We start from the raw sequence: 57671 nt of genomic DNA, 5'->3' as shown, positions 1-57671 counted from the left end.
CCTGCAAATATGGCTATTATCCGAAGGTTTGTATTGAATATTTTAAATAGAATAAAGACCAAAAGAGAGACCAAACCAAAAATGATGCTTACTATGGGTTGGTCATCAAATAACTTAAAGCGTTTTATTAATGCCTTAATACAATTTAACTAATTGTTCATCAGGTCGCCGTGTCTAGAGGGTATAAGGTATTAGAAGTTAATGTAGAAGAAGTGAAACAATTAATGAATGAAGCAAAGACTAAAGAAGAATTTAGACGTTATCAATCAATCTATCTAAGAGTGAGTGAAAAAATGCCGACATCATTGATTGCTAAAGTTACAGGATTATCAGAAAGTCATGTTCACAGAACCCATAGTCAATGTCGGAAAAAAGGCTTAAAGGCACTATGTAGCAGGAAGAAAGGTGGGAGATACAGAAGTTATCTAACTCAAGAGCAAGAACGTGAGATGCTTAAAAAGATAGAACAGAATGCCGTTAATGGTGGGATAGTAGAAATTAGCAAGGTGCATAAGATTTTTGAGGAAACGGTTGGTAGTAAAATAGCACGTTACACAGCTTATAGGCTGCTTCATAGGCATGGGTGGCGTAAAATTGCACCAAGACCATACCATCCTAAACAAAAGAAGGATGCGGTAGAAACTTTTAAAAAAAGTGGCCTGATATGGTTAAAGAAGCAAGAGTATCAGCAGCAACTGAAGGCAAGGAATTAAAGATATTCTTCCAAGATGAGGCACGTTTTGGTCGTATAGATTCATTAAGGCGTTGCTGGGTTCCGGCTGGAATCAGGCCTTTACTTAAGAAACAAATTATTCGTGAATATACTTATACTTATGGGGCAATTTGTCCATTTGACGGTGCTAGTTGTTTCCTTATTTTGCCTTTAATGAACCAAGATTGGATGATGTTAATGCTACAAGAAATGGCAAAGCGTTATAAGGATAATTTTCTTTTAGTAGTATGCGATGGAGCTGCTGCACATAAACTCGATAAAGAATTATTACCTAATAATATTAAACTAGCTTACTTGCCACCATATAGCCCACAATTAAACCCACAAGAAAATATATGGGATGATATGAGGGAAAAATTCTTTTATAACCTAGCTTTTGATTCAATGAATGCTATAGAAAATCAACTAATCACAGCATGTAATTATTATGAAAATAATCCTGCAATTGTCAAATCTATATGTGCTTGGAATTGGATAGTATCTTGTTAATTAGATAGTGATTTGGTATTAGCAAGGATTGCTTATGCAGTAGTCACCAATGGTAGCGAATATGTTGCAAATTAGTTTAGTGGGAAAAAAAGAAGAAACTATGTCAACTAAATAAAAATTGGTAATTGATAAATATTGTGAGTAAAGAATAGTAACAATAAAGAGAACGAAAGTTAAAGAGTTAATGAATAAGTATTCTGAATAAAATCCGTAATTATGTCGAGGCTCTAGAAGCCGTGGGAATGAGAGGTCACTCAAGGATATTTATAAGAATGCAGAAACCATTATGGCATTCGATGCCGAATATATGACCGCTTCCTTTGTGGCTCTATTTTTTTATTTTCTTTCTTGACAAATTCACTCGTCCATATATGACAAAAAAGTGTAGTTGTCACCCCTGCTTTGGTGCGGGGTCTAGATTCCGCACCGAAGCGGAAATGACAAGAGGAAATGGGAATGAAAAAATAATGAAAACAGCTATTAGTGGATGATAAAAATCTGTTATATTTATAGCTATAAATGAAAATGTTAATAAAAGAGTATTTTATGATAATGAATAAAATCTTTACCTCTGAATCGGTGTCTGAAGGACACCCAGATAAAATTGCTGACCAAATTTCTGATGCTATTTTAGATGCAATTATCACTCAAGATCCTAAATGCCGTGTTGCATGTGAGACTTTAGTGAAAACTGGTATGATTTTAGTAAGTGGAGAGATTACTACAAATTCTTGGGTTGATATAGAGCAAATAGCACGTGATACAGTAAGAGAGATTGGTTATAACGATCCAAGTCTTGGGTTTGACGCGGATTCTTGTGCTGTTATATCCGGTATTACCAAACAATCAGTAGATATAGCTATTGGTGTGGATAACCAAGATGAGGATATGATTGGTGCTGGTGATCAAGGGATGGTATTTGGTTACGCTTGTAATGAAACAGAAGTTCTGATGCCAGCTCCAATATATTATGCTCATAAATTAGTTAAGAGGCAAGCTAAATTACGTAAGCAAGGAATTTTGCCATGGCTTGGTCCAGATGCAAAATCACAAATTACTTTACGATATCAAGGCAATAAGCCGATTGGTGTTGATACGGTTGTATTATCAACTCAGCATTATAGCCATGTAACTCATAGCCAGCTAGTAGAAGCAGTAATGGATGAAATTATTAAACCAGAACTACCAGCAGAATGGATTACTAAAGACACAAAATATTTAATTAACCCTACTGGTAGATTCGTTATTGGTGGACCTGTAGGAGATTGTGGGCTTACTGGTAGAAAAATTATAGTAGATACTTATGGGGGAATGGCTAGGCATGGTGGTGGTTGTTTTTCTGGCAAAGATCCAACAAAAATAGATCGCTCTGCTGCTTACATGGCTCGCTATATTGCGAAGAATATTGTAGGAGCTGAGATAGCAGATCGTTGTGAAATACAAATATCCTACGCAATTGGAGTGGCAGCTCCTGTATCTATTTTTGTTAACACTTTTGGTACTGGTAAACTAACTGATAACGAAATAGCAGAATTAGTAAATGAGCATTTTGATCTAAGACCAGGTAGAATTATAAAACAACTCAAATTGCAAACTGCTTGTTATCAAAAAACAGCGGTATATGGGCATTTTGGTAGAGAAGATCAGAATTTTGCTTGGGAACAACTGGACAAAGTAGCGTTACTACGTACTGTTTCACTAAAAAAATGACACCCATGAAAGCTGATTTAATCATAATACAACCGATCGAGATATTTATATGGAAAATAATAAACCACCAAGAATGAGGGTAGGTACCGATGAATTCTATGACCTGCTAGTTAATAGTGATGTATTTGTTGATAAAAGTCTAATGATAAAGGAATTGCTAGAAGATAGTGGTAAAGTTATCCTAATTACTAGACCAAGACGGTGGGGTAAGAGCTTGAATATGAACATGCTGCAGAAATTTTTTGAGATAGAGGTGGATGAGAGAGGTACGCCTTTACCTGAAGAGGATAGAGTAAATAGCAAGCTATTTACTGGTGGTACAGTAGATTTAGGATTTGACGAAACTAAAGAGCTCAAATCTTTAAAGATTGTTCATGACGCAAGTAACATGAAACGTCAAGGTCAATTTCCGGTGATTTCCATAAATTTTAAGGATGTTAAAGGCAGTAATTACCAAGAAATTGAAAGTGGGATAAAAAATCAAGTAACTAATTTATTTACAAACCATCGATACTTAAAGCGTTATATAACAACAGATGAAAAATTACTAGATGAGGCACAAAAGGAAAAGTTAAATCGATATTTTACAGGAAAGCTTGATAAAGAAGACTTAAAAGATAGTTTACGGGTTTTGAGTGAAGTATTGTACAAACATTTTGGTCAAAAAGTTTATATATTGATCGATGAATATGACACACCGATCAATAGTTCATACATTAAGTTTGGTAACAAGCCAGAAGAATTTGAACAGGTACTTGAAATATTCCGCGGGATGTTTGGCAGTAGTTTAAAAACTAATCCTTATTTAGAAAAAGGCGTAATAACTGGCATATTACGAGTTGCTAAGGCTAATTTATTTTCGGATTTGAATAATGTTAGTGAATATAGCTTGCTTGATGAAGAATTTTCTAAGTTCTATGGTTTTACTCAAGCAGAAGTTGATGAATTGTTAGCAAAAGTACCAACAGCAACTAATCCTGAACAAATTAAAGCTTGGTATAATGGCTATAGTTTTGGTGGGGAGATCATCTATAATCCATGGTCGATTATGCAATGTTTAGCTCATAAAGGCAAGCTTGATCATTATTGGCTTGATAGTGGGGGGACGGCTCTTGTTGATAAAGCATTATTGTCAGATGGAATGCAGGAAGATTTACAGAGCTTAGCTGCCGGAAAGGCTATTATCTCACCGATTGTCAAACAAATTAGTTTTGCTGATATCAACAAGCCAGTAGGATTATTTAGCTTGTTGTTATTTAGCGGTTATTTAAACCCTGTTGCTAAAAAACCAGAAGAAGATATTTACGAATTGTCGGTACCAAATAAAGAGGTACGATATATATATAATGCCAGAATGCTCCAATGGGTAACTGATCAGTTACAAATTGATCATTTTCGATATTATTCTTTTGCTACTTTGTTGCCGGCAGGTAAAATAGAACAGTTTAAAGAAAGGTTGCAAGAATTATTACTAAACGCTACTAGTTTTCATCAAACTGGCGAGAAAAAAGCCGAGCTATTTTATAGTGGCTTTATGCTAGGTTTGATTAATACCTTAGCTTCCGACTACATAATAGACAGTGAAAGAGAAACCGGTAGCGGTAGGGCGGATATTGTGCTACTACCCAAGATAGGTAAAAGTGACAATGCTATTATTATTGAATATAAAATATGTAAATCTCCTGATATTTTAGAATCTGTTGCCAGAGAAGGGCTAGAGCAAATAGCAAAAAAACGATATGAGGCTAAAATAAAAGAATACTCCCATGTTCAAAAAATCATCAAAATATCTATGGCTTTTTGCGGTAAGGAAGTGGCTCTAGAATATCAGCTATAGTTTAATATTCCAAGGAAGTAGTTTTATCTATTATTACTAGGTTTTTGCCTAATTACTGGTGGTTTCGTTGGTGCCTTTGTTGGTGAGATTGTGGATAATTTTGAAGTGCTAGAAGGGGTTTTTCCTTGCCTAACCTTTTGTAGACTTTGTCTTAATCTATCTGTCCTTAATTCTTGTCTCTTTTTAAATGCTACTAATGGTTCATTTAGCTTCTTAACATCTGCTTGCACTTTCTCTAACGGCATTTGTTGACTCTGCTGTTTAGTAGTATCTTGAATTTGTGGTTTACCAAGGAGTCCTTTAATATTATCAACAATAACCTCTATAATAGCGTTTATAATTTTTGCAAACCAACCTGTTGTTTGTTCAGGTTTGGTCATTGATGGTGGCAAAGTGTCTTTATCTCTCTTATCGGATTCAGACGGTTCCCTAATTACCGGTTCTGGCAATGCTGCAGGAGCGTTAGTCTGTAACTTATTATCCTTTGAGCTGGTAGCTGCTTTATTAACTGCTTTTTTTATTGGTTTTATCGACTGAGACTGTTTAATCTCATTATCTTTTAATTTTTCATTTAATTTTCTAATTTTCTTTTGCGGTTTTTCGGCAGTTTGCTTTTCAACAATTTTTGTTGAATCTTTTAACTTTTTCAGTCTATCCTCTAATTCTTTGACAGTTGGTATTGGTGCAGGATTTTTTAACGCTTCTTCCGTAGGTCTTGGATCTCTTATAGCCTTAAGCCTATCTGCTAATTCTTGATCTTTTTGTTTGCCTAATGCTGCACTTTTCTTATCTAAATTCACTTCAGATTGCATTTGTTCTAGCAATTTATCTACTTCCTGATCGGAAACGGAACCAGCCATCCTATCTAATGAATCATTGAAGATATCTCCCACTTTTTCAAATTTAGATAATTCTTTATCTAAATCATTAGATACTTTTTCAAATTCTTCATTAATATCACGTTTCTCAGACATATTATAACCAGTTAGTTATTGAATATACTTGCGTATATTATAATATATTCTGTTGGTTCCTACTAGCAATTTTACTAAATACATATTTTTTTAAGTTCTTATGCTTGTAATGTTGTTGCTTTTGTGATATACATATTATGCTATAATGGGTGGTTTTTAATGCCCATACAACAAGTTCTTCCTTCTCTCCCATTATCCAGCAGTTATAGTCAATTATTTTAAACTCTGCACTATAACTTTGCTTCTTTACCTCGAAAAACACAACCACAAATCTTGCATTTATATCTTTGCACCCCATCTTGTAAACCATTCTTCACTATGTTTTCAAATTTGTATGTTTTACATTCTTTCCATTCCCCTGAGATTTGTTCTCCTTATTGCTATTCACTTATCATACTCTAGCAATATTTTATTTCATATACTCAAATGATTTGAAGAGTATACCAACTGTTTCTAGGCAACGCCTGACAAGTTACTGATGAGTTCTTGACAAAAGGGTTGACTTTATATATATTACGACTTGCCTATATGTTATAGATATTGAAAAGGGGGTGTAGCTCAGTTGGTTAGAGCGTCTGCCTGTCACGCAGAAGGTCGCGGGTTCGAGTCCCGTCACTCCCGCCATTCGGTACAAGTTGTCGTTTTTTCAAAAATATCGAACGGGAAACGTAGAGAGGTCTCAAGTTTTTTGCCCCTCAGCTTGAGGTTCTGAAATACGAAATTTATCATTTTGCGTTTTTGGGGCATTTCAGAACCTTTGAAGGTTTCATAGGCTTCAGATGCTAGAGTTATTAGCGTTGTAGCGGTATCAGTAAATTTATCGTCTGCTTCCTCATAAACTTTAATTAAACGAGCAATTTCATATTGGCGATCTTTTAATTGTTGTTTTTTTCTTTGAAATTCTTCTGTGCTAAGTTCTCCATTGAGTCGCAAATCTATTAATGAATTTAATCTATTCTCATTTTCGGTATGTTCTTTCTTTAAAGCAGCTGTTGCTTGCCCATGCTCATCTTTCTTTAGTTCATTTGTGTTTTTTAAATAGGCTAGAGTCTCTTTTAGCATTTCTGGGTCTCTTATACCTATTCTTTTAAAAACCTCTTCTACCTGCTTTAAAACCTCATCTTCTCTTACATAAATCTTTTTGTTTGGATTCTTTGGATCCCATGTACCTAAATAAGTCCATTCGTCCACTTTGCCATCTGAATATGTTTTGCTGTGAGTTTCAGCTGTTACAACTTTACCAGTTACTGCACAGGTGATTAATCCTCTAAAAAGAAAATCCTTACCACCATATTTAAAAGGCTTCTTCTTCCACCCTAAACGTACATCTTTACATGCCATAAAAGTCTCTTTTGTTATAATTGCTTGGTAACCATGTGACCACATCTCTCCTTTTACTCTCATTTCACCATAATAGAAAGGTTGTTGGATCATTCGATGCACTACTGTTTTATTGACGTAGCAATTGTTTTTGCTTCTAAGACCAAGCTCCTTAGCTTTTTCAGTCAAATAATTAAGAGTATACATTCCTGTTGCATATTCTTCAAAGAGTTTTTTTATGATAGAACCTCTTACAGGATCGAGAATTACTATACTGTTTCCTTTTTCATCTCGGCTATTTAGGTAACCAAGAGGGGCTGGTCCTATCCACTCTCCTTTACGCAATTTATGATCTAGGCTTCTTTTAACGTTATCACTTAAACTATCAACGTAAGATTGTGCCATCAATACGTTCATCCCCCACATTAGCTTTGCATGAGACTGAGAATCTTTATCTATTATGTAACCTTCTGTTCTAAAATGTAATTCTATCTTACCAGCTTTTATTGGTTCTTCTAGTAATGAAATTTCTGAGATTCTTCTTTGTACTCGATCTACTTTATCAGCAACTATAGTAAATCAAATTGAATTAGGTGACAAAGAATGCAGAAATAGCTTTAGATAATGTACCAATTTCCGCTATTTTGTTTCGAATCCATCGCTTCATATTAGCCCAAAATTTTTCTATTGGATTTAAGTCTGGAGAATATGGGGGTAAAAAAATAACTTCACAACCAACTGATTCTATTAGCTCTTTTGTCTTTTGAGATTTATGAAAACTAACGTTATCCATCACTACAACCTGTCCTGCTGTTAACTCTTTAATCAAAAATTTTTCAACCCAATTATTAAATAGTTCTGTATTACAAGTTTTATTAAAAACAAAAGGGGCTATTGGTTTGTTATTTACTAAACCAGCTATTATATTAGTCCTTTGATAATGCTTCCCACTCTTCTTGCCAATCAATAATTCTCCTATCTTACCCCAACCTCTATCTTGGCAAATTGTCATATCTATCCCACTTTCATCAAGATATACTATTTTATCTTTATCATATTTACTGATCTTTTCTAAATAATCAGATCGTTTCTCTGCACTTGCTTCCAAATAGCTAAAGGTTTTTTTTTATAACTAAATCCTAACTTTTTTAATATATTAGCTACTTGAGAACCTGTAATTCCAAAATTCTTACCAATTTCTTGTAGCTTACTATTAGGGTTATTTGTTACGAAATATTCCAATGCTTTTTTATCAATCTTACTTTTAAATCCTAGTCTAGCTCTTGCCAGCACTGTTCCTTCTTTTCTTCTCCTTACGTTCCAACGGCTAATTGTATTTTTATGTATAGCAAATATTCTAGCAGCAGATTCTTGACTATTACCTTTTTCTATATAATTTATTACTTTTTCTCTTAAATCTTGACTATATGGACTTGTTGACATTTTTTCCTTTATTTATACCACATCTTATCACCTAATTCAATTTGATTTACTATATAGCAATTGTTTCTCTATGGCTTTTAGCAAATTTGATCATCTTTTTAAATTGTTTGCGATCACCTCTGCTTGAAGATTCGATAATTTCAAAAGTTTCGATAACTTCAAGATTTTTACGTTGGCAATATTCTACTAATCTATATTTTTGAGCTTCAATTGAATACCCTTCTTCTTGCTCCCTTGTTGAAACACGAACTAAAATTATTGATTTTGTTGCTTTGTCTGGCATATTTTTCCCTTTGATAAAAGTATTATGCATTCAGAGATAGATTAAATACTGGACGAGTCAAGTTGAGTTTGCATTAAATTATCCAAGTAACCTCAGTATTAGAGCCAAGTGTAACATTTCTTTTTCAGCATTAATAATTTTTGCTTATTGTAAAAATAATTGTTTTAACTCGTAGCAAGAGTAACTTTATCAAGTGGTTTATCATAGATACCCCTATTTATCTATTTTAAGGCTATTACACGGCTTTTTAGTGTTCTTATGGTAGGGAACAGTTTTTTAAATTATTACGCTCTAAGTCTAAATATGGGCTTTTTTATTTATATGGGGTTGCTTTAAAATAGATAAGTTAAAAACTTAACTGAATGCCACTATTTACATCGATCCCTTTTATTGATATTCTGTATCAGATATGATACAATTGAGTCATAACAAATAAATTGTAGTGATCTTATGGCAGCTAAACGATTATTAGTGTCTTTAGACGAGAAAATATTTGATGAAATTGCAGGTCTTGCTAAAATCAACAATGAATCCCTATCTAAAGTAGCAAAAGACCTTATTATAACTAGTCTAGAACTTCAAGAGGACAAAATATTAGCTAAATTAGCAGATGAAAGGATAGGTAATACTAAGGAATGGATTCGTCATACGGATGTTTGGAAATAAATGTATAATCTTCTCTATTCAGATCAAGTTATACATAAAGATATCCCTAAGCTTTCTACACCAGTTAAATATTTAATAAAGATAACCATTGAAAAAAAGCTATTATCTGATCCAATAAAATTTGGTAAACCTTTAAAACATAGCTTCAAAGGTTGCCGCTCCCTCAGAATTGGTGATTATAGAGTGATTTATCAAATAGTAGATACAACAATTAATATACTAGTAATTCAACACCGCAAAGATTGTTATAATAATTCATAACAACAAAACTACTATACCCTAATACCCTCAAACTTATAGGTCATTGCGTTTATAGACTTACTTTGTCTATATTAAGGAGCTTAAATTACCTCTTTATTAATCCTTTCCAAGCAAATTTTTTCTGTCACTGTTTTTAATTTTTTAACTCTATCAATAAGGTAAAGTAGCTGTTCTTTAGTTATTTTATAATCTTTGTTATAGCGAGCTTCAATATAAGCCTGTTCAAGTAATCTAAAACATTGCCTTTGCTCAATACTAGAATGAGGAAATATTTGCCATAGTTCTTCATTGTAATTTCCAGCTATACTACCTAGTTTTCGTATATCGTGCAGTTTCGGTTTATAACCGGAAAAAACTAACAGGATAGCATTATAAAAACTTTCGGTAGCTTGATGAAGTAAAAAGGCTGAAAATGGATAATTACCTCTTTCTAAAGGATATCCACATTCTAAAAAAAACTCTGCTCCTTTTGTAAACCAGTACTCATAATCTTTTTCAGCTATTTGTCTTCTTTCTGTCCAAGGTAAATTTTTAGCTTCTGCCAGCTGAAACTCGCCACTATCATATAAGAGTATTCCTTCTTTCTTAATATCAGAAAAGAAATAATGCCCCTTCTCTAACTGGCTATTTACCGTCTTGATTGATTCTAGTACCAAAGTTACCCATAACTCAAAAGGATTTCTTAATGATTTTTTTTCCAACCTTTTTTCTATTTTATCTTCTATTGCTAACCCTGCAAGACCGGCATGTTTGCCTTTCTTCATGACTAACATAATATCGAGATCACTTTGATAGCTATAGGTAATGTGACCTTTTTTATACTCATCTTGTACCCAATCTCCTCTAGCGTAAGAGCCAAATAAAATAATCATCGCAATCTTGTGCTTTGATACAGCGAGAATTTCTTTGACGATATTATCAAGTCTTTCTTGAATTATCACGGAGCGTTCGGGTAAAACAGTTTTCATATATTTGTAATGCAGCTATCTATAATACAGATTACTACAATTGGCATAGATATTGCAAAAAGAATTTTGCAAATTCACCTATGTACAAAAATCTCCCCTATAACATTTAGGCTTTTATTTGAGTACCGTGATATTGTTGCAAGCAAAACATGATCTTTTTTGGTGTAATAGATACCTTTTTAACCACATCAATATATTCACTATTAAAAAAAGATAAATATTTTTAAAATTATACCTCCAGTTTTTTGTTGTGACTTTCTAGAGTCTCAATTAACAGCTCTTGTACTTGATAACTAATATTTGCATTTTCAAAATCTGTGAAATCTATTATTATTTTGCTTGTAATTTTATTATTAGACTCTAGAAGTCCCACCAGTGTTATTGCTCCATTGTCAGTAATATTATTATAGCTAAGGTTTATTTGGCTGATGGTTCTGTTAGTTTCCAAAGCTTTAACAAGCTGTACAATTCCAACATCACAAATAATATTATTATTAAGACATATTTTCTTTATAGTGTTATTATTCTTTAGAAGTCTTGCTAGTATGATTGCTCCTTTATCACTAATGTTATTGCTACAGATATCCACTTGCTTTATAATTTCATTATTTGTTAGAAGTCCTGCCAGTATATCCACTCCCTCATCACCAATATCATTGCCTCTAAGACTTATTTGCTTTATGGTTTTATCATTTTCTAGAAATTCATCTAGTATGATTAGCCCTTGAACCCCAATGTTGTTATATTCAATATCTATATTAATCAAACTATGATTATTCTCTAACAGTTTGATAAGCAAACTTAGTCCCTCAAGGTCAATATCGTTGTCGCAAAGACGTATTGCGGTTATAAGGTATACTTGCAGCAAAACTGCATAACTTTATCTAATTTTTTTGTTAGTATGAATTTTTTATACATTTGGGTTTCATACTATGCAAATACCATCGATTACTATTGAGCAAGTAGCTCAGCAATTTAAAGCTTGGCGTCAAACTAAAACTAATAAGTTTGATCCTATACCAAACCATCTAAAGGAATTAGTTCACCAATTACTCCATCATTATTCTTACCAAGAGATAGCTAAACATCTTAATATTAATAAAGCAACAATTAGTTCAACTAAAAAAGCCCATGAACCTACCATCAAAACTTCTTCTGTCTCAACTTCAAATCAATCCCTACAACAAAATATTAATTTTCTCCCATTTCAACTAGTAAATTCTATAGATACCGATCCTGTAGCTGCTCCCAAGCAAAATCACTATACTTGTCACATTATTAAACCAAATGGTACCAAGCTTATTATCCAAACACTAGAGCCAAAAACTATAATTCAGACATTTTTATGCTGCAACTAACCCCGGCGTCAGTTATTTTTGTTGCCACTATTGCCATCGATTTTCGCAAGGGTATCGATGGCTTAATCGCTGTTTGTAGACAAAAACTTTCTTCTGACCCTCTTAATGGTTCCTTGTTTTTATTCTATAATAAAAACAGAACTGCCATTAAAATTTTGTCCTTTGACGGTCAAGGCTTTTGGCTATGCTCTAAACGCCTATCCAAAGGTAAATTTACGGCAAAACTTTTCCCATCTGATAATTCATCTTACCAAATTTGTTATAGAACCTTACACATTCTTATTCATAATGGCGATCCTAGTTCTGCCAAATTCTCTAATGATTGGCTTCCTGTCGTTTAAGCTGCTGTCTCGATTAATTCCGTATTATTCATATATCTTGCATAGGCAAAAGGCGTATAATCCTCAGGATGCTTCTTTGCTTTGCTACTATGCTCTTGTAGCCAATTTAAATATTTAAAGGCATTGATCTCGTTCTCACTACAAGTCTTTACTATACTATACAGACCACTATGTATCTCAGCACTATTGATTGTTTTAAAGAATAATGAATTCTTCCTTTGTAAAATAATGGTACGCAGTGATCTCTCAGCCCAATTATTATCAAGATTGCTAACTGGGATTTTTAAAAATTGGGTCAAACCTTCTTTATTATTTATCCAATATTTCATAGCTTGTCCAAGCCTACTATTAGGCTCAACTTTCTTGTCGTTAAATAATTCGTCTATTTTGTTATATATGTTTTCTATATATTTACTGCTATGTTCCTGATGATACCCAAGTTTCTCTTCAGGACTCATCTCTTTACATTGATGTTCATTGTGGTAAATCCCACGTGTTTGTTTGAGAAAATATCCGCATTCTTCAGGGTAATATAGTTCATTTTCTGTAAATTTTCTCTGACCATGTGACAAACAATTGATCATCACTATTATTGCCAGTAATTCTTTATCTGCTTCTGATAATACCGGGTTATTATTGTTACTTGCGTCAGTCATTAATTGGATAGAATCTGTTCTATTCTTACGATTCTTTAGTACGTTACCTATATTTTCTCCACCATGCCTATTACCGGTAAAATATAAAACTATTACCTCATTATTTGCAGTCTTAGCACATATTGTAGTAGTATAACAGCTGCGTCCTTTCTTATTTTGAGTACGTAATTTTTTATTGGCTATAGTAATTTCTAAAATCCTAGCTCTAGTATCATCAAGGTTCAGTGAACTACATTCGGCAGCCATTTCCAATAATACCCCGTAAATTTCAGCTCCACCACCTTCTTGCCAAACATCTAAATATTGTTGCCAGAGCGAGCTGTATGCTATAGGAACCCCGCTTAAACTCTGTAGCCTAGATAAACGGTAGAAAGGAGTACCATAGGTCTTTTGTAACACTATTGCACTTCTGCTACTATTTGTCCATTTGTTGATATTTTTATTGTTCATAACTGTATAATCGCAAGCATTACAGCGTAACGTTTTCTTTACATATCTGTTGACTGTAATTGGAGCATTACCTGTAAATTGTAGCAATTTTCTAGCTTCACTATTATATAGTTTGCCATTATAGCAGTGAGGACAGCTATCACCACTACAAAAATTCTCAGGAGTTAAATAGCTGGTATTCGCATCCTTATAATCATCAAACCCATATTTACCTTGCCAATTACTACGATCTATCTTTTTGGGCTTATCACACTCTCCTTCATTACCACCATTCCCGTTATCAGATTCACCTGGCGGTTCTTTTAATGAATCTGAACTATCTTTTTTTTGTGATCTGCCTTAAAACCAATCAGCATTTCCTTAAGCTTATTTATACTGATATTTGATGATGCTAGCTTGTCTATTAGCTCGTTACAAAATTTCACAAGCTCTACTATCGTTTGCTGTTCATCTCCCGTTAATGAACTTTCCTTGACATGCTGTATTAGTTCTTCTCGTTCTTCAGCACTTAAGGTCGCTACTTTTGGTTTTTTCATTTGATTAATTATCATTATTATTAATATTTCAAATATTATAATATGACTGCTACTTTTTCAACTAGTTTTTTTATTAATCTGTTTTTTATTAATCGGTGATATTTGCATAGTAGAAATCCAAATTTATACAATAAATTCATACTAGCAAAGAAATTAGATAGTGTTACGCAGTTTTGCTGCAAGTATACGTTATAAGCTTATTATGTTCTAAAATTTTGCCAAGTATTTCAATTCCTTCTAAACCTATACGAACATCGATAAGTTCTATATAAGTTATATTATTGCTCTGCAAAACTTCTCTAAGTATTTGTGCAGCAATGTTAGTGATATTATTTATTTTTTCATTTGTTGAATCATTTTGTTGTTGATTTTTGACATTGCTCGTCATACAATTAATCCCTGTTTTTTGTGTTTGGAAAATAGACACTGAGGTTAGATTTAAAAATTTGCTGATTGTTGCTTCTAACCTCGGTGCTTAACACCACACCACGTAGTATTATCTTCACACATATCTTTATTAATCCCAGAAGTACACCTTTTTGCTCACAATTAGTGATTTTTTATAAAATTTATTATTAGTAGTGTTGAACTGGAGACAGTGGCCAAAATTATTAAATAAGCACATAATTTAGCTAATTAAGATTTAATGTGTGGCGACATTAATCAGAAATATCAAGTCGCTACACATTCAAATTTTTTATTTCATTACCTCAAATAGCTACAATCTTAAAAAAGCAAGGGTAAATAATTTTATTAAAATTTACCACTTAAAGCATCAAGTATCACTGTATACTTGCAGCAAAACTGCGTAACACTATCTAATTTCTTTGCTAGTATGAATTTATTGTATAAATTTGGATTTCTACTATGCAAATATCACCGATTAATAAAAAACAGATTAATAAAAAAACTAGTTGAAAAAGTAGCAGTCATATTATAATATTTGAAATATTAATAATAATGATAATTAATCAAATGAAAAAACCAAAAGTAGCGACCTTAAGTGCTGAAGAACGAGAAGAACTAATACAGCATGTCAAGGAAAGTTCATTAACGGGAGATGAACAGCAAACGATAGTAGAGCTTGTGAAATTTTGTAACGAGCTAATAGACAAGCTAGCATCATCAAATATCAGTATAAATAAGCTTAAGGAAATGCTGATTGGTTTTAAGGCAGATCACAAAAAAAAGATAGTTCAGATTCATTAAAAGAACCGCCAGGTGAATCTGATAACGGGAATGGTGGTAATGAAGGAGAGTGCGATAAGCCCAAAAAGATAGATCGTAGTAATTGGCAAGGTAAATATGGGTTTGATGATTATAAGGATGCGAATACCAGCTATTTAACTCCTGAGAATTTTTGTAGTGGTGATAGCTGTCCTCACTGCTATAATGGCAAACTATATAATAGTGAAGCTAGAAAATTGCTACAATTTACAGGTAATGCTCCAATTACAGTCAACAGATATGTAAAGAAAACGTTACGCTGTAATGCTTGCGATTATACAGTTATGAACAATAAAAATATCAACAAATGGACAAATAGTAGCAGAAGTGCAATAGTGTTACAAAAGACCTATGGTACTCCTTTCTACCGTTTATCTAGGCTACAGAGTTTAAGCGGGGTTCCTATAGCATACAGCTCGCTCTGGCAACAATATTTAGATGTTTGGCAAGAAGGTGGTGGAGCTGAAATTTACGGGGTATTATTGGAAATGGCTGCCGAATGTAGTTCACTGAACCTTGATGATACTAGAGCTAGGATTTTAGAAATTACTATAGCCAATAAAAAATTACGTACTCAAAATAAGAAAGGACGCAGCTGTTATACTACTACAATATGTGCTAAGACTGCAAATAATGAGGTAATAGTTTTATATTTTACCGGTAATAGGCATGGTGGAGAAAATATAGGTAACGTACTAAAGAATCGTAAGAATAGAACAGATTCTATCCAATTAATGACTGACGCAAGTAACAATAATAACCCGGTATTATCAGAAGCAGATAAAGAATTACTGGCAATAATAGTGATGATCAATTGTTTGTCACATGGTCAGAGAAAATTTACAGAAAATGAACTATATTACCCTGAAGAATGCGGATATTTTCTCAAACAAACACGTGGGATTTACCACAATGAACATCAATGTAAAGAGATGAGTCCTGAAGAGAAACTTGGGTATCATCAGGAACATAGCAGTAAATATATAGAAAACATATATAACAAAATAGACGAATTATTTAACGACAAGAAAGTTGAGCCTAATAGTAGGCTTGGACAAGCTATGAAATATTGGATAAATAATAAAGAAGGTTTGACCCAATTTTTAAAAATCCCAGTTAGCAATCTTGATAATAATTGGGCTGAGAGATCACTGCGTACCATTATTTTACAAAGGAAGAATTCATTATTCTTTAAAACAATCAATAGTGCTGAGATACATAGTGGTCTGTATAGTATAGTAAAGACTTGTAGTGAGAACGAGATCAATGCCTTTAAATATTTAAATTGGCTACAAGAGCATAGTAGCAAAGCAAAGAAGCATCCTGAGGATTATACGCCTTTTGCCTATGCAAGATATATGAATAATACGGAATTAATCGAGACAGCAGCTTAAACGACAGGAAGCCAATCATTAGAGAATTTGGCAGAACTAGGATCGCCATTATGAATAAGAATGTGTAAGGTTCTATAACAAATTTGGTAAGATGAATTATCAGATGGGAAAAGTTTTGCCGTAAATTTACCTTTGGATAGGCGTTTAGAGCATAGCCAAAAGCCTTGACCGTCAAAGGACAAAATTTTAATGGCAGTTCTGTTTTTATTATAGAATAAAAACAAGGAACCATTAAGAGGGTCAGAAGAAAGTTTTTGTCTACAAACAGCGATTAAGCCATCGATACCCTTGCGAAAATCGATGGCAATAGTGGCAACAAAAATAACTGACGCCGGGGTTAGTTGCAGCATAAAAATGTCTGAATTATAGTTTTTGGCTCTAGTGTTTGGATAATAAGCTTGGTACCATTTGGTTTAATAATGTGACAAGTATAGTGATTTTGCTTGGGAGCAGCTACAGGATCGGTATCTATAGAATTTACTAGTTGAAATGGGAGAAAATTAATATTTTGTTGTAGGGATTGATTTGAAGTTGAGACAGAAGAAGTTTTGATGGTAGGTTCATGGGCTTTTTTAGTTGAACTAATTGTTGCTTTATTAATATTAAGATGTTTAGCTATCTCTTGGTAAGAATAATGATGGAGTAATTGGTGAACTAATTCCTTTAGATGGTTTGGTATAGGATCAAACTTATTAGTTTTAGTTTGACGCCAAGCTTTAAATTGCTGAGCTACTTGCTCAATAGTAATCGATGGTATTTGCATAGTATGAAACCCAAATGTATAAAAAATTCATACTAACAAAAAAATTAGATAAAGTTATGCAGTTTTGCTGCAAGTATACGGTGCAATAGTTAAGCATGAGGGGCAAATGACAGCTATTACATCTCAGGTTATAAAAACACAAGCTGGTCTTGATAAAGTAGCTGTTAAAACTGAAAAACTTGATAACAGGGTGAATTTAGTTGAAACAGATATAAATATAATAAAAGAATGGCAAGTCTATATTGACGATACTTTACTTAAAGCTAATGTGCTAGCTGAAGTTGAAACTAAGGAAAAATTTGAATCATTGGAGAAAGAGCATGGTGTAGAGCTATATGAATATGCTATTAAATTTTATGGGACTTTAACTAATGTTTTACTTGCCTACAGAATGATAAGCACTGGTGTAATAAAAGAAAAGAAAGATTACTCTAATGAAATAGTAAAGAAAATATCTAAGGCATTGGGTTTAGGGGATAAGTTTTCCCCACCGCTAATTATTGCAGAAAAAATAATGCCTGTTGTAAATGATTTTTATGAAAAATATGCAGGCAAATGCAAGGTAGATCCAAGAGTAATATTTGATAATATATCTGTTCCTCTTCTTGAAAGAGATTTAAATTTGGCTATAGCAAGTTCAGCTATTAAAATTGCGATAGCCAAAAAACAAATTCTAAAAGCAGAGGAAACAAAAGAACCAGTACAAATAGGAGGAGTAAAAAAATGGTTTAGTGATACATTTAATAAACAGGAAGTAAAAACTAGCAAAAATAGTATTCCTGAAAGTCAGGCTAGTAAAATGGCTGCAGAAGATGTAGCCCTATTTATTATTAATAGTATTGCTCAATCCAAGTTTGGACAAAATAGTCAAGAGGCTCAAAAATTAATGCCAAAAATAGAAGAGCTATTTAAAGATGATACGGAAACAAAACAATTACTTACCGAACTATACAATAAAACCCACCCTCAAGAAGCAACAAAAACTGTTGTTGTTAACGTTGTAGATGAAATAATTTATGATAATCCTTTATTAAATGATTTTAAGTTAATGGAAAAGGCAGCCAAATTGTTTGGTTGTGATAAGGCGTTAAATTTAAGTAAAGAATTAAGTCAAGATTTAATAAAAGAAGCAATAAAGAATGATGATCATGATATTATATTAGGTGGTTTGTTAAGTTTAGTAGGTGAGATAAATATATCTGAATGATAATTAATTACTATTAACATGATAAGGGAGGATTGCTATGGCAAAATTTACAGATGAATCACACAAAAAGCAAATAGATAGTACAAAACTTGGAAGACTTATCAATGAGCTTGGACTCTATGACATGAATATTAAAAATGATGATACAGATGATAATGCTTATCACATGAAAGGAACTACTTTACTAGAGCTAGCAAGATTAACAGGAGATAAGACATATTTGGATAAAGCTTTAGAGTGTTTTAATAAGGCTATAAGTTTAACTAATAATCAAAATCCCCTTTATTTAGCTAGTAGAAGTAAGTTATATGCTGACATGGGTGTATCTGACTTAGCGGCTGAAGACATTAGACAGATTAACAAACTACCTAAAGAGGAGGGAATAATTGGGAAACATGTCCAAAATATTGTAAGTGATATTTCAAAATTAGATGCTATTCAAGCATCAATTGATTCACTGGAGGTTTCTTCAAGCTATGCTAGACAAATATCAATAAAACAACTAGAGCTAGAAAAAACAGGAGAAGTTTTTCAGCAAAAAATGGTTGAACTAAAACAATATGCGGACGATATTAGAGAGACTAAAATTAAGTGTATACAAGAAATGAAAAATATCAAAATTAACTTTATAAACTTAACGAGTGGTTTTGATATATTAAATGCCGAAACTAAAGTTGCTGGTAATCTGCTTGATAGCAAGTATGGAACAATTAAAACAAGTATAGATAGAATAAAAGCTAGTATGCAAAGCACCGAGCAAACAAGTACTAAATTAAAACAATGCATGGATAAAATGAACGCTCTAACAGATGCGTGTACAATGCAAATAGAGAATATTAAAGATCAGATTGAAAAAACCAAGGCTGAAATTTCTAGTAGTATGGGTAGTAAGACAAAATTAGAGAATAATAATGAAAGAATAAAACAATTGGAAAAAGATCAAGATTTAAACAAGAAAGAAGTGATTGAATTACAAAAAATGATAGATGAAGTAAGAAATACAACTGTTAAGTATATGGGGCAAATAAAAGCTACTGAAATGCAGCTTAAAAACACGCAGGTTGCATTTGATAAAGCAACTGCCAAAAGTACAACTAACGATAAGTCTAAAGTAAGTGAGCAAATTACTGACGTAGATACAACATCAATAAAGAAAGTAACAGATGAACAACATGATAGCTATAGTACAGATGAAACCTTTGAACCATCTCTATTAGGTGCAGAAGGACATATAAATTAATTAATTTTGACTAGAGTGCAAAAGTTAAGGCTTGATTTTCAATATTGAAAAAAAATAGTATAATTAGCAAAAATTTTACTAATATCTATTAGTGGATAATAAAAAAGGTGTATAATGGTATTTATAGTTAGTAGAAACTCATAAAAACAATGATAGAAAAAAAGAATAAAAATAATATTAATTATCAACCAAAGATGTTAGTGGGTAGTGATGACTTCTATGATCTGCTAATTAATAGCGATATATTCGTTGATAAAAGTTTAATGATCAAAGAATTACTAGAAGATAGCAGTAAAGTCACCCTAATTACTCGACCAAGGCGTTGGGGAAAGAGTATTAATATGGATATGGTCAGGCGTTTTCTAGAAATAGAGCTAGATAATGAGGGCAATCCTTTGCCGACAGAAAAGCAGGTAAATTATAAATTATTTGTTGGGGGAGAAGTAGATTTGGGGTTTGACGAAGCAAAAAAATTGCAACCTTTAAAGATAGCGTCTTATGAAAATATAATGAAACGCCAAGGGCAATTTCCCGTAATATTCATCACCTTTAAAAGCGTGGAAGGTTCAAGCTATCACGATATTGAACAAGGAGTAAAAAGTCAGTTACGAAAATTATTTCAGGCACATAGTTATTTAAGTGATAGTAACAAACTGAAAACAAGTGAGATAGCTGATTTCAACCAATATTTATTTGGCGAGGTAACTCTAGACAATATTAAAAATAGTTTGGCTATTTTAAGCCACTTGCTGTACAAACATTACAATAAAAAGCCTTGGGTATTGATTGATGAATATGATACGCCCATTAATAGTGCTTACAGATGGTTTGGTACTAATGAGGCAGAATTTCAGAAAGTGTTAGAAATTTTTCGTGGAATCATGAAATCTACCTTTAAAAGGGAAACTGGCGATCAAGAATTGCCAGTTGAACGGGGAGTTATTACTGGAATTTTGCGTATTAGCAAAGCTGAGTTATTTTCTGGGCTAAATAATGTTAGTGAATATAGTTTGTTAGATGAACCATTTGCCAAAGTTTATGGATTCACGGCAAGAGAAGTAGAAGAGTTATTGAGCAAAGTACCACTTACTATTAGCCCAGCAGAGATTAAGGGTTGGTATAATGGTTATAGCTTTGGTGGTGAAATTATCTATAATCCTTGGTCTATTATGCGATGCTTGGCAAGTAAAGGTAAGCTAGATTATTATTGGATTGACAGTGGTGGAACTGGTTGGATTGATAATGTTTTATTATCAGATGAGATGCAGCAGGATATTCAGCTATTAGCTGCTGGTAAAGCTATTATTGCTCCTATTATGAAACAGATAAGTTTTGCTGATATTAGTTCACGTTCAGGTTTGTTTAGCTTATTACTATTTAGTGGTTATTTAAATCCTACTGCTGTTGAGCCAACAAGAAATATTTTTGAATTAAGTGCGCCAAATAAAGAAGTAAAGTTTATTTATGAAACTAGATTACTGCAATGGCTTGGCAAACAATTACAAATGGATAGCTCATTATATTATCCGCTAATGAGCTTACTGCCAGCTGGTAAAATAGAGGAGTTTAAACAAAGAATGCAGGAGTTGCTGCTTAACGCTACTAGTTTTCATCAGGTAGGGGAGAAAAAGGCAGAGTTATTTTATAGCGGCTTTATGCTAGGGATTGTTAACATGCTAGCACCTAGCTATATAATATCAAGCGAGCAAGAATCAGGCGATGGACGCCCTGATGTAATCATGATCCCCAAAGCTGGCAAAGGTGACAAAGCTATGATTATCGAGTATAAGATATCTAAAAATGCAGAAGATTTAGCCTTGGTAGCCCAAATGGGATTAAAACAGATTATAGATAAGCAATATGACACTAAGATAAAAGAATATTCTCATGTCAAAAAAATTATTAAACTTTCGATGGCTTTTTTCGGTAAGAATATGGAATTACAATACCAAGTTAATGAACCCTAATAATAGAGTGTAATGGCTTGAATAACTAATAATTTTATGTCTATCGTGGTTCTGAAATTGTCCACTACGCCCCAGCTATTGTAATGTTTTGAACTTGATTATTGGTAGGACGATAAGTGAGTTCAGTTCGATGAAAGCCAGTATAAAATAGACGGTGATTACCATTAGCATCAATTTCATAAGACTCTACATCAAAGGCAGTTTCACCGAGTGCATAAGCAAAGTGTTGTGAGAGTATCCGTACGATATCTAGTATAAAAGAAGGATAGCTATGCAAAGTGGTGACAAACTTTTTGTCTAATGCAGAGTTAGTCAGATTTTGCATTGGCAAATAAGCTTTATCAGTTAACATTTGATAAATACATTTAGTGGTATTTTTTCCTTGAGCAATTAGTAAGTCAGCTGATTGCTGATCATTGTAACCTGCCCAAGACAGAAACGTCTCTTCAAATTTTGCTAACGATAAGGTCTGTTGTTGACTGATAGAGGCTACGACTAATTGTTTAATTGGTGACATGTAAACTTTATAATCGTTGTTCAATGTTCCCAAATCATTGTACAAATCTGTATCCCGGAAAAATGATTTTCCACGTTTACCAATTGCAGTATATGGATCTGTGCGTTGTTGATCAGTGGTTATATAACTAGCGTTAGTTAATAACTGCCAAATATCTTGCGATTGCTCTGTAGTTAAGCTAGGAATTGCTTTAGCAAAACTATTCGGTTGTAACGGTTCGATATAAGATTCCTCTTCATTAGCGAAGTATTTCGCTCTAACTAGTTCTTGATGATTACCATAAGCATAACGGTGACCATAATAATGCGGAATCTGCTTCTTGGCTATTAACTCAGCTAAACGCTCACCAGTTTTTCCCTTGCAAATTAGCGGTAATGCACTTTCTATCCCTCGAATATATAATCTTACTGGTTTACTAGGGTATGTCGTCACGAGATTGTAATTGAATAAATTGTGAAGTTGTTTATACTAATTATAGTAATAGAAATAGGGATAAGAGTTATGAGGCTAGCACATAGAAGACATGATATAAACGATGAACTTTGGAATAAAATACAAAGCCATTTGCCTGGTAGGGAAGGTTGTTGGGGAGGGGTTGCAAGAGATAATAGAACCTTTGTAAATGCAGTAATGTGGATATTTAGGACAGGAGCTCCATGGAGAGATTTGCCACCTGATTATGGGAATTGGAAGAATGTACACAGAAGATTCTGTAGATGGCGAGATAATGGAGTATGGGAGAATGTACTAAATATTTTTATAAATGATCCTGATTTCGAATGGTTAATGATAGATTCTACATTTGTAAAAGCCCATAAAGCAGGGCTTGGGGCAAAAGGCGGGAATCAAACGATTAGCCGCACAAAAGGGGGATCAATACAAAGGTACATATGGCCGTGGATGCGCATGGTATGCCGGTCAGAATTATTGTTACAGAAGGTTCCAGAAACGATTGTACTCAAGCTTGTGAATTAACCCAAAATATAGAGGCAGAGTACCTTATAGCGGATAAAGCTTATGACACAAATAGCATCGTAGAATTTGCTGAGCAAGCAAATATAATTCCTGTAATACCATCAAAAAGAAACAGAAAGATTCAAAGAGAGATAGATAAGGATTTATATAAGTTAAGGCACATTATTGAAAATACATTTCAAAAATTTAAAGAATGGCGTGGTATAGCAACAAGATATGCTAAAAACACAAAATCATACATGGCGGGTCTTTGTCTAAGGGGATTACTAATGTGGGCTAAAATCTCGTGACGACACACCCTAGCAGCAGTAAGATAACCTGTACGTTTTAAAGCACGAATGCATATTGGTGTGGAACTATCGTAACCGTCTAGCAAAGGGTATACTTGCAGCAAAACTGCGTAACACTATCTAATTTCTTTGCTAGGTATACTTGCAGCAAAACTGCATAACTTTATCTAATTTTTTTGTTAGTATGAATTTTTTATACATTTGGGTTTCATACTATGCAAATACCATCGATTACTATTGAGCAAGTAGCTCAGCAATTTAAAGCTTGGCGTCAAACTAAAACTAATAAGTTTGATCCTATACCAAACCATCTAAAGGAATTAGTTCACCAATTACTCCATCATTATTCTTACCAAGAGATAGCTAAACATCTTAATATTAATAAAGCAACAATTAGTTCAACTAAAAAAGCCCATGAACCTACCATCAAAACTTCTTCTGTCTCAACTTCAAATCAATCCCTACAACAAAATATTAATTTTCTCCCATTTCAACTAGTAAATTCTATAGATACCGATCCTGTAGCTGCTCCCAAGCAAAATCACTATACTTGTCACATTATTAAACCAAATGGTACCAAGCTTATTATCCAAACACTAGAGCCAAAAACTATAATTCAGACATTTTTATGCTGCAACTAACCCCGGCGTCAGTTATTTTTGTTGCCACTATTGCCATCGATTTTCGCAAGGGTATCGATGGCTTAATCGCTGTTTGTAGACAAAAACTTTCTTCTGACCCTCTTAATGGTTCCTTGTTTTTATTCTATAATAAAAACAGAACTGCCATTAAAATTTTGTCCTTTGACGGTCAAGGCTTTTGGCTATGCTCTAAACGCCTATCCAAAGGTAAATTTACGGCAAAACTTTTCCCATCTGATAATTCATCTTACCAAATTTGTTATAGAACCTTACACATTCTTATTCATAATGGCGATCCTAGTTCTGCCAAATTCTCTAATGATTGGCTTCCTGTCGTTTAAGCTGCTGTCTCGATTAATTCCGTATTATTCATATATCTTGCATAGGCAAAAGGCGTATAATCCTCAGGATGCTTCTTTGCTTTGCTACTATGCTCTTGTAGCCAATTTAAATATTTAAAGGCATTGATCTCGTTCTCACTACAAGTCTTTACTATACTATACAGACCACTATGTATCTCAGCACTATTGATTGTTTTAAAGAATAATGAATTCTTCCTTTGTAAAATAATGGTACGCAGTGATCTCTCAGCCCAATTATTATCAAGATTGCTAACTGGGATTTTTAAAAATTGGGTCAAACCTTCTTTATTATTTATCCAATATTTCATAGCTTGTCCAAGCCTACTATTAGGCTCAACTTTCTTGTCGTTAAATAATTCGTCTATTTTGTTATATATGTTTTCTATATATTTACTGCTATGTTCCTGATGATACCCAAGTTTCTCTTCAGGACTCATCTCTTTACATTGATGTTCATTGTGGTAAATCCCACGTGTTTGTTTGAGAAAATATCCGCATTCTTCAGGGTAATATAGTTCATTTTCTGTAAATTTTCTCTGACCATGTGACAAACAATTGATCATCACTATTATTGCCAGTAATTCTTTATCTGCTTCTGATAATACCGGGTTATTATTGTTACTTGCGTCAGTCATTAATTGGATAGAATCTGTTCTATTCTTACGATTCTTTAGTACGTTACCTATATTTTCTCCACCATGCCTATTACCGGTAAAATATAAAACTATTACCTCATTATTTGCAGTCTTAGCACATATTGTAGTAGTATAACAGCTGCGTCCTTTCTTATTTTGAGTACGTAATTTTTTATTGGCTATAGTAATTTCTAAAATCCTAGCTCTAGTATCATCAAGGTTCAGTGAACTACATTCGGCAGCCATTTCCAATAATACCCCGTAAATTTCAGCTCCACCACCTTCTTGCCAAACATCTAAATATTGTTGCCAGAGCGAGCTGTATGCTATAGGAACCCCGCTTAAACTCTGTAGCCTAGATAAACGGTAGAAAGGAGTACCATAGGTCTTTTGTAACACTATTGCACTTCTGCTACTATTTGTCCATTTGTTGATATTTTTATTGTTCATAACTGTATAATCGCAAGCATTACAGCGTAACGTTTTCTTTACATATCTGTTGACTGTAATTGGAGCATTACCTGTAAATTGTAGCAATTTTCTAGCTTCACTATTATATAGTTTGCCATTATAGCAGTGAGGACAGCTATCACCACTACAAAAATTCTCAGGAGTTAAATAGCTGGTATTCGCATCCTTATAATCATCAAACCCATATTTACCTTGCCAATTACTACGATCTATCTTTTTGGGCTTATCGCACTCTCCTTCATTACCACCATTCCCGTTATCAGATTCACCTGGCGGTTCTTTTAATGAATCTGAACTATCTTTTTTTTGTGATCTGCCTTAAAACCAATCAGCATTTCCTTAAGCTTATTTATACTGATATTTGATGATGCTAGCTTGTCTATTAGCTCGTTACAAAATTTCACAAGCTCTACTATCGTTTGCTGTTCATCTCCCGTTAATGAACTTTCCTTGACATGCTGTATTAGTTCTTCTCGTTCTTCAGCACTTAAGGTCGCTACTTTTGGTTTTTTCATTTGATTAATTATCATTATTATTAATATTTCAAATATTATAATATGACTGCTACTTTTTCAACTAGTTTTTTTATTAATCTGTTTTTTATTAATCGGTGATATTTGCATAGTAGAAATCCAAATTTATACAATAAATTCATACTAGCAAAGAAATTAGATAGTGTTACGCAGTTTTGCTGCAAGTATACAAAAGAGGCAAATAATTTCGGAGTCATATGTGTCCGGGTGTATTATATCACAAGTTGCTCAGTGTTATGGAATTTCGAAGAAGACATTATACGGATGGCGTAGTAGGGAAAAGAGAATAAGAGGGGAAGAAGCAGCAGTAAATAATTCAGGCAACAAATTTGTAGAATTATCAATACAGAAAGCAACAGTAGAGGAAACAAAATGTGCAATATTAAAAAAAGCTGAATTGACATTTAGTGATTTTTCTTTATCAATTGAAGGTAACATTAATAGTAGCAAATTATTAGAGATAGTTAAAATATTGGATAGAGCATGCTAGATATAGGGCATGATAGTAAGATATATCTTTGTACAGGTTGTACTGACATGCGTAAGGGCATTAACGGTTTATCAATACTGGCACAATCAATATTGTCAGAGCAATTTCACAAGAGTGCCTTATTTGTATTTAGGGGTAAAAAGGCTGACCGGATAAAGGTATTGTGGTGGGACGGACAAGGTTTTTGTTTATATTACAAATGTCTTGATAGTGGTAAATTTATATGGCCTAAGGTTGACGAGAAGCAATCTGTTGGAATTACCAAAGCCCAGCTATCAATGTTGATAGAAACTATTGACTGGCGGAATCCAAAATGGTTTAATAAACCTCAATATGCTGGATAAAAGTTTGATGTAAAAGTATATATTATTGATAAAAGTTATGGTTTTTGATTTAAACAATTTACCTAGTGATGTACCAGTGTTGCATAAGATGCTTGCAGCATTAAATAATAATATACAGTCACTAATTACAGAGAATCAATTACTGACTACAGGAAACCAGTCATTAACCACTGAGAATCAATCATTAAGAGAACAGTTGGCATTACTAAAAGCCAAGCGTTATGGGAAATCATCAGAAAAGCTAGACAAACAAATAGAGGAGGTTGAGCTTAAAATAGAAGAAAACGAGCTAATTTTAGGATTTAAAACTGAGCCAAATAATGCTAATTCCGATAAGAGTATAGTCACTTCAAATGATAGTAAACAGAAGCCAAAGCGTCAGAAATTACCGGATCATTTACCAAGAGAAGATGTGGTATTAAAGCCTGTTGAACAGTGTCCTGGATGTGGTGGAGTGGAATTCCGTAAGATAAGTGATGACATCTCAGAAACATTAGAATATGTTCCATCATCATTTAAGGAGATACGGCATGTAAGACCACGCTGTGCCTGCACCCACTGTGAGAAAATAGTACAAGCCTACGCACCGTCAAAAGCCATTGATAAAGGTAAGGCGGGGGCTGGGTTACTAGCACATATATTAATTCAAAAATATTGCAATCATCTACCACTATATCGTCAAGCGCAAATTTATGAGAGAGAAGGCGTAGAAATTTCGAGGACAACAATGGCAAGCTGGGCAGGACAATGTGCTAGATTGCTAGAGCCAATAGCCAAAGCAATTCAACAATTTGTCTTTGCTAGTAAACAGATACATGGCGATGATACGCCAGTAAGAGTGTTAGCTCCTGGGATTGGTAAAACCAAAATTGGGAGAATATGGACCTATGTATCAGATGGTAGACCTCATGGGGATAAGTTTCCAGTTGCAGTTTGCTATTTTTATAGTCCTGATCGGAAAGGAACAAGACCACTTGAGCATCTAAAAGATTTTACAGGGGTTTTGCATGCAGATGCTTATGCTGGTTATGACCAATTATATATCAATGAAGAGAAAGCAGCAGCTAAGATAGAAGAAGCAGCGTGCTGGGCTCATATGCGTCGTAAGTTTTACGAAGTAACAATAGCAAATGATAAAGCCAATATAGCTATTGCCATATTGGAGCAGATTGGTGAAATTTATGGCATCGAAGCTAACATAAGAGGATTAGAACCTGATAAGAGGCTAGAAGCGCGCTCGAAACAATCTAAAGTGCTGGTGGAAAATTTGTTTGCAGGTTTTAGGAAAGCATATGAACAACTACCCAAAAAAAGCAGTACAGCAAAAGCTATTGCTTATGCTTTGAATAATCAAAAAGCACTGATGAGATTCTTGGATAATGGAAAAATAGAAATTGACAACAATACTGCAGAGCGCGCAATGAGGTCAATTGCCATAGGGCGAAAGAATTGGCTTTTTGCTGGCTCAGACAGTGGTGGTCATACTGCCGCTATTATCTATTCCATTATTGAAACTGCTAAATTAAATAACATCAATCCTTGGAAATACATGCAAAAAGTGCTTGCAACAATTCAGGATTATAAAGCCCATAAAATTGCAGACCTCCTCCCTTGGAATATTATACTAGAATAAATAATAATTCTAGACCACCTTTACTAGACGGTTACGAACTATCAGCGATTGCATTATGTTCTAACACTTTGCCAAGTATTGCAATTCCTTCTAAACCTATACGAACGTCGATAAGTTCTATATAGATTATATTATTGCTCTCGGTAATTATAGTTGTCGCCACACATTAATGTATAATTTTATATAAGTAATTTTTACTGATGTAATAAACTTTTATATTTATTGTATACTTGCAGCAAAACTGCATAACTTTATCTAATTTTTTTGTTAGTATGAATTTTTTATACATTTGGGTTTCATACTATGCAAATACCATCGATTACTATTGAGCAAGTAGCTCAGCAATTTAAAGCTTGGCGTCAAACTAAAACTAATAAGTTTGATCCTATACCAAACCATCTAAAGGAATTAGTTCACCAATTACTCCATCATTATTCTTACCAAGAGATAGCTAAACATCTTAATATTAATAAAGCAACAATTAGTTCAACTAAAAAAGCCCATGAACCTACCATCAAAACTTCTTCTGTCTCAACTTCAAATCAATCCCTACAACAAAATATTAATTTTCTCCCATTTCAACTAGTAAATTCTATAGATACCGATCCTGTAGCTGCTCCCAAGCAAAATCACTATACTTGTCACATTATTAAACCAAATGGTACCAAGCTTATTATCCAAACACTAGAGCCAAAAACTATAATTCAGACATTTTTATGCTGCAACTAACCCCGGCGTCAGTTATTTTTGTTGCCACTATTGCCATCGATTTTCGCAAGGGTATCGATGGCTTAATCGCTGTTTGTAGACAAAAACTTTCTTCTGACCCTCTTAATGGTTCCTTGTTTTTATTCTATAATAAAAACAGAACTGCCATTAAAATTTTGTCCTTTGACGGTCAAGGCTTTTGGCTATGCTCTAAACGCCTATCCAAAGGTAAATTTACGGCAAAACTTTTCCCATCTGATAATTCATCTTACCAAATTTGTTATAGAACCTTACACATTCTTATTCATAATGGCGATCCTAGTTCTGCCAAATTCTCTAATGATTGGCTTCCTGTCGTTTAAGCTGCTGTCTCGATTAATTCCGTATTATTCATATATCTTGCATAGGCAAAAGGCGTATAATCCTCAGGATGCTTCTTTGCTTTGCTACTATGCTCTTGTAGCCAATTTAAATATTTAAAGGCATTGATCTCGTTCTCACTACAAGTCTTTACTATACTATACAGACCACTATGTATCTCAGCACTATTGATTGTTTTAAAGAATAATGAATTCTTCCTTTGTAAAATAATGGTACGCAGTGATCTCTCAGCCCAATTATTATCAAGATTGCTAACTGGGATTTTTAAAAATTGGGTCAAACCTTCTTTATTATTTATCCAATATTTCATAGCTTGTCCAAGCCTACTATTAGGCTCAACTTTCTTGTCGTTAAATAATTCGTCTATTTTGTTATATATGTTTTCTATATATTTACTGCTATGTTCCTGATGATACCCAAGTTTCTCTTCAGGACTCATCTCTTTACATTGATGTTCATTGTGGTAAATCCCACGTGTTTGTTTGAGAAAATATCCGCATTCTTCAGGGTAATATAGTTCATTTTCTGTAAATTTTCTCTGACCATGTGACAAACAATTGATCATCACTATTATTGCCAGTAATTCTTTATCTGCTTCTGATAATACCGGGTTATTATTGTTACTTGCGTCAGTCATTAATTGGATAGAATCTGTTCTATTCTTACGATTCTTTAGTACGTTACCTATATTTTCTCCACCATGCCTATTACCGGTAAAATATAAAACTATTACCTCATTATTTGCAGTCTTAGCACATATTGTAGTAGTATAACAGCTGCGTCCTTTCTTATTTTGAGTACGTAATTTTTTATTGGCTATAGTAATTTCTAAAATCCTAGCTCTAGTATCATCAAGGTTCAGTGAACTACATTCGGCAGCCATTTCCAATAATACCCCGTAAATTTCAGCTCCACCACCTTCTTGCCAAACATCTAAATATTGTTGCCAGAGCGAGCTGTATGCTATAGGAACCCCGCTTAAACTCTGTAGCCTAGATAAACGGTAGAAAGGAGTACCATAGGTCTTTTGTAACACTATTGCACTTCTGCTACTATTTGTCCATTTGTTGATATTTTTATTGTTCATAACTGTATAATCGCAAGCATTACAGCGTAACGTTTTCTTTACATATCTGTTGACTGTAATTGGAGCATTACCTGTAAATTGTAGCAATTTTCTAGCTTCACTATTATATAGTTTGCCATTATAGCAGTGAGGACAGCTATCACCACTACAAAAATTCTCAGGAGTTAAATAGCTGGTATTCGCATCCTTATAATCATCAAACCCATATTTACCTTGCCAATTACTACGATCTATCTTTTTGGGCTTATCGCACTCTCCTTCATTACCACCATTCCCGTTATCAGATTCACCTGGCGGTTCTTTTAATGAATCTGAACTATCTTTTTTTTGTGATCTGCCTTAAAACCAATCAGCATTTCCTTAAGCTTATTTATACTGATATTTGATGATGCTAGCTTGTCTATTAGCTCGTTACAAAATTTCACAAGCTCTACTATCGTTTGCTGTTCATCTCCCGTTAATGAACTTTCCTTGACATGCTGTATTAGTTCTTCTCGTTCTTCAGCACTTAAGGTCGCTACTTTTGGTTTTTTCATTTGATTAATTATCATTATTATTAATATTTCAAATATTATAATATGACTGCTACTTTTTCAACTAGTTTTTTTATTAATCTGTTTTTTATTAATCGGTGATATTTGCATAGTAGAAATCCAAATTTATACAATAAATTCATACTAGCAAAGAAATTAGATAGTGTTACGCAGTTTTGCTGCAAGTATACTATTTATTATATTTTTAATTGTTATTGTATTGCGGTGATACAATAACAATTAACCTGAATTAATAAAGGAGTAATATTATGTTAAATGTCCTTAACCTTCAAAAATTATCTGCTGCACAAGGTACTTGTAATCCATCTCAAATCAGTGTTTGGTAGTTTTTGAAAAAATGAGTGCGAGATAAAATTTGATTTAATACTAATGTTAGCATTATGCTTATCTTTTTCAGTAGATTATTTTTTGTGTTCACTCATGTTTACACCTAGACTTCGAAATTTAAAAATTTCGAAGTCTAGGCAACTAAATTTTATTTTTACCATTTAACTTTACAAATATTTAAACGAATAAAGATTAAAAAGAATATTATGAACGGAAATATAGATAGACGTGTATCCGAAGGAGATCTACAGCATTATTTATTTAGTCAACCGTACTTCTTTACAAATATGGAAAACTATGAGGTAAGAGATTTCTGCTATTTTGAATGGGTAAATCAGATGTTACCAAGGAATTGGAGTATCCAGCGTAGAGAAGCTTGGTACGTAGTGAAGTCAGATCAAATTAAGATCAAAAGTTACGGTTTTAAGATTCATATATCGTTAGTGTCTGAAGTTACCGAATATGCTTTAAAACAAATTGTTCCCATTCTTATTAAGAGCCAAGTAGCTTTTAAGTTTTTGGTAGATCCTGAGATTCATGATTTTTTTAATTCTCAGGCTTGTAACAAGGTGTCTGCTAGCAAATTTCTAACAGTGTATCCACCAGATATTGACCTATTTAAGGAAATATTACAAAGGCTACATGAGGTCACCAAAGATTTTTTTGGTCCTTTTATTTTAAGCGACCGACCTTATCAAAACAGTAGATGCTTATTTTATCGATTTGGCTCATTCGTAGGTAATAAACAGAGAAATGTTCTTGGAGAATATAACCCTGCCATCATTGATGCAGAAAGCAGAGACGTTGATGTAAGACTCCCTTACTATCAGCTACCTGATGGAGTCTCAGAACCATTTGAGGAAGTAATCCAGTATCCGGAAAACTCGCTTTTAAATCAGCGATATCAGGTTATTAATGCACTTTCATCCCATTCTAGCAAAGGTGGTGTTTATCTTGCTAATGATAGCCAAACCGATACTAAAGTAGTTCTAAAAGAGGCAAGGTCATTCATCAATCGAAATCGCCAGAGTGAGAAAGATGCGATTGTAGGTTTAATGCATGAAGAGCATGTTCTCAACCGACTTCAAGATATAAGGCTAACACCCAGAGTCATTGATTCCTTCTATGACTGGCAACATTATTTTTTGGTATTGGAATATATCCCATTTGATACGCTCAATTATACCGATTGGCAAAGTCATAATATCCTTATTAAAGGTATTATACATGATTTTAGTGTATTCTGCAGGAGACATCTAGCCTTATTAAAAAATATCATTGATACCGTTGAAAAAATTCATCAGATGGGGATTATTATAGGGGATATCGCCCCCCAAAATATCCTTTTTCATCCAAAAACACTGGAAGTTTGCTTTATTGATTTGGAGGGGGCATATGATCAAAAAGAAGAGCGATTTTATGCAAGAATTACGAGTAGAGGTTTTACAACTTACCATAAGGATAAGCAAAAAAAGCCAACCCAAATAGAGGACTGGTGTGCTGTTAGTTCTTTATCTATTCATCTACTTCACCCAATATGCTCATTATTTGCTATAAACCCAGACGCAAAAGAAAGATATTTAGAGTCATTGGTTAAGAGTCATGGATTACCCTTGGAGTTTATTACTATTAAAGAAGCACTTAGGCAAAACCAAATTTCGGATGCAAAGCAGGCTATAGAGACATTGTCTAATGCACTAAAGGAGGGTGGACAAAAGAGACCCCACCTTGGCATGCAACCACACACCAACGAAATGAATCTGTCTCAAATCCTAGAAAGGATGACTAATTACATAGAGCGTTTCGTAGAATACCCCATGAAAGGAACTGTCTTTCCATTAGATTATCGTGCATTGACGACTAACAGATTAAGTGTAGCTTATGGATCTCTAGGTGTTTTATATTTTTTGCACAAAAGGGCTGCTACCTCGACCCAACAGCTCTTATCGATTATATGGAGTGAAATACAAAATGAAGATCTGGAAAATTTCCCTCCTGGTTTATATATTGGGCTATCTGGAATAGCGTGGTCTCTACACGCATGTGGTCTTAAAACCGAAGGCTTAGAGCTGATGAAACGAGTCTATAGTTTGAAATTTAGAGATGAAGCTGCGGACTTATTTTACGGTGCTTCGGGTTGGGGACTTGCGAGTTTATATTTTTATGAGAAAACAAAGTGTCAGCAATTCCTTGACGGTGCCCTAGAGGCAGCTCACGTGGTCTATAATAAACTAATTTATCAAAAAGGTATGACTATATATCAGAATATTGATGGGCAGTGCTACTCCGGTCTTTTGCATGGTAATGCTGGAATAGCCTTGTTCCTTTTGCAACTATTTCAGTTGTCCCAGGATCAGATTTACTTGGAAAAAGCTGAATGTGTTATGCAATCTGAGATTAATAATGGACAAGTTATAGATCATGACCTAGTGTGGCGTAAAAATTATAACGAAAAAACAATCTACCCATACTTTCAATTTGGCTCAATCGGGATAGGTTTGGTTGCCATTCGGTTTTACCTAGCTTTAGGAGACTGCTATTATTTAGAGTTAGCAAAAAAAATTGCAGATTCTGTTGTCAGTAAATACTGTATATATCCCGGATTATTTGTAGGAATGGCTGGTATCGGTATTTTTTTTCTTGATTTATATTCTGCAACACAGCACAAGAATTACTTGCAAGAAGCACACCAGATTGCTCAGCGTATAATGTTATATCAATGTTGTAACAACGATGGTATTGCATTTCCAGGAGATAAACTTGCAGCTATATGTACAGATTATGGTACAGGATCGGCAGGAATTGGTCTATTCCTACATAGACTCTCTATGCAAGGTAAAGGTAGTGAACTCTTCCTTGATTTAAAATAAAAATTTAGTAGATATTAATCTGACTATAGCAAAAGGTTAGAAACAGTTATGAAAAAGGGCGATTTTGACAACTACCTCAATATCAGTCACCAAACCGATTCCCGAGTATTTTCGGAGATGGTGCATAAACTGGATCATAGGTTCGATTTCCGAGGTACCGAACAATCTGAGGATTTTACAGGTTCAGCTTTCACTGCTTTGTATCAAATTACGATTAATTTTTATAAAATACATTTCCCAATTTTGTATCAGAGCTTTATTCCTCTTTATCTCTCTCTGTGGAAACTTAGGGTGAAAGATACTATTGGTGTTAACAATATGCATCAGGACGGAGGTATACAGTATTTTGCAAAAAATGGATATCAATCTCGAATGGTTACCTTGTGGACGAATTTGTATAAAGATCATGTTACCGGTTTATCTGACAACGATTTAGGTATTTATGTGATCGATAACAAAAATCCTCATCATCAAGAATTATATGAGGATATGGCACGGAAAAATACACATTTTTATCAAAAAGGTCCCAGAGAATTATCTGATATCAGACAGATCGGAAATGTGGCTATTTCGTATGACCTTGGTTCATTGAGTAGGCAATATTTTGACTATTCAGAAGGAACAACAATCCAGTTTAATAGTCATCTCCTTCACGGTACCAAATCCTTAGAGATGGACAAATTGTGCCTTCAGCCCTGTGATTTTAGTAAATATAGAGTCTCACTCACTAGTGTCTGGATTCATCAGCATGATTTTAATCAGAAAGTGCTGCAAATGCATGCAGAGGATTATGAACAACTATATCTATCGGGAATCAGCAAGAACGATTGGTATCGGATAAAGAATTCATGTGCTTCATTTTGTCAAAAAGAGACGATGAGATTACAATATATAATGGAACTTATTCGTTTACATTTTTCATATAATAATCCGTTCCATCAACAGGAATCTAATTATGAATAAACCTGTTAAAACTTATGATGCGTCCATGTTTTATCTAAATACCTCCCTTAGAGGAATTTCATTTTCTTATGATGGAGAAAGTATTTTATACAGCTCCGATGAAACAGGATGTTTTAATATCTATCGTGTCTTTGTCTCTAACGGCAAAACGGAGCAGTTAACTCAAAACCTAACCCAGTGTACTATAGGGATAAGCTATTTCCCTTCTGACAACCGTTTCTTATTTTCACAGGATTGGAAAGGTAATGAATTATTTCATCTTTGGGTATGTGAAGAAAACTGTATGATCAAAGATATAACGCCGGGAATCAATCTGAAAGCTAAATTCTTACAATGGAGTAATGATGGGAGACATTTTTGGGTACTTCATAATCAAAGGAATCCTAAATTCTTTGATGTTTATTGCTACCGATCCAAGGACTATCAAAGTGAGCTAGTCTTCAAAAATCAGGAAGCATTAACGATCTGTACAATTAGCAGAAATGGTCGTTGGATAGCTTGTGAAAAAGAACACGATAGCCACAGCAACAGTCTATTTCTGTATGATCTTAGCAAGGAAGAGAAACCTGGAGCAAATGCATTAAGAAGAATTTGTATCTCAGGATTGCAAAACATAGCTAGATTTAGAGTACTTTGTTTTTCTCCTGACAGTAAAAAATTTTTCTATACCTCCAATCAAGATAGTGAATTTGAAGATGCGTGGTTCTTTGACATGGAAACCGGAAAAAGTGAAAAAGTAATACAGGTCGGTTGGGATGTAAGTACACTTTACTTTTCACCTTCCGGTCGCTATCGTATCAGTGAAATTAACCAAAACTCAACTACCCTTACTTCTATTCAGGATATTAGTACCACAAAAGATGTTTCGTTGCCGAAACTGTCTGGTGCAATATCACAGGTTCATTTTTCCAAAGATGAGTGTTACATAGCATTCTATCTTGAGAGTTGTGTTTCTCCTCCACAGTTGCACTTAGTTAATCTTGAAGACAAAGGTCATTTACAGCTTACAACACTTTCTAATTCCAATCTGTCGAAAAATGATTTAGTAACTGCCGATGTAATTAGCTATCCTAGCTTTGATGGGTTAGAAATCCCTTCACTATTATATCGTCCTTGGGGTACTTCGTCAAATAATAGGGTTCCTGCAATGATTTGGGTTCATGGTGGTCCTGGAGATCAGTCCCGTCAGACTTTTGATCCTTTAATCCAACATTTAGTGAACCATGGATATGCTATTCTTGCGGTTAATCATCGGGGATCTAGTGGTTATGGAAAAACGTTTTTTCACCTTGCAGATCGAAAGCATGGTGATCTTGATGTTAAAGATTGTATTTATGGACGCAAATATTTAGAGACACTGGATTGGATTGATGCCTCACATATTGGAATAATGGGTAGTAGTTATGGTGGATATATTGCTGTAGCCTCTTTAACTTTTGAACCGGATGCATTTGACGTTGCAATAAATATTTTTGGTGTTATGAACTGGATACGTACATTGAATAGTATTCCACCCTGGATGACCTCTACCCGTCGTCGAATTTTTGGTGTCATGGGAGACCCAAGTGCTGATACAAAAAGGCTTAAAGCAATTTCACCATATTTTCACGCAGCAAATATTCGTAAGCCTCTACTTGTTGTGCAAGGCAAAAATGACCCAAGAGTACTAAAGGTAGAAAGTGATGACATTGTCAGAGATGTTCGTAATAATGGTGTTGTGGTGGAATATCTCATGTTTGAGGATGAAGGACATGGGTTTTCCCGAAGGGAGAATCTAATCACTGTAGCTAATACATGCCTCAGTTTTTTAAATCAAAATTTAAAAAAGGAGTTAAATTGAAGAACAAATCATTTGTATCGAATACAGAAGAATGCAATAATATTTTAACTGTTAGAAATTTATCAAAGTCTTATGGTTTAAATAAGGTGGTGGATCAGATCAGCTTTGATATTTACAAAGGAGAATGTTTTGGCTTATTGGGACCTAACGGAGCTGGAAAAACTACAACGATTGAAATGATTGAACAGATAACCCCTGCTGATTCAGGAGAAATCCTTTTTAAACAAAGTCGACCTGATTCAAGTTTTCCTGAATATCTAGGGGTTCAGTTTCAGGAGACTGCCCTACTTCCGTATCTTACAGTGGCAGAATGTCTAGAAACCTTTCGAAATTTGTATAATCACTCGTTGCCTTTGGATGAAATCATGAATTTATGCCAGATCAAGGATTTCAAGGATCAACAACATGATAAGATTTCTGGAGGTCAACGTCAAAGATTATTACTAGCCATTGCCTTGTGTAATGATCCGGAGCTTTTACTACTAGATGAGCCAACAACAGGGCTTGATCCTCAGGCTAGACGTCACCTATGGGAAGTTATCAAGAAAATTAAGAAAAACGGTAAAAGTATAATATTAACAACTCATTATATGGAAGAAGCTGGAGAGCTTTGTGATCAGATAGCCATAATGGATCGGGGTAAGATAATTGCTTCAGGAAGTCCACAAGAGCTATTGGAAAAAAACTTTAACACTGTATCTATATCCTTATCGGGTCTGAATCCTAACATGGATGGGTTTGACTCTCTCTTTACAAAAGAAGAAATTTCTTTCCGTAGTGGTATGGCTTTTATTCATACTAATAACATTAGTCAGGTTCTAAAAAAGCTGCTCGACTCCGGTATTTCCTTACAGGGATTAAGGATCAGAGAAGGCAATCTTGAGGATCTTTTTTTGAAATTAACCGGGGAGGTTATAAGAACATGAGCTTTCGGATTAAACGATTTTTATCAATTTTCTATGCTAGAAATAAGGAATTTTTTCGTGACAAAGGGGCTCTAAGTTGGTCATTGATTTTTCCAGTATTAATCATCATTTCATTTGGATATATTTTCAATTTGGATGAATCTTATATGTATAAGGCTGGAATAATAAACTCCGGTTCAGAGCAGTTATTTAGTTCGTTTCATTGTACAAAATTTAATGACCGAAAAACTGCTCTTGCAAAGCTAAATACTAATAGTTTGGATATTATCATAGAAGCTACACCTCATCATACTAATTATTGGGTAAATAGTGGAGTACCAAAATCATTGATTGCTGAAAAAATTCTTCAGGCTCAAGCATACCAAAATCCGACTATAAATCTAAAACCAAACAAGGTATTAGGAAAGAATATTTCCTATATTGAATGGTTATTTCCAGGGCTTCTGGCAATGAACGTTATGTGGATGGCTCTGTTCGGAGTTGGTTGGGCGATTGTTAGACACAGAAAACTGGGTATTCTTAAAAGATTTAAAGCTTCCCCACTTTCTTCATTTGAATATCTTCTTGCCCAGATGGTTTCTAGGTTGATCATATTAAGTCTGACTGGGGTTTTGATCTTTGCCCTTGGACACCTCATTTATCCTTTTAAAACCTTAGGATCATACACAGATTTGTTTATTATATATATTCTTGGTTGCTTTGCACTTAGTTCTATCGGATTTATTGTTTCAGCAAGGCTAAGCAGTGATGAACTGGTCAGCGGACTTTTGAACATGGTTACTTTTCCCATGATGCTTCTATCGGAGGTTTGGTTTTCTTTAGAGGGTTCTGCACCATGGGTACAGTATCTTACAAAATTCATGCCTTTGTGGTATATTACTGATGGCATGAGAAAAATTATGCATGAAGGAGCTAGACTCGCTGATCTTTATAGCTCGATTTTGTCCCTTTTAGGGATTAGCCTAGTTTTTTTGATCATTGGAGCATTAAGCTTTAAATGGACTAGCAATTCGAAGTAGTCTAGTAAGCCAAAGCTGCTATCATTGCACATGTATACAATCCAGCAAGCCTAGGCATACTGCTATGAAACCAAGAATTAACAAGGATTAAAAAATAAAGTAAATATGTTGAGATGAGGAAAATATTAACAGAGCAATAAAAAGAAGAATTAATAACCCGCCGGGGAGAAAGGGATAGAAGAATTTGTGTTCGAATAAAAGCCGTTATAATATACGATAAAGGGTATTCAGTAGAGGAGATATATCATGTATGCTATTAAGCGATGAGGCAATACGTAAACATTTAAGAGACTATCAAAAGCTTAACAAACTATATACAAATAATGGTGGTGGTTTTGCAAAATTAGATAAGAGCAGTCAGCAGGAATTAAGTAGGCATTTGGAAGAAAATAACTATGTATTGGTCAAAGATATTTGTGTCTACGTCGAAAACAAATATGGCTTAAAATATACCGTGTCTAGCATGACTAGATTACTATATAAAATGGGTTTTGTATACAAGAAGCCAAAGCTAGTATCTAGTAAGTTAGATGTAAACAAACAAGAAGAATTTAAGCTACAATATAAACTGCTAAAATTTAGCCTCAAAGCCAACGAAGTTATTTACTTTATGGATAGTGTTCATCCGCAATATCAAGCAAGAAGTAGATATGGCTGGATTAAGAAAGGGAAGGACAAAACATTACCAACCAATAGCGGTTGGAAAAGAAAGCATATAATTGGAATAATTAACTCCGTCAAAAGTCTAGAATATAACATCTACTATATTTAAATGCAAAAGGTGTCATGTATGGAACTACCCAAAAATGCAAGAAAAAAAATAATACTTGACAGAAAAAAAGCAAATGCAGTCATGTATTCGACTTAAGGCTCAATAAAGTGCCATAGCCCTGATGGAATTCGCTAACTTACGATCTTTAACATTATCATTCTTACGGCTTCTATGAGCCTATGACACCGTCAGTTTTTTCGTAAGCTAAGGTTTGTCTTATTCACCATCAATATTATCATCTCTCGCATATTCCTTGGTAGGAATTCCTTACTTTAATTATTTTATTCCATCCGCTGATTTTTTAAAATTTAAACCTTATTTATTTAAATTTTTAAAAAATCAGCCACCTTCATAAAATAATTAATATTAAACTTTTAGTAACATACTTTTGTTTCACTATATGGCTGATCATTTCTCAGTACTGCAAATACTACTCTTGCTAATTTATTTGCCACCGCCACTACACTAGTATTATAACCTCGTCTCTCTTGTAGTTTAAGCATCCAATCAGTGAATTTGCTCTTATCACCTGTTACTTTATCCAATTTCTTAGTTCTTAATACCCTAACGGTAAAAACAGACCGGGCTCCATGGATTAATAAATTACGTAAATATACGTCGCCTCTTTTACTAATTCCTAATAATCTTTCTTTCCCACCAGTTGAGTGCTGCTTTGGTACTAAACACGGCGACCTGATGAACAATTAGTTAAATTGTATTAAGGCATTAATAAAACGCTTTAAGTTATTTGATGACCAACCCATAGTAAGCATCATTTTTGGTTTGGTCTCTCTTTTGGTCTTTATTCTATTTAAAATATTCAATACAAACCTTCGGATAATAGCCATATTTGCAGGAGCATTGCCTTGACGTATGCTGCTCGCATCTTCATTAAATACCACATCGAGTACCCAATGCATAGATTCAATTCCCCAATGAGACCTTATGCTTTTTAACATCGCTTCAGCGGAATTATTAGAACTACTAATATAATAATTTACTGATTCTGATACTTTATTTTTTTCAACTACTTTTCTTTTTACTTGAATAACACAATTCAAACCAGCCCATTGCTCATAACCAAATATTTTTTTAACATCACGTATTACACAGCATTTTCTTTCTTCAACTCTACCATGTCCTTTATCATAAGTTTCTGCTACATCTGTTTCTAGAAACCTAGCTACATCTGACTCAAAGAACTTTTCAACCTCATTATACAATCCAGGATGATTCATCTTTAACCCTAAAATATAGTCAGCTTCTTTTTCTACAATCTGTTTGGCTATGTTTTTTTGACACCCCATGGCATCAATAGTAACTATTGCATTTTTAATATCTAAACATTCTATTGCTTCTGGAATAGCTGTGATTTCATTGTCTTTGCTATCAATTGCTTGACCAAATAAAGTGACCCCTGATTCAACTGCATAGACATTTAAAAAATGCAATGCTCTACTATCTTTACATTTTGAACCTCTAAGCGTCTTACCATCTATTGCATAATGTTTCTCGTTTAAATCATGATTAAAATATTTTATTAACACATTATTTAATTGCTTAGAATCACATCTAGTAATAAAACTTCTAATAGTACAATCACTAGGAGTGCCATTTTTAAAGGGTAAATATTCTCTTAAAGTATCAATATGAGCTTTACCAAATTCTTCAATTTCTTCCCAACTCTCTGCCCTTGCTGCAACCGCTACTACCGCTAAAAACAATAATTCTATTAACGGATAGGCTATTTTACTCTCTTGTCTATGTTCTTTAATATCGCAAAAATGTTCTGCAAAACTCTTGACAAATTCTTTTTCTTTTAACATCAATATCCCTAAAAATAATTATCTTATTTAGAGATTCTTACGTCATTTCTATACTTTTTGCAAAAACTTTATTATTACAATATCATTAACTTTTATTCATCAGACCGCCGTGGGTACTAAACCAAGCCAAGCTGAGAATTGTCTGCCATTTTCAAAATTTGCTGCATTGCCAACTGAGGCTATTAATGCCGTTGCAGTTATTAAACCTAAACCTAGTATTGCCATTAATTTAGCATGGTTCTCATTATTTTTAGCAATCTGATTTAATCGTTTTTCTAAATCTATAATTCTCTTATTATTATCTCTAAATTCTTCCAGTAATGAACAAAATGTTTCTTTACTCTTATTACTCAGTTTATTGCCGTCCATAGCTGTATTTACATGGCTGATTATTTTATTTACTCCTCTTGCGTATAGTTATGCCAAATTCATGCAATAAACCCCTAATCTCATTTGCCAATGCTGTACGATTTTTTACCAATCTTTCTCGAACCCGGTGGATAGACAGCACATCCTGTTGCTCTACCGATTTTATTGGCACAAATCTCATTGTAGGACGACCTACCGCTTCGCATATTGCTTCTGCATCTTTAAAATCATTTTTGTTGCCTTTAACATATGGTTTAACAAATTGTGGTGCCATCAACTTGACATCATGACCAAATTTTGTTATCTCTCTAGCCCAATGATGAGAACCTCCACATGCTTCCATTCCCACTAATGATTTTGGTTGGTTAGCCATAAAATCTAAAAACTTTTCTCTTGTTAATTTTTTCTTAAAAATATTTTTTCCATATTTATCTACTGCATGCAAATGAAAAATATTTTTTGCTAAATCTATTCCTATTATGTTATATTCCATTTTGGGACTCCCTATTGTTGTTTTAATACATTAAACATTAAATCTAGAAGAATAACAACTGCTATTCATTCTGTATATAGGGTAGTTCCATACCATTATTCTTGCGTAGGCAGGAATCTATAATACCTCAGGGCTTTTTGGAAAGCATTTTAGATTCCCGCCTTCGCGGCTCATCTTCTAGACGAAAAAGTGCTTAAAACGCTTAAGGAATGAGGTTTACAGGGGTTTTGTTACAAGATTTGTAGCCATGTAGATGATATTTTTTATTTGATAATGCTGGAACTTAGAGATATAATCTCTTTCATGTATATTACAAATGTTCCAAATAGAAATTCTCGTCCTGCAATATTGCTTCGCACTTCTTATCGCGAAGGTAAGAAGGTATTGCATAAAACTTTAGCTAATCTAACTAATTGGGATGAGTTGCGTATTGAAGCTTTTAAGAAGATGCTAAAGGGTGAATTTGATGGTTTAGATGGAGTGCCTGAAATTGGCGAAAGTTTTGGAACTATTTTTTTATTAAAAAGAATTGCTGATGAGACTGGTATTACTAAGGCTCTTGGTACTAGAAGCAAAGAGTCTTTATTGAGTTTATTTTTGGTTTTAGCACGCTTTGCTCACCAAGGGTCTAGGCTTTCCAGTGTAAAATGGGCGAAATCGCATGCGATATCTGATATTTTATCCGTTGATTCATTTGACGAAAACCATTTATATCATGCTCTAGAATGGTTAGAAGAGAATCAAGAAAAGATTGAATTAAAATTATTTAAAACTTATCAAAAGAAAAATAACAAGCCACCTGTTATGCTTTTATACGATGTCACTTCCAGCCATTTCGAAGGAACAGAGAATGAACTTGCGGAATATGGATACAACCGGGATAAGAAGAAGGGCAAAAAGCAAATAGTGATTGGTCTGTTAACTGATGAGAATGGCGAACCTTTGGCTGTTAGAGTTTTTAAGGGTAACAGTGCTGATCCTTCTACCATTTATGAGCAGATTGAACTAGTAAAATCTAATTTTGGTATTAAGAATATCGTCTTTGTTGGTGATAAAGGAATGATAAAGGGAACAGGCAAAGAAGCCCTAACCAAAGAGGGATGGGACTATATTACAACCTTAAGTAAAGTTGAGATTGAAAGCTTAAAGAAAAGCGGAGTTTTGCAATATAGTTTTTTTGAAGAACAGCTATGCGAAGTAACCAGTAATGGCAAAAGATATATTTTAAGAAAAAATGGTTCTATAGCCCGAAAAGTTGAATTTGATAGGAATAATAGGGTTGAAAAACTGGTTGCAAAGGTGGAAGAACGTAATATATATGTATCAACCCATAAGAAAGCAAAGCCAGAAACTGGTTTAAATAATATCCAAAAGATTGCTGAAGAATGGCGGATAGATAAATTTATCAACCTAAAATTAGATGGCAACCAAATAGTGGTTGAAATTGATCAAGATAAGAAAAAAGAGTTATTTGCTCTTGATGGTTGTTATGCGATTGAAACACAGATTGAAATTAAACTGATGAGTAAAGAATCGGTTGATAAAGCCTACCATAATTTACATGAAGTAGAATCGAATTTTAGCAGCATGAAGACGGGATTACTGGAAGTAAGACCGATCTTTTTAAGGAAAAGCAATAGAACAAAGGGACATGTATTTGTCTGTATGTTGGCATTAAAAATATGGCACTATATGAAAAATAAGTTGAAACAAGGTTATGGAGTAACTAAGGATGGTAAATATAATATGACCATTGAGGAAGCATTAAGAGAGTTGGATAAAATATGTTTTTTATATTACACAATCAAAGGTTGTAAAGTAGCAAGATTACCAAAATTAACAGAATCCCAACAAAATTTGTTCAATTTATTTGATTTAACTATGCCCCAAATGACAAAATCTGTAAAATGACAATATGTAGCCAGTAACTAAAATGTAAATTTTCGTCCCACACACCCCATAGCAATCCTGCTTTGAAGCATAATTCTTGCTCATATTTATCTCGAAGATGAGTCGCGGGAATGACAAACATTATTCTGTGGTTAAACTATAAAGTTCTAAAAATCCATAAGGTTTTTGACAAAATAAGGTAAAAATCTTATGGATTTTGATGTAATTTCTGACCACGAACATGTATTATCTCTTATGTCTGAAGCCTTTTTGACGGAGCAACTGTTTAATGTATTAAAACAACAATAGGGAGTCCCAAAATGGAATATAACATAATAGGAATAGATTTAGCAAAAAATATTTTTCATTTGCATGCAGTAGATAAATATGGAAAAAATATTTTTAAGAAAAAATTAACAAGAGAAAAGTTTTTAGATTTTATGGCTAACCAACCAAAATCATTAGTGGGAATGGAAGCATGTGGAGGTTCTAATCATTGGGCTAGAGAGATAACAAAATTTGATCATGATGTCAAGTTGATGGCACCACAATTTGTTAAACCATATGTTAAAAGCAACAAAAATAATTTTAAAGATGCAGAAGCAATATGCGAAGCGGTAGGTCGTCCTACAATGAGATTTGTGCCAATAAAATCGGTAGAGCAACAGGATGTGTTGTCTATTCACCGGGTTCGAGAAAGATTGGTAAAAAATCGTACAGCATTGGCAAATGAGATTAGGGGTTTATTGCATGAATTTGGCATAACTATACCGAGAGGAGTAAATAAAATAATTAGCCATGTAAATACAGCTATGGACGGCAATAAACTGAGTAATAAGAGTAAAGAAACATTTTGTTTATTACTGGAAGAATTTAGAGATAATAATAAGAGAATTATAGATTTAGAAAAACGATTAAATCAGATTGCTAAAAATAATGAGAACCATGCTAAATTAATGGCAATACCAGGGTTAGGTTTAATAACTGCAACGGCATTAACAGCCTCAATTGGCAATGCAGCAAATTTTGAAAATGGTAGACAATTATCAGCATGGCTTGGTTTAGTGCCAAAACAGCACTCAACTGGTGGGAAAGAAAGATTGCTAGGAATTAGTAAAAGAGGCGATGTATATTTACGTAATTTATTAATCCATGGCGTCCGGTCTGTTTTTACCGTTAGGGTATTAAGAACTAAGAAACTGGATAAAGTAACAGATGATAAGAGCAAATTCACTGATTGGATGCTTAAACTACAAGAGAGACGAGGTTATAATACTAGTGTAGTGGCGGTGGCAAATAAATTAGCAAGAGTAGTATTTGCGGTACTGAGAAATGATCAGCCATATAGTGAAACAAAAGTATGTTACTAAAAGTTTAATATTAATTATTTTTAAGATGGTGGCTGATTTTTTAAAAATTTAAATAAATAAGGTTTAAATTTTAAAAAATCAGCGATTGGAATAAAATAATTAAAGTAAGGAATTCCTACCAGGAATATGCGAGAGATGATAATATTGATGGTGAATAAGACAAACCTTAGCTTATGAAAAAACTGTTTTGCTCATAGGCTCAAATGAAGTCGTTAAGGTGATAATGTTAAAGTTCGTAAGTTAGCGAATTCCATCAGGGCTATGGCACTTTATTGAGCCTTAAGTCGAATACATGACTGCATTTTCTTTTTTTCTGTCAAGTATTATTTTTTTTCTTGCATTTTTGGGTAGTTCCATACATGACAAACATTATTCTTTGGTTAAACTATAAAGTTCTGAAAATCCATAAGGTTTCTGACAAAATAAGGTAAAAATCTTATGGATTTTGATGTAATTTTTGACTACGAACATGTATCATCTCTTATGTCTATAGCCTTTTTGACGGAGCAACTATATAATAGAATTTTTACAGAAATTAGAAGAAAGTACAGTCAAAAAGAAGATATATTTGATATGTGACAATGCAGGATATCACAAATCGAAGTTGGTTAAGGAGTATTTAAAGGATTCAAAAATAGAGCTTGTTATGAAGAATTATATATTTCCTACAACAAGTAACCCCCATACATCGGGAATCTAAAATGACACAGCCCAATAATTATAATCGTTCAATTTTGCTAGGGTGTGTCGTCACGAGATTTTAGCCCACATTAGTAATCCCCTTAGACAAAGACCCGCCATGTATGATTTTGTGTTTTTAGCATATCTTGTTGCTATACCACGCCATTCTTTAAATTTTTGAAATGTATTTTCAATAATGTGCCTTAACTTATATAAATCCTTATCTATCTCTCTTTGAATCTTTCTGTTTCTTTTTGATGGTATTACAGGAATTATATTTGCTTGCTCAGCAAATTCTACGATGCTATTTGTGTCATAAGCTTTATCCGCTATAAGGTACTCTGCCTCTATATTTTGGGTTAATTCACAAGCTTGAGTACAATCGTTTCTGGAACCTTCTGTAACAATAATTCTGACCGGCATACCATGCGCATCCACGGCCATATGTACCTTTGTATTGATCCCCCTTTTGTGCGGCTAATCGTTTGATTCCCGCCTTTTGCCCCAAGCCCTGCTTTATGGGCTTTTACAAATGTAGAATCTATCATTAACCATTCGAAATCAGGATCATTTATAAAAATATTTAGTACATTCTCCCATACTCCATTATCTCGCCATCTACAGAATCTTCTGTGTACATTCTTCCAATTCCCATAATCAGGTGGCAAATCTCTCCATGGAGCTCCTGTCCTAAATATCCACATTACTGCATTTACAAAGGTTCTATTATCTCTTGCAACCCCTCCCCAACAACCTTCCCTACCAGGCAAATGGCTTTGTATTTTATTCCAAAGTTCATCGTTTATATCATGTCTTCTATGTGCTAGCCTCATAACTCTTATCCCTATTTCTATTACTATAATTAGTATAAACAACTTCACAATTTATTCAATTACAATCTCGTGACGACATACCCTAGTAATAAGTAAGTAAAGATCCTGAAATAGATGATATATTTTCTTAGAATTTATTAAGTTTTGTAGGTCATATTTAGAATTACATAAAAGCTTGTATTTTATATGCTCAATATGGGCTTCAGCAGTTCTTGGAGAAATATTAAACAGAGTTCCTATCGATTTTAAACTACGTCCAAATAACCAACAACTTAATATTTCTACTTCTCTAACTGTTAATTTGAGGTCGTTATTCTGGGTTAGTTCGATTAGTTTAGTAATAAGCAAATAATAATCCTGTTTTACAATATGCTGCCCATCATATTGTTCTTGCTGTAAAAAGTAGCCTAACTGATTGTATATATTTAGTATATCTAAATAACAAGTATAGTTTGTTATTTTGTTTCTATTAAATTGGTACATGGTCTTTCCAGCGTAGCTAATCTCTTTGCCAGTTGGTTTAATACCTTGAAAGATACCTTCATGTACACAAGTACTCTCCCATTCCCAAAAAACTAAATCATCAATGGCTTTGAATATTGTGGTATGTACCTTAATGGTAGGAAATGCTTCAAGCCATTGTAAATAAGTATCTTGTAAATAATAATGTCCAAGATGCTTACCAAGCGGGCTTTCAGTAATTAAATATTCATCGAAAAGCTCTGAGTATAAGCCTTTTGCTTCCTTCACTTCCTTAGCATTCCAGAAACAATGTTCAAAATCTGAAATTTGTTTTAATTTATCATAAGCCATGATAGTTACCTCGCTACTATCTGTATACTATAGTAAATCAAATTGAATTAGGTGACAAAGAATGCAGAAATAGCTTTAGATAATGTACCAATTTCCGCTATTTTGTTTCGAATCCATCGCTTCATATTAGCCCAAAATTTTTCTATTGGATTTAAGTCTGGAGAATATGGGGGTAAAAAAATAACTTCACAACCAACTGATTCTATTAGCTCTTTTGTCTTTTGAGATTTATGAAAACTAACGTTATCCATCACTACAACCTGTCCTGCTGTTAACTCTTTAATCAAAAATTTTTCAACCCAATTATTAAATAGTTCTGTATTACAAGTTTTATTAAAAACAAAAGGGGCTATTGGTTTGTTATTTACTAAACCAGCTATTATATTAGTCCTTTGATAATGCTTCCCACTCTTCTTGCCAATCAATAATTCTCCTATCTTACCCCAACCTCTATCTTGGCAAATTGTCATATCTATCCCACTTTCATCAAGATATACTATTTTATCTTTATCATATTTACTGATCTTTTCTAAATAATCAGATCGTTTCTCTGCACTTGCTTCCAAATAGCTAAAGGTTTTTTTTTATAACTAAATCCTAACTTTTTTAATATATTAGCTACTTGAGAACCTGTAATTCCAAAATTCTTACCAATTTCTTGTAGCTTACTATTAGGGTTATTTGTTACGAAATATTCCAATGCTTTTTTATCAATCTTACTTTTAAATCCTAGTCTAGCTCTTGCCAGCACTGTTCCTTCTTTTCTTCTCCTTACGTTCCAACGGCTAATTGTATTTTTATGTATAGCAAATATTCTAGCAGCAGATTCTTGACTATTACCTTTTTCTATATAATTTATTACTTTTTCTCTTAAATCTTGACTATATGGACTTGTTGACATTTTTTCCTTTATTTATACCACATCTTATCACCTAATTCAATTTGATTTACTATAAATAAACTTGAACTTTTAGAACTTTAATAAAAATTAATACTTTTCTATAATCTTTACTATAAAAATTATTCATGTAAGTAATTTTTACTGATGTAATAAATCTCACTTTTATTAAACTTAATCGTATGGTTGGACTTTTGGACAAAACTTAAAAACATTTCTAAATTGGCATTGGGCATTGAACATTGAACAAAATAATAAAAATAAATTAAAACTGAAAAGCTAATAATTTTGTATATTGTATATAGAGGCTTATGAAAGATTATTTTATGTTAACTACAAAACTTTTATTGGTTCTTTGTCTTTTAATATTAAATACATTAGCTCAAAGCTTCGAATATAATGAACCAACTACCCTTGGCTATGCGGCAAGAAATAAGTTAAAAAAAGTATATCAGGCGATTGGTTTAGCACAAGAAGCACAAGAAGCTATAAAAGTATTGGATTTATTGACTGAATCTTGGTCAAGATATGATACTGAGACAAGGTGGGCAAATAATTTAACAGGTGATCTATGCCCATTGGAGTTTTCATTGACGTTTAAAGGAAATGAAAAATTACCTGTTGTACGATTTTTGATTGAACCTCAAGAGTCACCTTTCACTATACAGTCGAGTTGGAAAGTTGGTCTAGAATTAAAGGAAAAACTTAAAGTTTTACCTGGAGTAGATGTATCAAGGTTTGATAAAATATATCCAATTTTTCTCCACTTGCTGATCCTCAAATACCCTCAACATATGAATCCTTTTCGATATGGTATGCTGCTGATCTGAAACACAATCATCCACAATTTAAGGTTTATTTGAACCCACGAATCCTTGGAGAGAAGAAAGCACCCGAGCTTGTACACAAAGCACTCACTACCTTAAATGCTAAGGTAGCTTGGAATTTCCTTTTCCCTCGCTTGAGTAACAGTGAATCCAAGCTTGCTTTTCTTTCTTTAGATTTGTCAACAGACGTTAAAGCACGGATCAAAGTTTACGTGGCTAATCAATTAATCAATGATATAGAAAGCCAACTACAAGGATGTCGTTATTATGTAAATGGCACTGCTTCAAGTTGGATTAAAACATTGATAAATAAAGAAAATTTGTTCAATGTGAAACCTATTGTAATTACTTTCAATTTTACGGTGGGAAATGATTTTCCTGTCCCAACTATTCATATTCCAGTTAACGCATATGTTAAAAATGATGGAATCGTTATTCAACGACTGAATAAACTTTTATCTCCTAGCCAGGTAAAGATATTAACAGCAATTATTTCTCAAATATCTAAAAGACCTTTGGAATCAGGAAGCTTTTTAACTTATATATCACTCCGCCCTTCAGAAAATGGGCAATTGGATATTACCTGTTACCTTAGCTCTGCAATCTTTGATTTATAAATGTTTAAAATATACTTTAATGCAAATAACAAGTTTTACACAGTAATTGAGATATAGTATTATGTATTATTTCAAAGTATAGGGTAAATAATTTTATGTTTGAAAGAATTAAGGTACTAAAAGAAGCTGCAGCAAGGTTGTACCAGTATTTTACTCCTTCGTGGCATAACTGTTCGAGAACTGTTGGGTTTTTCAGTGCTATCATACTAGTACCCGTAGCAACTATTTTTATGCCGATGATTTTTTTCCGAAAAGAAGAAGATAGTAGTTCAGAAAATAAGAATAATGACATAGATCTTATTACAGCTTTAGCTAGTGTTTCTATAGTAGCATTACTTAACGGAGTACAGAAAGGTCTATCTATAATGTTAACAACATCAACAATGCAGGCGATAAGAGAGCGTAATGTTCAGCTATTAATGGACGAGTCAAAATTTTTAATACATGGTAATAATAAAGATATTAAATCTATACAATATGTAACTGTTGGAGTAGGAGTAAGAGACTTCGCTGAAAATACAGTTCCTATGTTTGTAGAATTACCACTTTGTACTATATCATCTGCTAGCACTCTTGCGTATATTAGTGTTATTACTGGATCTTTTGCAACATCAGGTGTTGTTACTGGTTTTGCAGCTGCATCCGCTATCACAGTGTACCTATTAAGTAAAGGATATTCTTCATATCTAGCAAGTAATCAAAAAATTGAGAACGAGTTAGTGGCAAAAATTGCTTTTATAGAAGCCCATGGAAGTGCTATATCATTAATGGGGGCATCAGGTACAGAATGTTCATCTGTAATGCAAAGCTTGCATCAAGTAAATCGTACTATTCCTAAATTATCACTGTTGTTTTTTTCTTGTACTTTTGTTATTAGTATATCTCCAGCTATTGCTAGTAAATTTTTAGGAGGTTACTATACAGATAATTTTATTAAAGATCTTAGCGGTAACAAAGCTAACTCTTTAAATGTTATGGTCATGTCTCTTCTGACTAATGTTGCAAATATAGTCTTTATTCTAACTCATAACTATTCGTATATTAAGTTAAATTTAGAACAAATTAAAGCCTTTGATAAAGCGTACAACGACTGTTTACTTATCCGTAATGTTAATAATAAAATGAAACAAGAATTTGATGGTGATCGGTTATCTATGACAGATTTTAGTGTGTATAAACCTGATATAGAAGATACTCAAAATAAAACATTGATTACTATGCTCAACAAGGTAACGTTAGAACTACAACCTAATAAAATTTATAAATTATCAGGTGAATCTGGTGGTGGCAAAACAACATTCTTAAAAGCTATCACAAACAATTGGCAATACACTGATGGTATCGTCAAGTTGCCAATAAACTCAAAAGATAACATATACTTCATACCACAACATTCATTTATTTCTACAGGAACGTTATTAGAAATACTTGCCTACCCCTTAAAACCTCTAGAGCTTTTAGTAAAATATCACCCAGATTCAAAAAAGGAAGAGACTAAAGATTATAATGATGCTATGGGATATATATTGGTAAGTAGCGATGATAGAAATACTGTAATACAAATCGATTCACTTGACTCGTTTATTGATAAAGCAAAGTCACTGCTTAATGAAGTCAAGTTGCTGCCAGGGGTTATTAGAGAAGATGAGCTAGAAACTGAGAATATTAATTGGAATGAACGTTTGAGCGGAGGAGAAAAACAAAAAATTGCAATTGTAAGAGCTATATTAGCAAACCCTAGATTTATTATCATGGATGAAGCTACCTCTGCTTTAGATACAGAAAACAAACTGATTGTATATGAAATTGTTAAAAGATATATCACAAAGTTAGAAAATTATATCGTAATATATACAGATCACAACACTACAGATGGTTTTGCAGATGCTACTTTAACAATAAATGGACAAAATTTGGAGTATAATGATCTAATTTAAGTTGGAGTATGCTCTACAGGCATTCGGTTAAGAAGAAAAAGTATGATATAATGCCAATTAAGAGCTAAATTTGCATAATTTGGCATTCTATAGCTATAAACTGTTAATGTCTCTTGAAATATTTTACTAATTTTCAATTAAGTGGTACTAATTCTCTTTGCCCAACCCGTAATTGTATACTCTTGTTTTCTAAAAATACAGTATCTATACATTATTGGTTGGTTTTAATTAACTTCTTCCTACTATCACTACTTCATTATTGCCTGTTTTAGCTCTTAATTGGCATTTTAGTATATGTCAAACACTATGATTCCACCACTGAAAGAGGTGGCTTAGCATTTGGGATAGTTAATAAATATTTATTAATATTGTATGAGATTCCTGTCGGGAATATGAGAAAGAATATGATAGTGATGGTAAATAAGGCAAACCTTAGCTTACAAAAAAAACTGATTTCGACAAGGGCTGTAAAAGCCGAACAACTGATAAGTAAACTATTAATAACGCCATCTTAAATCCTGTTAGTTTATTACTCATTTTAAAAATTATAAACAAAATTGCTGATATTAAAATGCAATATAAATATGCTATTAGTGTACAATAAAAAAGGTGTATAATGTATTATATTAATTAGTAGAAAACAGTAAAAGCAATGATAGAAGAAAAAACTAAGAATAGTGTTAATTATCAGCCAAAGATGTTTGTTGGTACTGATGACTTTAAAACATTATTATTAAACAGTGATGTATTTGTTGACAAAAGCCTAATGATCAAAGAATTGCTAGAGGATAATGGAGCAGTGACTCTAATTACTCGACCAAGGCGTTGGGGGAAGAGTATTAATATGGATATGGTCAGACGCTTTCTAGAAATAGAGCTGGACAATGAGGGGAATCCTTTACCACCAGAAGAGCGAGTAAATTATAAATTATTTGTTGGGGGAGAAGTGGATTCAGGCTTTGGTGAAACTAAAAAACTGAAGCCGTTAAAAATTGCTAGTATAACCAATGCTATGAAGCGTCAAGGTCAATTCCCCGTAATATTCATCACCTTTAAAAGCGTAGAAGGCTCAAGCTATCACGATATTGAACAAGGTGTAAAAAGCCAGTTACGGAAATTGTTTCAGGCGCATAGATATTTAGCTAATAGTGATAAGCTTGCATCAGATGAACGAGCAGATTTCAACCAATATTTATCTTCTGATGTAACTCTCGATAATATCAAAAATAGTTTGGCTATTTTAAGCCACCTGCTGTACAAACATTACAATAAAAAGCCTTGGGTATTAATTGATGAATATGATACGCCCATTAATAGTGCTTATAGATGGTTTGGTACTAACGAGGCAGAATTTCAAAAAGTGTTAGAAATTTTTCGTGGGATCATGAAATCTACCTTTAAAAAGGAAACTGGCGATCAAGAATTACCAATTGAACGGGGAGTTATTACGGGAATTTTGCGGATTGCTAAAGCTGAATTATTTTCCGGGCTAAATAATGTTCGGGAATATAGTTTATTAGATAAAAACTTTGCAAGTAGCTATGGATTTACTCAAACAGAAGTGGACGAGTTATTAACCAAAGTACCACTTACTACCAGTCCAGCAGAAATTAAGGATTGGTATAATGGCTATAATTTTGGGGGAGAAATCATCTATAACCCTTGGTCAATTATGCAGTGTTTAGCAAGTGAAGGTAAGCTTGATCATTACTGGCTAGATAGTGGAGGAACTGGCTGGATCGACCATGTCTTGTTGTCAGATGAAATGCAGCAGGATATTCAAACATTAGCTGCTGGTAGAGCTATCATCTCTAGCATTACCAAACATATCAGTTTCATGGACATTGGTCAGCCGGAAGGGTTGTTTAGTTTATTGTTATTTAGTGGCTATTTAAATCCACATGCTAAAATGCCAGAAAGAGATATTTATGAACTATCTATTCCTAATTATGAAGTAAAATATATTTATGAAAAAAGAGTACTCCAATGGGTCAGCAAACAAATAAACATTGATAGTTCTAGGTACTACTCATTTATTAGCTTGTTAATAGATGGCAAAATAGAGGAGTTTAAACAAAGAATGCAGGAGTTACTGCTGGGTAGCACTAGTTTTCATCAAGTAGGAGAAAAAAAAGCCGAATTATTTTATAGCGGCTTTATGCTAGGAATTGTTAACATGCTAGCTTCTAATTATATAATATCAAGTGAGCAAGAATCAGGTGATGGACGCCCTGATGTAATCATGATCCCCAAAGCTGGCAAAGGTGACAAAGCTATGATTATCGAGTATAAAATCGCTAAACCTTCAGAAGATTTAACGACTATAGCAGGGTCTGGTTTACAACAAATTATTGATAGGAAATATGATACTAAAATAAAAGAGCATCAACATGTTAAACAAATACTAAAAATCTGCATGGCTTTTTGCGGGAAAAATATGGATTTACAATATCAGGTTACAGAGCTTTAGTAATAGACTGTAAGCATTTGAATAACCAGTAATTTTATGTCTGTTGTGGTTCTGAAATTGTCCACTACGCCCCGCCAGTTACTTATTACCCTTTCAGGGATTTTGTAATTTTATAAAGCAATCCATATGCTCCCTATATGCTCCTTACGGATTGGAAAATAAGGAGTACATTTGCCCTCAACCCCTCTTTAGTACTGCTGTTCAGTTGGAGGGATTATGCAGCAAATAGTCAACTCTTCCTCTACCCCTACTGCCGATATTGGTGCTAATAATACTGACAATGATACTATTTTCTATAATTTTGTTGGTAATTTTGTGCCACCTGAGTGGTTTGATCGTATACTTGCAGCAAAACTGCATAACTTTATCTAATTTTTTTGTTAGTATGAATTTTTTATACATTTGGGTTTCATACTATGCAAATACCATCGATTACTATTGAGCAAGTAGCTCAGCAATTTAAAGCTTGGCGTCAAACTAAAACTAATAAGTTTGATCCTATACCAAACCATCTAAAGGAATTAGTTCACCAATTACTCCATCATTATTCTTACCAAGAGATAGCTAAACATCTTAATATTAATAAAGCAACAATTAGTTCAACTAAAAAAGCCCATGAACCTACCATCAAAACTTCTTCTGTCTCAACTTCAAATCAATCCCTACAACAAAATATTAATTTTCTCCCATTTCAACTAGTAAATTCTATAGATACCGATCCTGTAGCTGCTCCCAAGCAAAATCACTATACTTGTCACATTATTAAACCAAATGGTACCAAGCTTATTATCCAAACACTAGAGCCAAAAACTATAATTCAGACATTTTTATGCTGCAACTAACCCCGGCGTCAGTTATTTTTGTTGCCACTATTGCCATCGATTTTCGCAAGGGTATCGATGGCTTAATCGCTGTTTGTAGACAAAAACTTTCTTCTGACCCTCTTAATGGTTCCTTGTTTTTATTCTATAATAAAAACAGAACTGCCATTAAAATTTTGTCCTTTGACGGTCAAGGCTTTTGGCTATGCTCTAAACGCCTATCCAAAGGTAAATTTACGGCAAAACTTTTCCCATCTGATAATTCATCTTACCAAATTTGTTATAGAACCTTACACATTCTTATTCATAATGGCGATCCTAGTTCTGCCAAATTCTCTAATGATTGGCTTCCTGTCGTTTAAGCTGCTGTCTCGATTAATTCCGTATTATTCATATATCTTGCATAGGCAAAAGGCGTATAATCCTCAGGATGCTTCTTTGCTTTGCTACTATGCTCTTGTAGCCAATTTAAATATTTAAAGGCATTGATCTCGTTCTCACTACAAGTCTTTACTATACTATACAGACCACTATGTATCTCAGCACTATTGATTGTTTTAAAGAATAATGAATTCTTCCTTTGTAAAATAATGGTACGCAGTGATCTCTCAGCCCAATTATTATCAAGATTGCTAACTGGGATTTTTAAAAATTGGGTCAAACCTTCTTTATTATTTATCCAATATTTCATAGCTTGTCCAAGCCTACTATTAGGCTCAACTTTCTTGTCGTTAAATAATTCGTCTATTTTGTTATATATGTTTTCTATATATTTACTGCTATGTTCCTGATGATACCCAAGTTTCTCTTCAGGACTCATCTCTTTACATTGATGTTCATTGTGGTAAATCCCACGTGTTTGTTTGAGAAAATATCCGCATTCTTCAGGGTAATATAGTTCATTTTCTGTAAATTTTCTCTGACCATGTGACAAACAATTGATCATCACTATTATTGCCAGTAATTCTTTATCTGCTTCTGATAATACCGGGTTATTATTGTTACTTGCGTCAGTCATTAATTGGATAGAATCTGTTCTATTCTTACGATTCTTTAGTACGTTACCTATATTTTCTCCACCATGCCTATTACCGGTAAAATATAAAACTATTACCTCATTATTTGCAGTCTTAGCACATATTGTAGTAGTATAACAGCTGCGTCCTTTCTTATTTTGAGTACGTAATTTTTTATTGGCTATAGTAATTTCTAAAATCCTAGCTCTAGTATCATCAAGGTTCAGTGAACTACATTCGGCAGCCATTTCCAATAATACCCCGTAAATTTCAGCTCCACCACCTTCTTGCCAAACATCTAAATATTGTTGCCAGAGCGAGCTGTATGCTATAGGAACCCCGCTTAAACTCTGTAGCCTAGATAAACGGTAGAAAGGAGTACCATAGGTCTTTTGTAACACTATTGCACTTCTGCTACTATTTGTCCATTTGTTGATATTTTTATTGTTCATAACTGTATAATCGCAAGCATTACAGCGTAACGTTTTCTTTACATATCTGTTGACTGTAATTGGAGCATTACCTGTAAATTGTAGCAATTTTCTAGCTTCACTATTATATAGTTTGCCATTATAGCAGTGAGGACAGCTATCACCACTACAAAAATTCTCAGGAGTTAAATAGCTGGTATTCGCATCCTTATAATCAT

The 57671-nt window shown here is 33.6% G+C and carries 63 protein-coding genes, 1 tRNA gene and 2 pseudogenes (1 of these 66 only partly in view); 39 read left to right on the top strand and 27 right to left on the bottom strand.

Features of this window, described 5'->3' with window-relative positions; all coding sequences use genetic code 11:
- The 5 genes from ACQH6S_RS08220 to ACQH6S_RS08200 all read left to right on the top strand — a co-directional run.
- On the top strand, positions 1–153 hold the 3' end of the coding sequence (locus tag ACQH6S_RS08220; RefSeq protein WP_425364493.1) for an ISAs1 family transposase. 969 nt of this gene lie to the left of the window's left edge; the window shows 153 of its 1122 coding nt (coding positions 970–1122); its start codon lies off the left edge, out of view; the stop codon is at positions 151–153.
- A 17-nt stretch (positions 154–170) separates the two neighbouring features.
- Positions 171–713, top strand: a complete 543-nt coding sequence (locus ACQH6S_RS08215) for a helix-turn-helix domain-containing protein (protein WP_425360100.1) — start codon at positions 171–173, stop codon at positions 711–713.
- Positions 665–1222, top strand: a complete 558-nt coding sequence (locus ACQH6S_RS08210) for an IS630 family transposase (RefSeq protein ID WP_425360101.1) — start codon at positions 665–667, stop codon at positions 1220–1222. The genes ACQH6S_RS08215 and ACQH6S_RS08210 overlap by 49 nt, the downstream gene beginning before the upstream one ends.
- 549 nt (positions 1223–1771) lie before the next feature.
- Positions 1772–2932, top strand: a complete 1161-nt coding sequence (gene metK, locus ACQH6S_RS08205; protein WP_204839956.1) for a methionine adenosyltransferase — start codon at positions 1772–1774, stop codon at positions 2930–2932.
- A gap of 49 nt (positions 2933–2981) precedes the next feature.
- The gene (locus ACQH6S_RS08200; protein WP_425360440.1) at positions 2982–4769 is read left to right on the top strand and encodes an AAA family ATPase; all 1788 of its coding nucleotides are present in this window, start codon (positions 2982–2984) and stop codon (positions 4767–4769) included.
- Between the two features lie 23 nt (positions 4770–4792).
- On the opposite strand, the gene ACQH6S_RS08195 is transcribed toward ACQH6S_RS08200, so the two are convergent.
- Genes ACQH6S_RS08195 through ACQH6S_RS08185 form a run of 3 tightly spaced genes read right to left on the bottom strand, consistent with a single transcriptional unit; the run spans position 4793 to position 6060 of the window.
- Complete coding sequence (locus tag ACQH6S_RS08195; RefSeq protein WP_425360439.1) at positions 4793–5743, bottom strand: hypothetical protein; 951 nt, start codon at positions 5741–5743, stop codon at positions 4793–4795.
- 37 nt (positions 5744–5780) lie between these two features.
- Entirely contained in the window at positions 5781–6011 is a 231-nt protein-coding gene (locus ACQH6S_RS08190; protein ID WP_425364519.1) for a hypothetical protein, read from the bottom strand.
- A complete protein-coding gene (locus tag ACQH6S_RS08185) occupies positions 5974–6060 on the bottom strand; it encodes a transposase-like zinc-binding domain-containing protein (protein WP_425364722.1) in 87 nt (28 codons plus the stop codon). Before ACQH6S_RS08185 ends, ACQH6S_RS08190 begins: the two co-directional genes overlap by 38 nt.
- Positions 6061–6290: 230 nt before the next feature.
- Here ACQH6S_RS08185 and ACQH6S_RS08180 point away from each other — a divergent pair.
- Positions 6291–6367, top strand: a tRNA-Asp gene (locus ACQH6S_RS08180).
- On the opposite strand, the gene ACQH6S_RS08175 is transcribed toward ACQH6S_RS08180, so the two are convergent.
- The 4 genes from ACQH6S_RS08175 to ACQH6S_RS08160 all read right to left on the bottom strand — a co-directional run bounded on the left by ACQH6S_RS08175 (position 6356) and on the right by ACQH6S_RS08160 (position 8789).
- On the bottom strand, positions 6356–7468 hold the full coding sequence (locus ACQH6S_RS08175; protein ID WP_425364518.1) for a recombinase family protein: 1113 nt from the start codon (positions 7466–7468) through the stop codon (positions 6356–6358). The two genes, ACQH6S_RS08180 and ACQH6S_RS08175, sit on opposite strands and share 12 nt — an antisense overlap.
- A 184-nt stretch (positions 7469–7652) precedes the next feature.
- The gene (locus ACQH6S_RS08170) at positions 7653–8171 is read right to left on the bottom strand and encodes an IS630 family transposase (RefSeq protein WP_425364377.1); all 519 of its coding nucleotides are present in this window, start codon (positions 8169–8171) and stop codon (positions 7653–7655) included.
- Complete coding sequence (locus tag ACQH6S_RS08165; protein ID WP_425364376.1) at positions 8135–8506, bottom strand: IS630 transposase-related protein; 372 nt, start codon at positions 8504–8506, stop codon at positions 8135–8137. The genes ACQH6S_RS08170 and ACQH6S_RS08165 overlap by 37 nt, the downstream gene beginning before the upstream one ends.
- Positions 8507–8555: 49 nt before the next feature.
- Complete coding sequence (locus ACQH6S_RS08160) at positions 8556–8789, bottom strand: recombinase family protein (RefSeq protein WP_425364517.1); 234 nt, start codon at positions 8787–8789, stop codon at positions 8556–8558.
- A gap of 450 nt (positions 8790–9239) precedes the next feature.
- Between ACQH6S_RS08160 and ACQH6S_RS08155 the strand changes: the two genes are divergently transcribed.
- Together ACQH6S_RS08155 and ACQH6S_RS08150 are read left to right on the top strand one after the other, a co-directional pair.
- Positions 9240–9455, top strand: a complete 216-nt coding sequence (locus ACQH6S_RS08155; protein WP_341751182.1) for a hypothetical protein — start codon at positions 9240–9242, stop codon at positions 9453–9455.
- The gene (locus ACQH6S_RS08150; RefSeq protein ID WP_341755541.1) at positions 9456–9716 is read left to right on the top strand and encodes a type II toxin-antitoxin system RelE/ParE family toxin; all 261 of its coding nucleotides are present in this window, start codon (positions 9456–9458) and stop codon (positions 9714–9716) included.
- Between the two features lie 80 nt (positions 9717–9796).
- Here ACQH6S_RS08150 and ACQH6S_RS08145 read toward each other — a convergent pair whose 3' ends face one another.
- Both ACQH6S_RS08145 and ACQH6S_RS08140 read right to left on the bottom strand, forming a co-directional pair.
- Positions 9797–10684, bottom strand: a complete 888-nt coding sequence (locus tag ACQH6S_RS08145; RefSeq protein ID WP_375331676.1) for a HEPN domain-containing protein — start codon at positions 10682–10684, stop codon at positions 9797–9799.
- Between the two features lie 229 nt (positions 10685–10913).
- Entirely contained in the window at positions 10914–11552 is a 639-nt protein-coding gene (locus ACQH6S_RS08140) for a hypothetical protein (protein WP_425364516.1), read from the bottom strand.
- A gap of 64 nt (positions 11553–11616) precedes the next feature.
- Here ACQH6S_RS08140 and ACQH6S_RS08135 point away from each other — a divergent pair, with 64 nt between their 5' ends.
- Together ACQH6S_RS08135 and tnpB (ACQH6S_RS08130) are read left to right on the top strand one after the other, a co-directional pair.
- Positions 11617–12042 carry a hypothetical protein gene (locus ACQH6S_RS08135; protein ID WP_341758053.1) on the top strand — a complete coding sequence of 142 codons (426 nt, stop codon included), beginning with the start codon at positions 11617–11619 and terminating at the stop codon, positions 12040–12042.
- Positions 12030–12383 carry an IS66 family insertion sequence element accessory protein TnpB gene (gene tnpB / locus ACQH6S_RS08130; protein ID WP_341752109.1) on the top strand — a complete coding sequence of 118 codons (354 nt, stop codon included), beginning with the start codon at positions 12030–12032 and terminating at the stop codon, positions 12381–12383. Before ACQH6S_RS08135 ends, tnpB (ACQH6S_RS08130) begins: the two co-directional genes overlap by 13 nt.
- Here the strand turns inward: tnpB (ACQH6S_RS08130) and ACQH6S_RS08125 are convergent.
- The 3 genes from ACQH6S_RS08125 to ACQH6S_RS08115 form a co-directional block, all read right to left on the bottom strand.
- Entirely contained in the window at positions 12380–13489 is a 1110-nt protein-coding gene (locus ACQH6S_RS08125) for an IS66 family transposase (RefSeq protein ID WP_425364395.1), read from the bottom strand. The two genes, tnpB (ACQH6S_RS08130) and ACQH6S_RS08125, sit on opposite strands and share 4 nt — an antisense overlap.
- A gap of 302 nt (positions 13490–13791) precedes the next feature.
- The gene (locus tag ACQH6S_RS08120; protein ID WP_341758049.1) at positions 13792–14040 is read right to left on the bottom strand and encodes a hypothetical protein; all 249 of its coding nucleotides are present in this window, start codon (positions 14038–14040) and stop codon (positions 13792–13794) included.
- 148 nt (positions 14041–14188) lie between these two features.
- The gene (locus tag ACQH6S_RS08115; RefSeq protein ID WP_425364459.1) at positions 14189–14413 is read right to left on the bottom strand and encodes a hypothetical protein; all 225 of its coding nucleotides are present in this window, start codon (positions 14411–14413) and stop codon (positions 14189–14191) included.
- Between the two features lie 572 nt (positions 14414–14985).
- On the opposite strand from ACQH6S_RS08115, the gene ACQH6S_RS08110 reads away from it, so the two are divergent.
- Entirely contained in the window at positions 14986–15234 is a 249-nt protein-coding gene (locus ACQH6S_RS08110) for a hypothetical protein (protein ID WP_341758049.1), read from the top strand.
- 302 nt (positions 15235–15536) lie between these two features.
- A complete protein-coding gene (locus ACQH6S_RS08105; RefSeq protein WP_425364395.1) occupies positions 15537–16646 on the top strand; it encodes an IS66 family transposase in 1110 nt (369 codons plus the stop codon).
- On the opposite strand, the gene tnpB (ACQH6S_RS08100) is transcribed toward ACQH6S_RS08105, so the two are convergent.
- Both tnpB (ACQH6S_RS08100) and ACQH6S_RS08095 read right to left on the bottom strand, forming a co-directional pair.
- A complete protein-coding gene (tnpB, locus tag ACQH6S_RS08100; protein ID WP_341752109.1) occupies positions 16643–16996 on the bottom strand; it encodes an IS66 family insertion sequence element accessory protein TnpB in 354 nt (117 codons plus the stop codon). The two genes, ACQH6S_RS08105 and tnpB (ACQH6S_RS08100), sit on opposite strands and share 4 nt — an antisense overlap.
- Positions 16984–17409, bottom strand: coding sequence for a hypothetical protein (locus tag ACQH6S_RS08095; protein ID WP_341758053.1), 426 nt, complete (start codon positions 17407–17409; stop codon positions 16984–16986). Before ACQH6S_RS08095 ends, tnpB (ACQH6S_RS08100) begins: the two co-directional genes overlap by 13 nt.
- A 64-nt stretch (positions 17410–17473) precedes the next feature.
- Here ACQH6S_RS08095 and ACQH6S_RS08090 point away from each other — a divergent pair, with 64 nt between their 5' ends.
- From ACQH6S_RS08090 to ACQH6S_RS08080, 3 genes are all read left to right on the top strand, one after another.
- Entirely contained in the window at positions 17474–18616 is a 1143-nt protein-coding gene (locus ACQH6S_RS08090; RefSeq protein WP_425364515.1) for a hypothetical protein, read from the top strand.
- Between the two features lie 37 nt (positions 18617–18653).
- Positions 18654–19856, top strand: a complete 1203-nt coding sequence (locus ACQH6S_RS08085) for a hypothetical protein (protein ID WP_425364514.1) — start codon at positions 18654–18656, stop codon at positions 19854–19856.
- A gap of 149 nt (positions 19857–20005) precedes the next feature.
- A complete protein-coding gene (locus ACQH6S_RS08080) occupies positions 20006–21823 on the top strand; it encodes an AAA family ATPase (RefSeq protein ID WP_425364513.1) in 1818 nt (605 codons plus the stop codon).
- 64 nt (positions 21824–21887) lie between these two features.
- Here ACQH6S_RS08080 and ACQH6S_RS08075 read toward each other — a convergent pair whose 3' ends face one another.
- Positions 21888–22772: a hypothetical protein gene (locus ACQH6S_RS08075; protein WP_425364512.1), complete on the bottom strand. Its 885-nt coding sequence runs from the start codon at positions 22770–22772 to the stop codon at positions 21888–21890.
- Between the two features lie 69 nt (positions 22773–22841).
- On the opposite strand from ACQH6S_RS08075, the gene ACQH6S_RS08070 reads away from it, so the two are divergent.
- The 3 genes from ACQH6S_RS08070 (at position 22842) to tnpB (ACQH6S_RS08060) (ending at position 24587) form a co-directional block, all read left to right on the top strand.
- Positions 22842–23605 (top strand): IS5 family transposase gene (locus ACQH6S_RS08070; protein ID WP_425364712.1). Its coding sequence is split into 2 segments (ribosomal slippage): positions 22842–23199 and positions 23199–23605, totalling 765 coding nucleotides; the frame shifts between segments, so codons are not numbered across the junction.
- 215 nt (positions 23606–23820) lie between these two features.
- Positions 23821–24246 carry a hypothetical protein gene (locus tag ACQH6S_RS08065; RefSeq protein WP_341758053.1) on the top strand — a complete coding sequence of 142 codons (426 nt, stop codon included), beginning with the start codon at positions 23821–23823 and terminating at the stop codon, positions 24244–24246.
- Positions 24234–24587 (top strand): IS66 family insertion sequence element accessory protein TnpB, encoded by a 354-nt coding sequence (gene tnpB, locus ACQH6S_RS08060; protein WP_341752109.1) that lies wholly within the window; start codon positions 24234–24236, stop codon positions 24585–24587. Before ACQH6S_RS08065 ends, tnpB (ACQH6S_RS08060) begins: the two co-directional genes overlap by 13 nt.
- Here the strand turns inward: tnpB (ACQH6S_RS08060) and ACQH6S_RS08055 are convergent.
- Together ACQH6S_RS08055 and ACQH6S_RS08050 are read right to left on the bottom strand one after the other, a co-directional pair.
- A complete protein-coding gene (locus tag ACQH6S_RS08055) occupies positions 24584–25693 on the bottom strand; it encodes an IS66 family transposase (protein ID WP_425364395.1) in 1110 nt (369 codons plus the stop codon). The genes tnpB (ACQH6S_RS08060) and ACQH6S_RS08055 overlap by 4 nt on opposite strands.
- 302 nt (positions 25694–25995) lie before the next feature.
- Positions 25996–26244, bottom strand: coding sequence for a hypothetical protein (locus tag ACQH6S_RS08050; protein ID WP_341758049.1), 249 nt, complete (start codon positions 26242–26244; stop codon positions 25996–25998).
- Between the two features lie 202 nt (positions 26245–26446).
- On the opposite strand from ACQH6S_RS08050, the gene ACQH6S_RS08045 reads away from it, so the two are divergent.
- The 5 genes from ACQH6S_RS08045 (at position 26447) to tnpB (ACQH6S_RS08025) (ending at position 29784) form a co-directional block, all read left to right on the top strand.
- Positions 26447–26737, top strand: coding sequence for a hypothetical protein (locus ACQH6S_RS08045; RefSeq protein ID WP_425364511.1), 291 nt, complete (start codon positions 26447–26449; stop codon positions 26735–26737).
- Positions 26731–27081, top strand: a complete 351-nt coding sequence (gene tnpB, locus ACQH6S_RS08040; protein WP_425364510.1) for an IS66 family insertion sequence element accessory protein TnpB — start codon at positions 26731–26733, stop codon at positions 27079–27081. Before ACQH6S_RS08045 ends, tnpB (ACQH6S_RS08040) begins: the two co-directional genes overlap by 7 nt.
- 25 nt (positions 27082–27106) lie before the next feature.
- A complete protein-coding gene (gene tnpC / locus ACQH6S_RS08035; RefSeq protein ID WP_425364509.1) occupies positions 27107–28714 on the top strand; it encodes an IS66 family transposase in 1608 nt (535 codons plus the stop codon).
- Positions 28715–29017: 303 nt separating this feature from the next.
- Positions 29018–29443: a hypothetical protein gene (locus ACQH6S_RS08030; protein WP_341758053.1), complete on the top strand. Its 426-nt coding sequence runs from the start codon at positions 29018–29020 to the stop codon at positions 29441–29443.
- Entirely contained in the window at positions 29431–29784 is a 354-nt protein-coding gene (tnpB, locus tag ACQH6S_RS08025) for an IS66 family insertion sequence element accessory protein TnpB (RefSeq protein WP_341752109.1), read from the top strand. The genes ACQH6S_RS08030 and tnpB (ACQH6S_RS08025) overlap by 13 nt, the downstream gene beginning before the upstream one ends.
- On the opposite strand, the gene ACQH6S_RS08020 is transcribed toward tnpB (ACQH6S_RS08025), so the two are convergent.
- Together ACQH6S_RS08020 and ACQH6S_RS08015 are read right to left on the bottom strand one after the other, a co-directional pair.
- On the bottom strand, positions 29781–30890 hold the full coding sequence (locus ACQH6S_RS08020; protein WP_425364395.1) for an IS66 family transposase: 1110 nt from the start codon (positions 30888–30890) through the stop codon (positions 29781–29783). The genes tnpB (ACQH6S_RS08025) and ACQH6S_RS08020 overlap by 4 nt on opposite strands.
- A gap of 302 nt (positions 30891–31192) precedes the next feature.
- Positions 31193–31441 (bottom strand): hypothetical protein, encoded by a 249-nt coding sequence (locus tag ACQH6S_RS08015; RefSeq protein WP_341758049.1) that lies wholly within the window; start codon positions 31439–31441, stop codon positions 31193–31195.
- 536 nt (positions 31442–31977) lie between these two features.
- Between ACQH6S_RS08015 and lanKC the strand changes: the two genes are divergently transcribed.
- From lanKC to ACQH6S_RS07985, 6 genes are all read left to right on the top strand, one after another.
- Positions 31978–34641: a class III lanthionine synthetase LanKC gene (lanKC, locus tag ACQH6S_RS08010; RefSeq protein ID WP_425364508.1), complete on the top strand. Its 2664-nt coding sequence runs from the start codon at positions 31978–31980 to the stop codon at positions 34639–34641.
- A gap of 48 nt (positions 34642–34689) precedes the next feature.
- Complete coding sequence (locus ACQH6S_RS08005; RefSeq protein ID WP_425364507.1) at positions 34690–35604, top strand: hypothetical protein; 915 nt, start codon at positions 34690–34692, stop codon at positions 35602–35604.
- Positions 35597–37444: a prolyl oligopeptidase family serine peptidase gene (locus ACQH6S_RS08000; protein WP_425364506.1), complete on the top strand. Its 1848-nt coding sequence runs from the start codon at positions 35597–35599 to the stop codon at positions 37442–37444. The genes ACQH6S_RS08005 and ACQH6S_RS08000 overlap by 8 nt, the downstream gene beginning before the upstream one ends.
- Entirely contained in the window at positions 37441–38370 is a 930-nt protein-coding gene (locus ACQH6S_RS07995) for an ABC transporter ATP-binding protein (RefSeq protein WP_425364505.1), read from the top strand. Before ACQH6S_RS08000 ends, ACQH6S_RS07995 begins: the two co-directional genes overlap by 4 nt.
- The gene (locus tag ACQH6S_RS07990) at positions 38367–39389 is read left to right on the top strand and encodes an ABC transporter permease (protein ID WP_425364504.1); all 1023 of its coding nucleotides are present in this window, start codon (positions 38367–38369) and stop codon (positions 39387–39389) included. The genes ACQH6S_RS07995 and ACQH6S_RS07990 overlap by 4 nt, the downstream gene beginning before the upstream one ends.
- Before the next feature lie 250 nt (positions 39390–39639).
- A complete protein-coding gene (locus ACQH6S_RS07985; RefSeq protein ID WP_425364503.1) occupies positions 39640–40161 on the top strand; it encodes a winged helix-turn-helix domain-containing protein in 522 nt (173 codons plus the stop codon).
- A gap of 374 nt (positions 40162–40535) precedes the next feature.
- Here the strand turns inward: ACQH6S_RS07985 and ACQH6S_RS07980 are convergent.
- The 3 genes and pseudogenes from ACQH6S_RS07980 to ACQH6S_RS07970 form a co-directional block, all read right to left on the bottom strand.
- Positions 40536–40844, bottom strand: a pseudogene (locus ACQH6S_RS07980) (transposase); the annotation flags it as partial.
- 21 nt (positions 40845–40865) lie between these two features.
- Positions 40866–41987, bottom strand: a complete 1122-nt coding sequence (locus ACQH6S_RS07975; RefSeq protein WP_425364493.1) for an ISAs1 family transposase — start codon at positions 41985–41987, stop codon at positions 40866–40868.
- 111 nt (positions 41988–42098) lie between these two features.
- Positions 42099–42849: pseudogene (locus ACQH6S_RS07970) on the bottom strand (IS110 family transposase); the annotation flags it as partial.
- 303 nt (positions 42850–43152) lie between these two features.
- Here ACQH6S_RS07970 and ACQH6S_RS07965 point away from each other — a divergent pair.
- The 3 genes from ACQH6S_RS07965 to ACQH6S_RS07955 all read left to right on the top strand — a co-directional run bounded on the left by ACQH6S_RS07965 (position 43153) and on the right by ACQH6S_RS07955 (position 46809).
- Positions 43153–44760: an IS1634 family transposase gene (locus ACQH6S_RS07965; RefSeq protein ID WP_425364721.1), complete on the top strand. Its 1608-nt coding sequence runs from the start codon at positions 43153–43155 to the stop codon at positions 44758–44760.
- Between the two features lie 299 nt (positions 44761–45059).
- Positions 45060–46109 (top strand): IS110 family transposase, encoded by a 1050-nt coding sequence (locus ACQH6S_RS07960; RefSeq protein WP_425364502.1) that lies wholly within the window; start codon positions 45060–45062, stop codon positions 46107–46109.
- Positions 46110–46677: 568 nt separating this feature from the next.
- Positions 46678–46809 (top strand): hypothetical protein, encoded by a 132-nt coding sequence (locus ACQH6S_RS07955; RefSeq protein WP_425364501.1) that lies wholly within the window; start codon positions 46678–46680, stop codon positions 46807–46809.
- A gap of 50 nt (positions 46810–46859) precedes the next feature.
- Here ACQH6S_RS07955 and ACQH6S_RS07950 read toward each other — a convergent pair.
- The 4 genes from ACQH6S_RS07950 to ACQH6S_RS07935 form a co-directional block, all read right to left on the bottom strand.
- Positions 46860–47623 (bottom strand): IS5 family transposase gene (locus ACQH6S_RS07950; protein WP_425364712.1). Its coding sequence is split into 2 segments (ribosomal slippage): positions 46860–47266 and positions 47266–47623, totalling 765 coding nucleotides; the frame shifts between segments, so codons are not numbered across the junction.
- A 51-nt stretch (positions 47624–47674) separates the two neighbouring features.
- A complete protein-coding gene (locus ACQH6S_RS07945; protein ID WP_425364500.1) occupies positions 47675–48436 on the bottom strand; it encodes an ester cyclase in 762 nt (253 codons plus the stop codon).
- A gap of 47 nt (positions 48437–48483) precedes the next feature.
- Positions 48484–49002: an IS630 family transposase gene (locus ACQH6S_RS07940; protein ID WP_425364377.1), complete on the bottom strand. Its 519-nt coding sequence runs from the start codon at positions 49000–49002 to the stop codon at positions 48484–48486.
- Positions 48966–49337, bottom strand: a complete 372-nt coding sequence (locus tag ACQH6S_RS07935) for an IS630 transposase-related protein (protein WP_425364376.1) — start codon at positions 49335–49337, stop codon at positions 48966–48968. The genes ACQH6S_RS07940 and ACQH6S_RS07935 overlap by 37 nt, the downstream gene beginning before the upstream one ends.
- Positions 49338–49645: 308 nt before the next feature.
- Here ACQH6S_RS07935 and ACQH6S_RS07930 point away from each other — a divergent pair, with 308 nt between their 5' ends.
- The 7 genes from ACQH6S_RS07930 (at position 49646) to tnpB (ACQH6S_RS07900) (ending at position 56368) form a co-directional block, all read left to right on the top strand.
- The gene (locus ACQH6S_RS07930; RefSeq protein WP_425364499.1) at positions 49646–50164 is read left to right on the top strand and encodes a tryptophan dimethylallyltransferase family protein; all 519 of its coding nucleotides are present in this window, start codon (positions 49646–49648) and stop codon (positions 50162–50164) included.
- Between the two features lie 29 nt (positions 50165–50193).
- Positions 50194–50778, top strand: a complete 585-nt coding sequence (locus ACQH6S_RS07925; protein ID WP_425364498.1) for a tryptophan dimethylallyltransferase family protein — start codon at positions 50194–50196, stop codon at positions 50776–50778.
- 95 nt (positions 50779–50873) lie between these two features.
- Positions 50874–52715 carry an ATP-binding cassette domain-containing protein gene (locus tag ACQH6S_RS07920; protein ID WP_425364497.1) on the top strand — a complete coding sequence of 614 codons (1842 nt, stop codon included), beginning with the start codon at positions 50874–50876 and terminating at the stop codon, positions 52713–52715.
- A gap of 652 nt (positions 52716–53367) precedes the next feature.
- On the top strand, positions 53368–55185 hold the full coding sequence (locus tag ACQH6S_RS07915; protein ID WP_425364496.1) for an AAA family ATPase: 1818 nt from the start codon (positions 53368–53370) through the stop codon (positions 55183–55185).
- A 216-nt stretch (positions 55186–55401) separates the two neighbouring features.
- Positions 55402–55557, top strand: a complete 156-nt coding sequence (locus tag ACQH6S_RS07910; RefSeq protein WP_425364495.1) for a hypothetical protein — start codon at positions 55402–55404, stop codon at positions 55555–55557.
- A 44-nt stretch (positions 55558–55601) separates the two neighbouring features.
- Positions 55602–56027, top strand: a complete 426-nt coding sequence (locus ACQH6S_RS07905) for a hypothetical protein (protein WP_341758053.1) — start codon at positions 55602–55604, stop codon at positions 56025–56027.
- Positions 56015–56368 carry an IS66 family insertion sequence element accessory protein TnpB gene (gene tnpB / locus ACQH6S_RS07900; RefSeq protein WP_341752109.1) on the top strand — a complete coding sequence of 118 codons (354 nt, stop codon included), beginning with the start codon at positions 56015–56017 and terminating at the stop codon, positions 56366–56368. Before ACQH6S_RS07905 ends, tnpB (ACQH6S_RS07900) begins: the two co-directional genes overlap by 13 nt.
- On the opposite strand, the gene ACQH6S_RS07895 is transcribed toward tnpB (ACQH6S_RS07900), so the two are convergent.
- A complete protein-coding gene (locus tag ACQH6S_RS07895) occupies positions 56365–57474 on the bottom strand; it encodes an IS66 family transposase (protein ID WP_425364395.1) in 1110 nt (369 codons plus the stop codon). The two genes, tnpB (ACQH6S_RS07900) and ACQH6S_RS07895, sit on opposite strands and share 4 nt — an antisense overlap.
- Positions 57475–57671: the final 197 nt, after the last annotated feature.

It is taken from the genome of Candidatus Tisiphia endosymbiont of Mystacides longicornis (assembly GCF_964031095.1).
In the GTDB taxonomy this organism is placed as follows: domain Bacteria; phylum Pseudomonadota; class Alphaproteobacteria; order Rickettsiales; family Rickettsiaceae; genus Tisiphia.
Note: the sequence above shows the minus strand (reverse complement) of the source record. Positions and strands in the feature narration are given on the sequence as shown.

Coding starts and splice junctions, on each gene's coding strand:
- ACQH6S_RS08210 (WP_425360101.1), top strand. CDS start 665: ATGGTTAAAGAAGCAAGAGTATCAGCAGCAACTGAAGGCAAGGAATTA.
- ACQH6S_RS08200 (WP_425360440.1), top strand. CDS start 2,982: ATGGAAAATAATAAACCACCAAGAATGAGGGTAGGTACCGATGAATTC.
- ACQH6S_RS08195 (WP_425360439.1), bottom strand. CDS start 5,743: ATGTCTGAGAAACGTGATATTAATGAAGAATTTGAAAAAGTATCTAAT.
- ACQH6S_RS08175 (WP_425364518.1), bottom strand. CDS start 7,468: ATGGCACAATCTTACGTTGATAGTTTAAGTGATAACGTTAAAAGAAGC.
- ACQH6S_RS08165 (WP_425364376.1), bottom strand. CDS start 8,506: ATGTCAACAAGTCCATATAGTCAAGATTTAAGAGAAAAAGTAATAAAT.
- ACQH6S_RS08160 (WP_425364517.1), bottom strand. CDS start 8,789: ATGCCAGACAAAGCAACAAAATCAATAATTTTAGTTCGTGTTTCAACA.
- ACQH6S_RS08155 (WP_341751182.1), top strand. CDS start 9,240: ATGGCAGCTAAACGATTATTAGTGTCTTTAGACGAGAAAATATTTGAT.
- ACQH6S_RS08150 (WP_341755541.1), top strand. CDS start 9,456: ATGTATAATCTTCTCTATTCAGATCAAGTTATACATAAAGATATCCCT.
- ACQH6S_RS08145 (WP_375331676.1), bottom strand. CDS start 10,684: ATGAAAACTGTTTTACCCGAACGCTCCGTGATAATTCAAGAAAGACTT.
- ACQH6S_RS08135 (WP_341758053.1), top strand. CDS start 11,617: ATGCAAATACCATCGATTACTATTGAGCAAGTAGCTCAGCAATTTAAA.
- tnpB (WP_341752109.1), top strand. CDS start 12,030: ATGCTGCAACTAACCCCGGCGTCAGTTATTTTTGTTGCCACTATTGCC.
- ACQH6S_RS08125 (WP_425364395.1), bottom strand. CDS start 13,489: ATGAACAATAAAAATATCAACAAATGGACAAATAGTAGCAGAAGTGCA.
- ACQH6S_RS08120 (WP_341758049.1), bottom strand. CDS start 14,040: ATGATAATTAATCAAATGAAAAAACCAAAAGTAGCGACCTTAAGTGCT.
- ACQH6S_RS08115 (WP_425364459.1), bottom strand. CDS start 14,413: ATGACGAGCAATGTCAAAAATCAACAACAAAATGATTCAACAAATGAA.
- ACQH6S_RS08110 (WP_341758049.1), top strand. CDS start 14,986: ATGATAATTAATCAAATGAAAAAACCAAAAGTAGCGACCTTAAGTGCT.
- ACQH6S_RS08105 (WP_425364395.1), top strand. CDS start 15,537: ATGAACAATAAAAATATCAACAAATGGACAAATAGTAGCAGAAGTGCA.
- tnpB (WP_341752109.1), bottom strand. CDS start 16,996: ATGCTGCAACTAACCCCGGCGTCAGTTATTTTTGTTGCCACTATTGCC.
- ACQH6S_RS08095 (WP_341758053.1), bottom strand. CDS start 17,409: ATGCAAATACCATCGATTACTATTGAGCAAGTAGCTCAGCAATTTAAA.
- ACQH6S_RS08085 (WP_425364514.1), top strand. CDS start 18,654: ATGGCAAAATTTACAGATGAATCACACAAAAAGCAAATAGATAGTACA.
- ACQH6S_RS08080 (WP_425364513.1), top strand. CDS start 20,006: ATGATAGAAAAAAAGAATAAAAATAATATTAATTATCAACCAAAGATG.
- ACQH6S_RS08065 (WP_341758053.1), top strand. CDS start 23,821: ATGCAAATACCATCGATTACTATTGAGCAAGTAGCTCAGCAATTTAAA.
- tnpB (WP_341752109.1), top strand. CDS start 24,234: ATGCTGCAACTAACCCCGGCGTCAGTTATTTTTGTTGCCACTATTGCC.
- ACQH6S_RS08055 (WP_425364395.1), bottom strand. CDS start 25,693: ATGAACAATAAAAATATCAACAAATGGACAAATAGTAGCAGAAGTGCA.
- ACQH6S_RS08050 (WP_341758049.1), bottom strand. CDS start 26,244: ATGATAATTAATCAAATGAAAAAACCAAAAGTAGCGACCTTAAGTGCT.
- tnpB (WP_425364510.1), top strand. CDS start 26,731: ATGCTAGATATAGGGCATGATAGTAAGATATATCTTTGTACAGGTTGT.
- ACQH6S_RS08030 (WP_341758053.1), top strand. CDS start 29,018: ATGCAAATACCATCGATTACTATTGAGCAAGTAGCTCAGCAATTTAAA.
- tnpB (WP_341752109.1), top strand. CDS start 29,431: ATGCTGCAACTAACCCCGGCGTCAGTTATTTTTGTTGCCACTATTGCC.
- ACQH6S_RS08020 (WP_425364395.1), bottom strand. CDS start 30,890: ATGAACAATAAAAATATCAACAAATGGACAAATAGTAGCAGAAGTGCA.
- ACQH6S_RS08015 (WP_341758049.1), bottom strand. CDS start 31,441: ATGATAATTAATCAAATGAAAAAACCAAAAGTAGCGACCTTAAGTGCT.
- lanKC (WP_425364508.1), top strand. CDS start 31,978: ATGAACGGAAATATAGATAGACGTGTATCCGAAGGAGATCTACAGCAT.
- ACQH6S_RS08005 (WP_425364507.1), top strand. CDS start 34,690: ATGAAAAAGGGCGATTTTGACAACTACCTCAATATCAGTCACCAAACC.
- ACQH6S_RS08000 (WP_425364506.1), top strand. CDS start 35,597: ATGAATAAACCTGTTAAAACTTATGATGCGTCCATGTTTTATCTAAAT.
- ACQH6S_RS07990 (WP_425364504.1), top strand. CDS start 38,367: ATGAGCTTTCGGATTAAACGATTTTTATCAATTTTCTATGCTAGAAAT.
- ACQH6S_RS07985 (WP_425364503.1), top strand. CDS start 39,640: ATGCTATTAAGCGATGAGGCAATACGTAAACATTTAAGAGACTATCAA.
- ACQH6S_RS07975 (WP_425364493.1), bottom strand. CDS start 41,987: ATGTTAAAAGAAAAAGAATTTGTCAAGAGTTTTGCAGAACATTTTTGC.
- ACQH6S_RS07965 (WP_425364721.1), top strand. CDS start 43,153: ATGTATATTACAAATGTTCCAAATAGAAATTCTCGTCCTGCAATATTG.
- ACQH6S_RS07960 (WP_425364502.1), top strand. CDS start 45,060: ATGGAATATAACATAATAGGAATAGATTTAGCAAAAAATATTTTTCAT.
- ACQH6S_RS07945 (WP_425364500.1), bottom strand. CDS start 48,436: ATGGCTTATGATAAATTAAAACAAATTTCAGATTTTGAACATTGTTTC.
- ACQH6S_RS07935 (WP_425364376.1), bottom strand. CDS start 49,337: ATGTCAACAAGTCCATATAGTCAAGATTTAAGAGAAAAAGTAATAAAT.
- ACQH6S_RS07930 (WP_425364499.1), top strand. CDS start 49,646: ATGAAAGATTATTTTATGTTAACTACAAAACTTTTATTGGTTCTTTGT.
- ACQH6S_RS07920 (WP_425364497.1), top strand. CDS start 50,874: ATGTTTGAAAGAATTAAGGTACTAAAAGAAGCTGCAGCAAGGTTGTAC.
- ACQH6S_RS07915 (WP_425364496.1), top strand. CDS start 53,368: ATGATAGAAGAAAAAACTAAGAATAGTGTTAATTATCAGCCAAAGATG.
- ACQH6S_RS07910 (WP_425364495.1), top strand. CDS start 55,402: ATGCAGCAAATAGTCAACTCTTCCTCTACCCCTACTGCCGATATTGGT.
- ACQH6S_RS07905 (WP_341758053.1), top strand. CDS start 55,602: ATGCAAATACCATCGATTACTATTGAGCAAGTAGCTCAGCAATTTAAA.
- tnpB (WP_341752109.1), top strand. CDS start 56,015: ATGCTGCAACTAACCCCGGCGTCAGTTATTTTTGTTGCCACTATTGCC.
- ACQH6S_RS07895 (WP_425364395.1), bottom strand. CDS start 57,474: ATGAACAATAAAAATATCAACAAATGGACAAATAGTAGCAGAAGTGCA.